The 55527-nt window shown below is 70.4% G+C and carries 56 protein-coding genes (2 of these 56 running past the window's edge); 40 read left to right on the top strand and 16 right to left on the bottom strand.

The genetic code is table 11. From position 1 onward, the window contains the following. The 4 genes from AB0D53_RS26450 to AB0D53_RS26435 all read left to right on the top strand — a co-directional run. Nucleotides 1-424, top strand: the final stretch of a protein-coding gene (locus AB0D53_RS26450; protein ID WP_362450836.1) for a helix-turn-helix transcriptional regulator. It extends 437 nt beyond the left edge of the window; the window shows 424 of its 861 coding nt (coding positions 438-861); its start codon lies beyond the left edge, outside the window; its stop codon occupies nucleotides 422-424. Then, a complete protein-coding gene (locus AB0D53_RS26445) occupies nucleotides 424-660 on the top strand; it encodes a DUF397 domain-containing protein (protein ID WP_072485026.1) in 237 nt (78 codons plus the stop codon). The genes AB0D53_RS26450 and AB0D53_RS26445 overlap by 1 nt, the downstream gene beginning before the upstream one ends. 111 nt (nucleotides 661-771) lie before the next feature. Continuing rightward, nucleotides 772-1581, top strand: a complete 810-nt coding sequence (locus AB0D53_RS26440) for an SAM-dependent methyltransferase (protein WP_362450833.1) — start codon at nucleotides 772-774, stop codon at nucleotides 1579-1581. 136 nt (nucleotides 1582-1717) lie between these two features. Beyond that, complete coding sequence (locus AB0D53_RS26435; protein ID WP_362450830.1) at nucleotides 1718-2164, top strand: YchJ family metal-binding protein; 447 nt, start codon at nucleotides 1718-1720, stop codon at nucleotides 2162-2164. A gap of 24 nt (nucleotides 2165-2188) precedes the next feature. Here the strand turns inward: AB0D53_RS26435 and AB0D53_RS26430 are convergent, their stop codons facing one another. Both AB0D53_RS26430 and AB0D53_RS26425 read right to left on the bottom strand, forming a co-directional pair. After that, complete coding sequence (locus AB0D53_RS26430; protein ID WP_362450828.1) at nucleotides 2189-4264, bottom strand: MDR family MFS transporter; 2076 nt, start codon at nucleotides 4262-4264, stop codon at nucleotides 2189-2191. Between the two features lie 58 nt (nucleotides 4265-4322). Then, nucleotides 4323-5150, bottom strand: coding sequence for a hypothetical protein (locus tag AB0D53_RS26425; protein WP_362450826.1), 828 nt, complete (start codon nucleotides 5148-5150; stop codon nucleotides 4323-4325). 80 nt (nucleotides 5151-5230) lie between these two features. Between AB0D53_RS26425 and AB0D53_RS26420 the strand changes: the two genes are divergently transcribed. Further along, complete coding sequence (locus tag AB0D53_RS26420; RefSeq protein WP_362450824.1) at nucleotides 5231-6484, top strand: cytochrome P450; 1254 nt, start codon at nucleotides 5231-5233, stop codon at nucleotides 6482-6484. Between the two features lie 22 nt (nucleotides 6485-6506). Here the strand turns inward: AB0D53_RS26420 and AB0D53_RS26415 are convergent, their stop codons facing one another. Together AB0D53_RS26415 and AB0D53_RS26410 are read right to left on the bottom strand one after the other, a co-directional pair. Continuing rightward, complete coding sequence (locus AB0D53_RS26415) at nucleotides 6507-6770, bottom strand: hypothetical protein (protein WP_329817380.1); 264 nt, start codon at nucleotides 6768-6770, stop codon at nucleotides 6507-6509. 213 nt (nucleotides 6771-6983) lie between these two features. Beyond that, nucleotides 6984-8198 (bottom strand): helix-turn-helix domain-containing protein, encoded by a 1215-nt coding sequence (locus AB0D53_RS26410; RefSeq protein ID WP_362450821.1) that lies wholly within the window; start codon nucleotides 8196-8198, stop codon nucleotides 6984-6986. Between the two features lie 960 nt (nucleotides 8199-9158). Between AB0D53_RS26410 and AB0D53_RS26405 the strand changes: the two genes are divergently transcribed. The 17 genes from AB0D53_RS26405 (at nucleotide 9159) to AB0D53_RS26325 (ending at nucleotide 26332) form a co-directional block, all read left to right on the top strand. Continuing rightward, nucleotides 9159-9809, top strand: a complete 651-nt coding sequence (locus AB0D53_RS26405) for a hypothetical protein (protein WP_362450819.1) — start codon at nucleotides 9159-9161, stop codon at nucleotides 9807-9809. Between the two features lie 132 nt (nucleotides 9810-9941). Beyond that, complete coding sequence (locus AB0D53_RS26400) at nucleotides 9942-11408, top strand: DUF6801 domain-containing protein (protein WP_362450817.1); 1467 nt, start codon at nucleotides 9942-9944, stop codon at nucleotides 11406-11408. 53 nt (nucleotides 11409-11461) lie between these two features. After that, nucleotides 11462-12421, top strand: coding sequence for a hypothetical protein (locus AB0D53_RS26395; RefSeq protein ID WP_362450815.1), 960 nt, complete (start codon nucleotides 11462-11464; stop codon nucleotides 12419-12421). 572 nt (nucleotides 12422-12993) lie between these two features. Then, a complete protein-coding gene (locus tag AB0D53_RS26390) occupies nucleotides 12994-13989 on the top strand; it encodes an ATP-binding cassette domain-containing protein (RefSeq protein WP_266429565.1) in 996 nt (331 codons plus the stop codon). Further along, complete coding sequence (locus AB0D53_RS26385; protein ID WP_362450811.1) at nucleotides 13986-14846, top strand: ABC transporter permease; 861 nt, start codon at nucleotides 13986-13988, stop codon at nucleotides 14844-14846. Before AB0D53_RS26390 ends, AB0D53_RS26385 begins: the two co-directional genes overlap by 4 nt. A gap of 3 nt (nucleotides 14847-14849) precedes the next feature. After that, nucleotides 14850-15653: an ABC transporter permease gene (locus tag AB0D53_RS26380; RefSeq protein WP_362450809.1), complete on the top strand. Its 804-nt coding sequence runs from the start codon at nucleotides 14850-14852 to the stop codon at nucleotides 15651-15653. Then, the gene (locus AB0D53_RS26375) at nucleotides 15653-16954 is read left to right on the top strand and encodes an MCE family protein (RefSeq protein ID WP_362450806.1); all 1302 of its coding nucleotides are present in this window, start codon (nucleotides 15653-15655) and stop codon (nucleotides 16952-16954) included. The genes AB0D53_RS26380 and AB0D53_RS26375 overlap by 1 nt, the downstream gene beginning before the upstream one ends. Then, complete coding sequence (locus tag AB0D53_RS26370; RefSeq protein WP_362450804.1) at nucleotides 16951-17982, top strand: MCE family protein; 1032 nt, start codon at nucleotides 16951-16953, stop codon at nucleotides 17980-17982. The genes AB0D53_RS26375 and AB0D53_RS26370 overlap by 4 nt, the downstream gene beginning before the upstream one ends. Beyond that, entirely contained in the window at nucleotides 17979-18998 is a 1020-nt protein-coding gene (locus AB0D53_RS26365; protein ID WP_362450802.1) for an MCE family protein, read from the top strand. Before AB0D53_RS26370 ends, AB0D53_RS26365 begins: the two co-directional genes overlap by 4 nt. Before the next feature lies 1 nt (nucleotide 18999). After that, nucleotides 19000-20112, top strand: a complete 1113-nt coding sequence (locus AB0D53_RS26360) for an MCE family protein (RefSeq protein WP_362450800.1) — start codon at nucleotides 19000-19002, stop codon at nucleotides 20110-20112. Further along, nucleotides 20109-21254, top strand: a complete 1146-nt coding sequence (locus AB0D53_RS26355) for an MCE family protein (RefSeq protein ID WP_362450798.1) — start codon at nucleotides 20109-20111, stop codon at nucleotides 21252-21254. Before AB0D53_RS26360 ends, AB0D53_RS26355 begins: the two co-directional genes overlap by 4 nt. Beyond that, complete coding sequence (locus AB0D53_RS26350; protein WP_362450796.1) at nucleotides 21251-22510, top strand: MlaD family protein; 1260 nt, start codon at nucleotides 21251-21253, stop codon at nucleotides 22508-22510. Before AB0D53_RS26355 ends, AB0D53_RS26350 begins: the two co-directional genes overlap by 4 nt. Beyond that, the gene (locus AB0D53_RS26345; RefSeq protein ID WP_362450794.1) at nucleotides 22507-23028 is read left to right on the top strand and encodes a hypothetical protein; all 522 of its coding nucleotides are present in this window, start codon (nucleotides 22507-22509) and stop codon (nucleotides 23026-23028) included. The genes AB0D53_RS26350 and AB0D53_RS26345 overlap by 4 nt, the downstream gene beginning before the upstream one ends. Next, nucleotides 23025-23654 carry a hypothetical protein gene (locus AB0D53_RS26340; protein ID WP_362450792.1) on the top strand — a complete coding sequence of 210 codons (630 nt, stop codon included), beginning with the start codon at nucleotides 23025-23027 and terminating at the stop codon, nucleotides 23652-23654. The genes AB0D53_RS26345 and AB0D53_RS26340 overlap by 4 nt, the downstream gene beginning before the upstream one ends. A 53-nt stretch (nucleotides 23655-23707) precedes the next feature. Further along, nucleotides 23708-24238, top strand: coding sequence for a hypothetical protein (locus tag AB0D53_RS26335; RefSeq protein ID WP_362450789.1), 531 nt, complete (start codon nucleotides 23708-23710; stop codon nucleotides 24236-24238). Nucleotides 24239-24350: 112 nt separating this feature from the next. After that, nucleotides 24351-25097, top strand: coding sequence for a hypothetical protein (locus tag AB0D53_RS26330; RefSeq protein ID WP_362450787.1), 747 nt, complete (start codon nucleotides 24351-24353; stop codon nucleotides 25095-25097). A 20-nt stretch (nucleotides 25098-25117) separates the two neighbouring features. Beyond that, on the top strand, nucleotides 25118-26332 hold the full coding sequence (locus tag AB0D53_RS26325) for a lytic murein transglycosylase (protein ID WP_362450785.1): 1215 nt from the start codon (nucleotides 25118-25120) through the stop codon (nucleotides 26330-26332). Here AB0D53_RS26325 and AB0D53_RS26320 read toward each other — a convergent pair. Next, nucleotides 26315-27382 (bottom strand): ATP-dependent DNA ligase, encoded by a 1068-nt coding sequence (locus AB0D53_RS26320; RefSeq protein WP_362450783.1) that lies wholly within the window; start codon nucleotides 27380-27382, stop codon nucleotides 26315-26317. The two genes, AB0D53_RS26325 and AB0D53_RS26320, sit on opposite strands and share 18 nt — an antisense overlap. A gap of 76 nt (nucleotides 27383-27458) precedes the next feature. On the opposite strand from AB0D53_RS26320, the gene ligD reads away from it, so the two are divergent. Both ligD and AB0D53_RS26310 read left to right on the top strand, forming a co-directional pair. After that, nucleotides 27459-28490: a non-homologous end-joining DNA ligase gene (gene ligD, locus AB0D53_RS26315; protein ID WP_362450781.1), complete on the top strand. Its 1032-nt coding sequence runs from the start codon at nucleotides 27459-27461 to the stop codon at nucleotides 28488-28490. After that, nucleotides 28487-29566 (top strand): ABC transporter permease, encoded by a 1080-nt coding sequence (locus tag AB0D53_RS26310; protein WP_362450778.1) that lies wholly within the window; start codon nucleotides 28487-28489, stop codon nucleotides 29564-29566. The genes ligD and AB0D53_RS26310 overlap by 4 nt, the downstream gene beginning before the upstream one ends. Nucleotides 29567-29578: 12 nt before the next feature. On the opposite strand, the gene AB0D53_RS26305 is transcribed toward AB0D53_RS26310, so the two are convergent. Continuing rightward, complete coding sequence (locus tag AB0D53_RS26305; protein ID WP_362450776.1) at nucleotides 29579-31813, bottom strand: family 16 glycoside hydrolase; 2235 nt, start codon at nucleotides 31811-31813, stop codon at nucleotides 29579-29581. Continuing rightward, nucleotides 31810-34302 (bottom strand): ThuA domain-containing protein, encoded by a 2493-nt coding sequence (locus AB0D53_RS26300; protein ID WP_362450774.1) that lies wholly within the window; start codon nucleotides 34300-34302, stop codon nucleotides 31810-31812. Before AB0D53_RS26300 ends, AB0D53_RS26305 begins: the two co-directional genes overlap by 4 nt. 194 nt (nucleotides 34303-34496) lie before the next feature. On the opposite strand from AB0D53_RS26300, the gene AB0D53_RS26295 reads away from it, so the two are divergent. Continuing rightward, the gene (locus AB0D53_RS26295; RefSeq protein ID WP_362450772.1) at nucleotides 34497-35561 is read left to right on the top strand and encodes a multicopper oxidase domain-containing protein; all 1065 of its coding nucleotides are present in this window, start codon (nucleotides 34497-34499) and stop codon (nucleotides 35559-35561) included. Nucleotides 35562-35613: 52 nt separating this feature from the next. Here the strand turns inward: AB0D53_RS26295 and AB0D53_RS26290 are convergent, their stop codons facing one another. Continuing rightward, a complete protein-coding gene (locus AB0D53_RS26290; protein WP_362450770.1) occupies nucleotides 35614-37857 on the bottom strand; it encodes a DEAD/DEAH box helicase in 2244 nt (747 codons plus the stop codon). Between the two features lie 96 nt (nucleotides 37858-37953). After that, nucleotides 37954-38736, bottom strand: coding sequence for an IclR family transcriptional regulator (locus AB0D53_RS26285; RefSeq protein ID WP_362450967.1), 783 nt, complete (start codon nucleotides 38734-38736; stop codon nucleotides 37954-37956). Between the two features lie 197 nt (nucleotides 38737-38933). Here AB0D53_RS26285 and AB0D53_RS26280 point away from each other — a divergent pair, with 197 nt between their 5' ends. The 10 genes from AB0D53_RS26280 (at nucleotide 38934) to AB0D53_RS26235 (ending at nucleotide 46628) form a co-directional block, all read left to right on the top strand. Then, complete coding sequence (locus AB0D53_RS26280) at nucleotides 38934-39044, top strand: putative leader peptide (RefSeq protein ID WP_362450768.1); 111 nt, start codon at nucleotides 38934-38936, stop codon at nucleotides 39042-39044. A gap of 140 nt (nucleotides 39045-39184) precedes the next feature. Beyond that, nucleotides 39185-40210 (top strand): ABC transporter substrate-binding protein, encoded by a 1026-nt coding sequence (locus tag AB0D53_RS26275; RefSeq protein WP_362450766.1) that lies wholly within the window; start codon nucleotides 39185-39187, stop codon nucleotides 40208-40210. Nucleotides 40211-40224: 14 nt separating this feature from the next. Then, nucleotides 40225-41241, top strand: coding sequence for an NrtA/SsuA/CpmA family ABC transporter substrate-binding protein (locus AB0D53_RS26270; RefSeq protein ID WP_362450764.1), 1017 nt, complete (start codon nucleotides 40225-40227; stop codon nucleotides 41239-41241). Beyond that, nucleotides 41238-42068 (top strand): ABC transporter permease, encoded by an 831-nt coding sequence (locus tag AB0D53_RS26265; RefSeq protein ID WP_362450762.1) that lies wholly within the window; start codon nucleotides 41238-41240, stop codon nucleotides 42066-42068. Before AB0D53_RS26270 ends, AB0D53_RS26265 begins: the two co-directional genes overlap by 4 nt. Further along, on the top strand, nucleotides 42065-42820 hold the full coding sequence (locus tag AB0D53_RS26260) for an ABC transporter ATP-binding protein (RefSeq protein WP_362450759.1): 756 nt from the start codon (nucleotides 42065-42067) through the stop codon (nucleotides 42818-42820). Before AB0D53_RS26265 ends, AB0D53_RS26260 begins: the two co-directional genes overlap by 4 nt. Beyond that, nucleotides 42821-43708: an ABC transporter substrate-binding protein gene (locus AB0D53_RS26255; RefSeq protein WP_362450757.1), complete on the top strand. Its 888-nt coding sequence runs from the start codon at nucleotides 42821-42823 to the stop codon at nucleotides 43706-43708. Nucleotides 43709-43711: 3 nt separating this feature from the next. Further along, a complete protein-coding gene (locus AB0D53_RS26250; protein ID WP_362450754.1) occupies nucleotides 43712-44785 on the top strand; it encodes an LLM class flavin-dependent oxidoreductase in 1074 nt (357 codons plus the stop codon). Nucleotides 44786-44974: 189 nt separating this feature from the next. Then, a complete protein-coding gene (locus tag AB0D53_RS26245) occupies nucleotides 44975-45775 on the top strand; it encodes a VOC family protein (protein ID WP_362450752.1) in 801 nt (266 codons plus the stop codon). A 72-nt stretch (nucleotides 45776-45847) separates the two neighbouring features. Next, nucleotides 45848-46096: a WhiB family transcriptional regulator gene (locus AB0D53_RS26240; protein WP_072484995.1), complete on the top strand. Its 249-nt coding sequence runs from the start codon at nucleotides 45848-45850 to the stop codon at nucleotides 46094-46096. A 31-nt stretch (nucleotides 46097-46127) separates the two neighbouring features. Continuing rightward, the gene (locus AB0D53_RS26235; protein ID WP_362450749.1) at nucleotides 46128-46628 is read left to right on the top strand and encodes a tetratricopeptide repeat protein; all 501 of its coding nucleotides are present in this window, start codon (nucleotides 46128-46130) and stop codon (nucleotides 46626-46628) included. Nucleotides 46629-46714: 86 nt separating this feature from the next. On the opposite strand, the gene AB0D53_RS26230 is transcribed toward AB0D53_RS26235, so the two are convergent. From AB0D53_RS26230 to AB0D53_RS26220, 3 genes are all read right to left on the bottom strand, one after another. Continuing rightward, nucleotides 46715-47689, bottom strand: coding sequence for an acyl-ACP desaturase (locus tag AB0D53_RS26230; protein WP_362450747.1), 975 nt, complete (start codon nucleotides 47687-47689; stop codon nucleotides 46715-46717). Nucleotides 47690-47912: 223 nt separating this feature from the next. After that, nucleotides 47913-48104 (bottom strand): hypothetical protein, encoded by a 192-nt coding sequence (locus AB0D53_RS26225; RefSeq protein WP_362450745.1) that lies wholly within the window; start codon nucleotides 48102-48104, stop codon nucleotides 47913-47915. An 11-nt stretch (nucleotides 48105-48115) separates the two neighbouring features. Beyond that, a complete protein-coding gene (locus AB0D53_RS26220) occupies nucleotides 48116-48967 on the bottom strand; it encodes a helix-turn-helix transcriptional regulator (protein WP_362450742.1) in 852 nt (283 codons plus the stop codon). Nucleotides 48968-49183: 216 nt separating this feature from the next. On the opposite strand from AB0D53_RS26220, the gene AB0D53_RS26215 reads away from it, so the two are divergent. After that, a complete protein-coding gene (locus tag AB0D53_RS26215) occupies nucleotides 49184-49588 on the top strand; it encodes an ATP-binding protein (RefSeq protein ID WP_362450739.1) in 405 nt (134 codons plus the stop codon). 67 nt (nucleotides 49589-49655) lie between these two features. Here the strand turns inward: AB0D53_RS26215 and AB0D53_RS26210 are convergent, their stop codons facing one another. After that, nucleotides 49656-50072 carry an SsgA family sporulation/cell division regulator gene (locus tag AB0D53_RS26210; RefSeq protein ID WP_362450737.1) on the bottom strand — a complete coding sequence of 139 codons (417 nt, stop codon included), beginning with the start codon at nucleotides 50070-50072 and terminating at the stop codon, nucleotides 49656-49658. 204 nt (nucleotides 50073-50276) lie between these two features. Between AB0D53_RS26210 and AB0D53_RS26205 the strand changes: the two genes are divergently transcribed. Beyond that, nucleotides 50277-51347: an oxidoreductase gene (locus AB0D53_RS26205; protein ID WP_362450734.1), complete on the top strand. Its 1071-nt coding sequence runs from the start codon at nucleotides 50277-50279 to the stop codon at nucleotides 51345-51347. 63 nt (nucleotides 51348-51410) lie between these two features. Here the strand turns inward: AB0D53_RS26205 and AB0D53_RS26200 are convergent, their stop codons facing one another. Then, nucleotides 51411-51710, bottom strand: coding sequence for a YciI family protein (locus tag AB0D53_RS26200; RefSeq protein WP_362450732.1), 300 nt, complete (start codon nucleotides 51708-51710; stop codon nucleotides 51411-51413). Between the two features lie 150 nt (nucleotides 51711-51860). Between AB0D53_RS26200 and AB0D53_RS26195 the strand changes: the two genes are divergently transcribed. Together AB0D53_RS26195 and AB0D53_RS26190 are read left to right on the top strand one after the other, a co-directional pair. Continuing rightward, entirely contained in the window at nucleotides 51861-52538 is a 678-nt protein-coding gene (locus tag AB0D53_RS26195; protein WP_362450729.1) for an endonuclease V, read from the top strand. A 49-nt stretch (nucleotides 52539-52587) separates the two neighbouring features. Next, a complete protein-coding gene (locus AB0D53_RS26190; protein ID WP_177328089.1) occupies nucleotides 52588-52731 on the top strand; it encodes a hypothetical protein in 144 nt (47 codons plus the stop codon). Nucleotides 52732-52740: 9 nt separating this feature from the next. Here the strand turns inward: AB0D53_RS26190 and AB0D53_RS26185 are convergent, their stop codons facing one another. Both AB0D53_RS26185 and AB0D53_RS26180 read right to left on the bottom strand, forming a co-directional pair. After that, the gene (locus tag AB0D53_RS26185; protein WP_362450726.1) at nucleotides 52741-53685 is read right to left on the bottom strand and encodes a peptidoglycan-binding protein; all 945 of its coding nucleotides are present in this window, start codon (nucleotides 53683-53685) and stop codon (nucleotides 52741-52743) included. A 229-nt stretch (nucleotides 53686-53914) separates the two neighbouring features. Continuing rightward, nucleotides 53915-55105 (bottom strand): saccharopine dehydrogenase NADP-binding domain-containing protein, encoded by a 1191-nt coding sequence (locus AB0D53_RS26180; RefSeq protein WP_362450723.1) that lies wholly within the window; start codon nucleotides 55103-55105, stop codon nucleotides 53915-53917. 204 nt (nucleotides 55106-55309) lie between these two features. Here AB0D53_RS26180 and AB0D53_RS26175 point away from each other — a divergent pair, with 204 nt between their 5' ends. Next, nucleotides 55310-55527: the start of a CaiB/BaiF CoA-transferase family protein gene (locus tag AB0D53_RS26175; RefSeq protein WP_362450721.1), read on the top strand. 907 nt of this gene lie beyond the right edge of the window; 218 of the gene's 1125 nt are visible here — the first part of the coding sequence; it begins with the start codon at nucleotides 55310-55312; its stop codon lies beyond the right edge, outside the window.

The following is a 55527-nucleotide window of genomic DNA, read 5'->3' as shown; positions in this document are numbered from 1 at the left end:
GGACATAGAACGCCATGTGGCGCTGCGGATGCAGCGCCAGTCCCTGCTCACCAGACCGGACGCCCCGAAGCTGTGGGTGGTGATGGACGAGACGGTGCTGCGCCGCCCCGTCGGCAGCGTCGAAGCGATGCGGGAGCAGATCGACCGGCTGCTCGAAGCGACCGAGATGCCGCATGTGACGCTCCAGATCGCGGAGTTCTCGACCGGACACCACCCTGGCACCTACGGCCCCTTCGTCCTCTTCCGCTTCGGCGTCCCCGAACTCCCCGACATGGTCTACAGCGAGTACCTGACCGGAGCCGTCTACTTCGACGCGCGCCCCGAGGTGGCCTCCTACCTCGAAGTCATGGACCGCATGGCGGCTCAGGCCGCGACTGCACAACGCACGAAGGAAATCCTCCGGGACTTCCGCAAGGAGCTGTGATGGATCCCATATACAACGGCATGCCGGCCGCCGAACTCGGCTCCGAGGGCTGGCACAAGCCGTGGAGCGGTGGGAACGGGGGCAACTGCGTCGAGGCGATGAAGCTGTCCGACGGCAGAATCGCCGTGCGTCAGTCCGCCGATCCCGACGGTCCGGCCCTGATCTACACCCCCCGTGAGATCGCGGCGTTCATCCAGGGAGCCAAGTCCGGTCAGGCGGACTTCCTGCTCACCTGAGGTCGCGGCCCGGCCGCCCGCACCGGGTTTCTTGCCCGAACCCGGAGCGCCGGAGCCGACCGGGCCTCACACTCTTGTTGTTCGCCGACCTATGGACCCATGGAGCGCGCTATGACCGGGCACGACCCCCGAGCCATCGAGATCGACACCACCAAGCCCCATCCCGCCCGGATGTACGACTGGTTCCTCGGTGGCAAGGACAACTACCCGGTCGACGAAGAGATGGCCCGCCAGCTGCTCGCCCTCGACGCGCGGGGGCGGGACATGGCCCGGGTCAACCGGGCCTTCATGCACCGGGCCACCCGATGGCTGGCCGAGAACGGCATCCGCCAGTTCCTCGACATCGGCACCGGCATACCGACCGAGCCGAATCTCCACCAGATCGCCCAGCGGACCGCCCCGGACGCGCGCATCGTCTACTGCGACAACGACCCCATCGTCCTCGCACACGCGGCGGCCCTGCTGCGCTCCACCCCGCAGGGCGCCACCGAGTACATCCAGGCCGACGCCCGCAAGCCGGAGGCCATCCTCGAAGAGGCCGGCAGGGTGCTCGACTTCGACAAGCCGATCGCCCTGTCGCTCCTCGCCCTCCTGCACTTCCTGGGCGACGAGGACGGCGCGGCCGAACTCGTCGACCGCCTCGTCGAGCGCCTCGCCCCCGGCAGCTACCTGGTGCTCTCGCACACCACCGGGGACTTCGACCCCGAAGGCGCGGCGCAGGCGTCCGCCATGTACCGGGCCCGGGGGATGACGCTGCGCCTGCGCTCCCACGCCGAGGTCACCACCTTCTTTGACGAGCTGGAACTCGTCGAGCCCGGCGTCTCGCTCTCCGCGGACTGGCACCCGGAGCTCGGCGAGGTCATCGAGGTCGCCGGCGACGACCCGATCCCGGGCTACGCGGGCGTCGCCCGCAAGGCATGATCCAGGGCCTCTCGTCCGGATCATGCCGGGCACGCGGGGTCCGGCACGCACGCCCGGCCCCGGCCCCGCGCCGACGGCCGGCCGGGCAGCACCCCCGGCTCCCCGGGCCGGCCGCACCGCGGGCCACAATGGACGCATGTCACGACGCACCACACGACCGGGGCGCCCCGCCGCCGGAGCACGGACCCCCGCCGTCACCGCGGAGTCACCGTGCCCCTGCGGCCTGCCCGCCGGCTACGCACAGTGCTGCGGCCGCCTGCACGCCGGGGCCGCCGCCGCACCGAGCTGCGAGGCGCTGATGCGCTCCCGGTACGCCGCCTTCGTCGTCCGGGACGAGGCGTACCTGCTGCGCACCTGGCACCCCGACACCCGGCCGCCCACCGTCGACTTCGATGCCGCGATGCGCTGGGTGCGCCTGGAGGTGCTGGAGACGACCGAGGGCAGCGCGTTCCACACCACGGGCACGGTCACCTTCCGTGCGCACTACACGGACAACGGGCGGCCCGGCTCACTCCACGAGAAGAGCCGCTTCGTCCGCCACGAGGGCGCCTGGGTGTACGCGACCGCGGTCTTCGTCGACTGACACGCGGATACGGCGTCCGGCCCCTCAGCCCGCCGTCCCCGCCAGGGCCTTCCGCGGTGACAGCTGCTGCGCCAGGTCCTCCGCCAGCAGCCGTTTGGCGATCACGTCCACCGCCGCCCGCAGCTGCCGGTCGTCCGGGCGCGCCCCGTGCTCGTCCAGGCGCTCGCCCAGCCACCGTGCCCACGCCTCGGTGATCGCGGCGGCCTCTCGGCTCCCGGCGGCGGTGTGCGTGAACAGATGACCGTCGCCGGTGAGATAGCCCTCCTCGATCATCCGGTCGAAGACCGGCACCAGCACCTCGGGCGGCAGCCGGTGCCGGGCCGCGATCAGCCGCAGACCCGCGTGGCCCACCATCCGCGTGAACAGCTCGACCTGCATCACCGCCCAGGCGCCCGCCATGTCCAGCCGGGTGTCCGAGCCCGCGACGATCGTCCGGGCCGTGTCTGGGCCCGCCTGGCGCAGGATCTTGGCCACGGCGAATTCCAGCAGCCTGGCCGGGTCTCCGGTGGTGGGCTGCGCGAAGCCCTCGCCCATGTCCGTCGAGCCGGCCCGGGCCGTGTCCCGCAGCTTCACCTCCTTCAGGAAGAGCGCCACGAAGAAGCCCAGGACCGCGACCGGCACCGTCCACAGGAACACGGTGTGCAGCGTGTCCGCGTACGCCTGGGCCAGCGGCGCCGACTGCGCGGGGGGAAGGGCGTGCAGCCCCGCCGGGCTCTGCGCGGCCTTCGTCAGCGTCGCGGGGTCGCCTCCGGCCCGCGCCGCCGCCGCGATCCCGTCGGTCAGATTGGGCTTCAGCGCATTGGCGTAGATGGTGCCGAAGACCGCCGTGCCGAAGGAGCTGCCGAGCGTACGGAAGAACGTCACACCCGATGTCGCCGTGCCCAGGTCCGCGTAGTCGACCGTGTTCTGCACGGCGATCGTCAGCACCTGCATGGCCAGACCGATGCCGGTTCCGAGCACCAGCATGTACAGCGACTCCAGCCACACCCCGCTGTCCGGGCCCATCCGGGAGAGCAGATACAGCCCCACCGCCATGACCAGCGAGCCGATGATGGGGAACAGCCGGTACCGGCCCGTCTTGGAGACCACGTTGCCGCTGAAGATCGAGGCGACGAGCAGCCCGAGCACCATCGGCAGCGTCCTCACGCCCGACAGGGTCGCGGAGTCCCCGTCCACGTACTGCAGATACGTCGGCAGGAAGATCATCGCGCCGAGCATCGCGAAGCCCACGATGAAGCTCAGGACCGAGCAGACGGTGAAGACCGGATTCCGGAAGAGCCGCATGGGCAGCATCGGCTCCGCGGCCCGGAACTCCACGAGGCAGAAGAGCGCCAGGGCGACGAGGCCGCCCGCGAAGAGACCGAGGATGACGGGCGAGCCCCACGCGTACTCGTTGCCGCCCCAGCTCGTCGCCAGGATCAGGGCGCTCGCGCCGACCGTGACCATCGCGATGCCCGCATAGTCGATGACGGGCCGGCCCGCGGCCTTGACCGAGGGGATCGTCCGGGCCGCGGCGATCACCACCGCGATGGCGATCGGCACATTGACGTAGAACGCCCAGCGCCAGCTCAGATGGTCGGTGAAGAGCCCGCCGAGCAGCGGCCCGATCACCGTCGACACCCCGAAGACCGCGCCGATCGCGCCCTGGTACTTGCCGCGCTCGCGCAACGGGATCACATCGGCGATCAGTGCCATCGACGTGACCATCAGACCGCCGGCGCCGATGCCCTGCAATCCGCGCCAGACGATCAGCAGCGTCATGTTGGTCGCGAGACCGCAGAGGAACGAACCGGTGATGAAGATGATCGCCGACAGCTGGAAGATGATCTTCCGGCCGAACAGGTCGCCGAACTTGCCCACCAGGACCGTCGCCACCGTCTCCGCGAGCAGATACGCGGTGACCACCCAGGACATGTGGGCGGCGCCGCCGAGATCCGAGACGATCGTCGGCAGCGCGGTGCCGACGATCGTCTGGTCCAGGGCGGCCAGCAGAATTCCCAGCACGATCGTCGCGAAGACGATGTTCCGGCGGCGCGGATCGAGCAGGGGCGGCGCGGCGGCACTCTGCGCGGCGGGTGCGGTCTCGCTGGCAGTGGTCACGCTTGCACCATCACACCGGCCCGCGCCTCGCGCATGTGGGGGACGCCCGGACGAGTCGTCAGGCCGGCAGATCCCGCAGGGAAGCCTTCATCCGGGTCACGAACGCCTCCCGTACGGGCTCCGCCACCCGGTCCAGCGAGAGATACGGATTGAGGTCCTCCAACTCGACGAGCAGCAGCTCGCCCCGCGCGGTCCGGCAGGCGTCGACCCGCTGGATGCCGTGGTCGAGACTGTTCCACTCCACGAAGCCGCGGGCGAACGCCAGATCCGCCGCGTCCGGCGCGTACGGCTCCAGCACCCACCGCCGCTCCGGGTCCGGCGCGTACAGCGCGTACTGGAAGTCGTGGTCGACGAAGTAGAAGGACACCTCGTAGCGGAAGTCGATCCGGGGCTGGACGAGCAGGGCGCCGTCCTCGCCCTCCGGCACCTCCGCCTCCCGTACGAACCGCAGTCCGGTCGAGTCCGCCCCCAGCTTCGGCTTGACCACGTACTCGGGCGCCGAGGGAAGCAACCCCAGATCGGCCGCCCGGTCCACCGTGGGGATCACCGGATGTCCGGCCCGGCTCAGATCGACCAGGTACTGCTTGCCCGCCATGTCCCCGCGGCCGTGCAACGGGTTGTAGACCCGGGTGCCCAGCTCCCGCGCCCGGGCGCGGAACGCGTCGTACGCCGCCTGGTAGTGGAGCACCGGACCGCTGTTGCGTATGACGACCGTGTCGAAGCCCTCCAGCAGCGCGGCGGCGTCCCGGGGGTGACAGAGCGCGACATCGAAGTCCTCCCGAAGCCGCGCCGTCAGATGGATGTCCTCGTCGCAGTAGCGCCGGCCCCGTGCCTCGTAGGCGAGGTCGGTGACGAACAGGACGGACGGGCGAGGGCCGGCGGGCATGGCGTTCTCCCAGGGGATGCGTCGGTGGGCTGCGGATCAATAACCTTGACGGCGTTGCCCGTTCACGACCCTGGAGCGTCATGACGCCTGCCCCGCACGAGCCGTTCGCATCGCAATCGCCGTCGCTGCCCGACATTCTCTCGCCCGCCTTCGCGGCCGATCCCTACGGGGCGTACCGGATCATGCGCGAGAGCGCGCCGCTGATCCGGCACGAGGCCACGAACAGTTACCTCGTCTCCCGGTACGAGGATGTGGAGCGGGTCTTCAAGGACCGGGCGGGGGAATTCACCACCGACAACTACGACTGGCAGATCGAACCCGTCCACGGCAGGACGATCCTCCAGCTCAGCGGTGGCGAGCACGCCGTCCGCCGGGCCCTGGTCGCTCCGGCCTTCCGGGGCACGGACCTCCGGGAGAAGTTCCTGCCCGTCATCGAGCGCAACGCACGCGAACTGATCGACGCCTTCCGGCACACCGGCGAGGCGGATCTCGTCGACGCCTTCGCGACCCGCTTCCCGGTCCTCGTCATCGCCGACATGCTCGGCCTGGACAGGGCGGACCACGAGCGCTTCCACGGCTGGTACACCACCGTCATCGCCTTTCTCGGCAATCTGACGGGCGACCCGGAGGTGGCGGCGGCCGGGGAGCGCACCCGCCGGGAGTTCGCCGAGTACATGATCCCGGTGATCCGGCGGCGCCGGAACGCACCGGGCGACGACCTGCTCTCCACGCTCTGCGCCGCCGAGATCGACGGGGTGCGGATGAGCGACGAGGACATCAAGGCCTTCTGCAGCCTGCTGCTCGCCGCGGGCGGGGAGACCACCGACAAGGCCATCGCCTCCGTCTTCGCCAACCTGCTCACCCACCCCGAACAGCTCGCGGCGGTACGGGAGGACCGCACCCTCATCGACCGGGCCTTCGCCGAGACCCTGCGCCACACCCCGCCGGTCCACATGATCATGCGCCAGACGGCGTGCGAGGTGGAGCTGAGCGGCGGTACGGTCCCGGCCGGGGCCACCGTCACCTGCCTGATCGGCTCCGCCAACCGCGACGAATCGCGCTACGAGGCGCCCGACCGGTTCGACATCTTCCGCTCCGACCTGACCAGCACCACCGCCTTCTCGGCGGCCGCCGACCACCTGGCGTTCGCGCTTGGCCGGCACTTCTGTGTCGGTGCGCTGCTGGCCAGGGCGGAGGTGGAGACGGGCGTGAACCAACTGCTCGACGCGATGCCCGGTCTGCGGCTCGCGGACGGCTTCACCCCCACCGAGCACGGCGTCTTCACCCGGGGCCCGCGCTCGCTGCCGGTGCGGTTCACCCCGGTCGCGGCCTGAGACCGGGGCACCCGCGGGGACGTCACCAGGAACTGCCGGGGCGGACCGCCAGCCGCGGGTGGTGGGCGGCGAGGATCTTGTTGGCACGGGCCAGTTCGGAGAGCGCCTGTTCGCGGTCGGCCCGGTCCTCGTCGCAGAGCCGCGGACCGCGGAAGCGTCGCACCTCGCGCGCGGCGCACTCGGCGTCGAATTCCGCCTGCAGGATGTGCTGCGGGATGCAGGATCCGATCAGCGCGGCGACCCGGTCCGGGATCGGTACGGGGACGAGGAGGTGTGAGGCGGTCATGGGGGTTTCCCTCTCGCGATGGTCGGCCAGGAGGCGGTGGTCGGCTCGGCCGCCGGGTGCGGCGGCCGACATCTCCATATGTACGGGACGCAGTTCCGGGTTTCTCGTTGAGAGCGTCTCCGTGTGGCAACCGTTTGAGAGTGACCGTCTATTTCGCCTTACTCGTAAGTAAGTTGACTCATGGTGAGGACCGTGATCCGGCTGAAAGCGGACTCAGAGCGGTGCTTCCTCGCCGCGGGCCCGCAACTGGAGCGCCCGCAGCACGGCCTCGGTGGAGAACCGGCTCTCGGGATCGGTCAGTTGCTCGCCGAAGATGGACTCCAGATTGCGCATCCGGTAGCGGACCGTCTGCGGGTGGACGTCCAGCAGCTCGCCCATGTGGGCGGCGGTGCCACGGGTGTCCAGCCAGATCCGCAGGGTCTCGACCAGCCGTTCCCGGCGGGTGGCGCTGATTCCGGAGATCGGGGCCAGTTCGCGCTGGGCCAACTGGTCGACCAGCACCGGGTCGGAGAGCAGCCACAGGGTGATGAGGTGGTCCTCGCAGAGGATGACGGGCGCGTCGTCGATGATGTGCGTGTCGACGAGTTCGAGCACACGCCGGGCCCAGCGGATCGAGTCCGAGGCCAGGGCGGTGGGCACGGTCAGGCCGATGGCGGCGTGGGTGCCGAGGAGTGCCTCGTCCAGCATGTGTCTCCGGGCGTCGTCGAACGCTCCGGGGATGAGTAAGTGGGGTTGGGGGTCGCTGAGATCGGCGAGGACGTCGCGGTGCGCCACGGCCCGGTCCAGGGTGGCGGGGGAGCGGACGGCGACCAGGGTGACCTCCTCGGGGAGGGTCCATCCGGTCTGTTCGCAGAGCTCGGCGATGGCGCTACGGGGTGCGGGGCGCCCGGCGAGGATCAGGTGCAGCAGACGGCGGCGCATGGCCTCGGTCTGTTCGCCGGTCTGCGACTGCACCTCCAGGAAGCCTTCCCGGGACAGGGATTCGAGCTCGTCGATGTAGGCGAAGAGCGCGTCGGCGAAGCTGAGCATGAGGGTCGGTGAGAAGTTGTAGCTCCGGCCGACCTTCTTGGCCCGTCGCAGCGCGACCCGGGCCCCGAGCCGGTAGGCGCCCTGGAGTGTCTCCATGGTGCGCCCTTCGTACGCCTCGAAGCGCCCGAAGCGCCGGCACATGTCGTCGCGGAGCGAGGTGGAGGCGGACGGTTCGGCGACCAGGTCGACGAACGAGGAGAGGCTCTGCTCGACACCGACACGGATGGCCTGCCCGTTGGGGCCGCTGAGCAGCCGGGCATATTCCGGATAGGCCCGGGTGACCTCCACACCGATCTCCTTGATGAGGCTCGGCAGTTCGGGCCTCATGATGGCGGCGAATTCCTGGGGGAGCGGCCCCAGCGGATCCCCCGTGTCCGACGGCTGTATGAGTTCTGGCATGACTGTCCCCTTGCTCTCCGGCGCCCGGTGGGGGGTCAGGCGGTGGGGAAAGCGCTCCCACGAACCGACAGGTGCGTACCAAGTTCGCGATGAAGATAGACCAAGTCAGCGGTCGTGCCCACTACTTCGGCAAGATCGAAGTGCAAGGGGCACATATCTCGGCCCCGTTGTGGTGCTTCGGTGCAGGTGGGACGCCAGTGCTCACTTCAGGACAATGTTTTTCGGACATCTACTCTTTGGGCGACAAGAAAGTAACCGTGGGTAACGGATTTCCTTCCGGGTGGTTGGTGTCGATTCGTGCGAGTGGTGAGCATTCTCCCCGAGTGGTGCGACCGTGCCGGACCGCTGTCATTCACGGGCCCGGGCACCGCAATATTCGAAGGGGGACATATTCTTCAGTGAAGGGAAATCCTTCTGGATCGGCTGGCCGATATCAGAACCGGTCGGCCGGAATGGATAATTCATCGGCGGTTCCCCTGCGGTGGCGTGTTCGATGGCCCGGGAACGGGTTCCACGACTCCCTGCACGGTTCGGTTGCGTGATGCACGCGGCGCGCCGGGGTGTCATTCGGCCGGGGGTGGACGATCTTACCGGCGGGTACACCGTTGGTCGGCGGGCCGCCCCGTCGCTGGTGACTGCGCCCGGGGTGAGTGTCCTGCGGGGGCCGGGGCGCATGGCACGGCCGTAACTACTCACTTTCGTATAGAAAATCGCGGCGATCTGCTGAGTTGTCGCTAAGGCGGAATGCTTTCGCTGCGAGGGGTGGGGATTTTCTGCGCCGGGTATTGCAGCGTTGGGCTACTGGCTCGTAACGTTCGATCCGCACGGAGTTCGATCACGCAGTCGAGTCCATCGACTTCTGCGTTCCACGATGTGAGCCGCCCTCGTGCCGGGCCCATTCCCAGGGCGTGGTGCGGGGTAATCGGGTACGTCCAACTCCACTTCCCGGAGGTATGTTCCGTGAGAAACACCCTCAGACGAGCCTTGTTCGCCACGACCGTTGCCGCAGCCGCGTTTGGCTTCGCCGCCACATCGGCCTCGGCCACCGCCCTCGCGCAGTGGACCGTGGTCAACCCCAACGCGAACGGCACCTTCACGGCCTCGCTCAAGGCCGGCACGGTGGCGACCCTGGTCGACACCAACACCAGCCAGCAGGTGGACTGCTCGGTGGGCACCGCCAGCGGCACCGCTCCGAGCGGTACGTACTCCTCCGGCGCCGGCCTCGCGAAGATCACTGCCGCCGCCTGGGGATCCACGGCCAGCCCGTGCCCCGGACCGCTCGGCTCGAACTTCACGGCCGTACTCGCCCCGGGTGCTGTCATCAGCATCGACGCGAGCACCTACAGCGGCGGTGTCACCTCGGGGAGCCTGTCCGGGGTCAAGGTCAACCTCACGGGTGACACCATCCTGGGCACCTGCCAGGCCGTGATCTCCGGGTCAGTGAGCAACGTGACCTACACCAACTCCACGGGCGAACTCAACATCAACACCGGTTCGGGCCTGAAGGTGGACAGCGCCACCAACTGCTCGGGGCTGCTCAACGCGGGTGACTCGGCGACGTTCAAGGCCACGTACAAGGTCGCCGCACCGCTCACCATCACCTCGCCGTAACCGAACCGGCGCCGGTGGCAAGGAAGGGCCGCGGAGCGGAGGTTCTCCTCCTCTTCGCGGTCCGCCGTCGGCCGATGTCTTCGTATCCCACGCACGAGTGCCGAGCACCGAGACGACGGCAGGTATGTCGAGATGAGAACAAGGACCACGGACCCGGGGCGCACCGCACGCATCGCCGCAGTCGGTGCGGTGGCGCTCGTGGCGGGCTTCATGCCGGGAACGGGAGCCGCGGCCGATACCCGGACCGCCGAGGCGGACATCGCCTACACCTGTGACCTTCCCTCCGGCGCGCAGCCGGTCGCGGTGCACATCGTGACGGAGCTGCCGGTGAGCACGAGCGTCGGGACGGCGATCCAGCCCCGGGACGTGGCTCTCTCCTTCGAGCTTCCGCGTTCCGTCCTCGCCGCTTCGCCGGACACCGGACCGGCGGCCGTCTCGGGGTCCGCGCGGGTGCTGACCGAGGTCTCGCAGCGGGGCGAGTCGACGGACGTGCCCTGGCAGGGACTGGAGATCCCGGAGACCTCCCTCCCCGCCACGGGCGACCTCGCGCTCAGGGCTACGGGCGAGGTTCCGACGATCACGCCGAGATCGACCGGCGACATCGTCTTCGCCCTGGGGCAGCTGGACGTGGGCCTGGCCCCGAGCGCCGCGGAGGGCGCCGGGGACGCGCCGCCCCCGCTGGCCATCTCCTGCAAGGTCGATCCGGACCAGAGCGCGGAGCTGGCCACGGTCGCCGTTCCCGCGGAGACCGGAACCCCGTCCCCGGACGGGACCGCCCCCGAACCGTCCGGGGGAACCACCCCCGAGCGGTCCGGCGGCATGAAGTCCGAGCGGGCGGAGGCCCTGTCGGCGGGGGGAGTGCAACCACCCTCCGACTGCACGCTCATGACCGGTCCGATCGTGCAGGTGCCCAAGGCGGCACACGGCTACATGGCGGGGTACTCCAACGTCAACAAGCTGGCCGGGGCGATCAGGTTCGACGACCCCGGACATCTGCGACTCAACCTGAACACGTCGGTCTCCTTCCTCAAATGCCCGACGGGCGTGAAGAGCTGGCTGACCACCGACGGCACGCTCGACCACCAGGGCAGGCCACAGATGCCGCCGGCCGAGGGCACCTTCCTCACCTTCGGCTTCATGCCGACGACGGCGAAGATGGAACTGATCCTCGACGGCAGGATCGAGATCGGAACGCTGGGTGACTCGGCCCCCGACCCCGAGACCAAGAAGTACAAGGAGACGACGACCGCCATCGCCCCCGCGCACGTGCGTCTCTACGACGTGAAGGTCAACGGGGAGCCGCTGGACGTCGGACCCGACTGCCGCAGCAGCAACTCGATGACGCTGGAACTGGTCGGCAAGGGGGCGTCCGGCGTGGGTGGGCCCGAGGGCTACACCGTGAAGACCGGAGGGCCCCTGACCGGCTACGCGGATGTGCCGCCGTTCACCGGATGCGGCGTCACCGAGGATCTCGACAACCTCTTCACCGCCTCGGTCTCCGGAAAAGCCAACTACACGAAGATGATGCAGTCCCCGCTGTGCGTCGAAGGTGTTCCGGCGAACTGTCCCGAGCCGCCGAAGCCCAAGCCCGAACGCTGAGAGCTGTTCCGCAAGCGTTGACTTCCCGGATCCCCAGAAAGGCTGGACGAACCATGCGAGCTGCCCCGAAAAGTGTCAGACCCGCTCTCCTCGGTGCGCTGGTGGCGGTGGCCGTCGGCATTCCGCTGAGCACCTCACCGGCGAGTGCCGCCTCCGCCCAGGAGATGAACGGCAACTGGGCCCCCTTCAGCCGCTGTCCGGTCGACGACCCGGCCATGCTGGCCGCGGACGGCCAGACGGACATCCCGATCTGCGTGGCCTCGCACTCCGGGAGCGGGTCCATCAAGCTCGGCAACACGCTGGCGACGACCGGTGCCAACGACCTCCAGTTCGGTGTCGTGCGGAACACCGCGACGGGCGAGTCCAGGGTCGTGCCGCCCGCGGGCGGGGCGATCGTCGGAGCCCCGACGGAGATTCCCGGCGGTCTGCTCGGCATCATGTGCCCGAGCGGGGTTCCGGTGGTCTCCGCCATCTGCGACCAGTTGACGGACAACAGCCTCAACCGGGTCGTCGCCACCGTGCAGTCGGCGGGCACGCCCAGGAACTTCGATGTGGCCGCCGGCATGCAGAGCGGGAAGATCATCGTCGACATCCCGGTCCGCATCCATCTGGAGAACCCCTTCCTGGGGTCGAAGTGCTACATCGGAACCACCTCCGACCCGATCGTGCTGCGCCCGCAGAACCTCACCCAGCCGGCTGTGGGCAGCAAGCGCTTCGATGCCAACGGCACGCCGAACACCGGTGGTGCGCTCAACCGCATCGAGCTGACCGGGAACGACCAGGGCGACGCGGGCTTCGCCGTCCCAGGGGTGAGCGGCTGCGGACCCCTGACCCTCGGTGAGCTGAACTGGGCGGTCAACCTGAAGACAGCGCTCCCGTCGGCGGCCGGCAAGAACAACCTGGTACTCAACAACGCCGCCACGTACACGGGGGGCCTGGCTTCCCCCGGCGCGGCGGCGCCCGGTGCCGGCCGGCTGCTGTCGGAGAGCTGGCACGCGGGAGTGGCCCGGTAGGAATTCCTTCCGCAACTCCTTCCCGGAGTACGGACATCAGTGATGCCGCCCGCCCCGCCCGGCACATTCCGCCGGGCGGGGCGAGTGCATTCGCACCGGTGCGCCGGACAACTCACTTGTCGACAAGCACGCGATAGGCAGTGCTCACTCGCTCACAAAAAGAAAAAGAGCCGCCGAGTGCCGTGCAAAAAGTTGACGAACCAGTATTGCGAAGCCAGGTTACCGGGTCGTAGCGTCCCGGTTGAGCAGCGGCGAAACGTATCCGCGGCTGTTCGTCCGGTGCCCTCCGGAGCCCCGACGGATCCGGCCTCGCCGGCCGTGGGGACCAGGTCCGCGTGCCCGAGACCTTGCGCAGATTCCGACAAAGCCGCCCCACGGCTTTGTCACTCGGTGACAAGTGATCCGCACCGAGCCCCAGATTCGTCGATTTCCGCTGCTCAACGGCTTGTCCTGGCGGTTTCGACGGACATAGCGTGCGCCTCCTGGTGCATGTGTGACGAGCCGCCATTGGATTTCTCAGAGCCGGAGCGCTGACAGATGACTTCGTTCACCACAACTTCGAAGGAGGGCCGATGGGAATCGAAGTAGTCGTCGAAGGCCTCACGAAGTCCTTCGGCAAGCAGAACATCTGGCAGGACGTCACTCTCACACTGCCCGCCGGTGAAGTGAGCGTCATGCTCGGACCTTCCGGCACCGGAAAGACCGTCTTCCTGAAATCCATCATCGGCCTGCTGAAGCCCGAGCACGGACGCGTCCTCATCAACGGCGTCGACATGGTGAACAGCCCGGAACGCGAGATCATGGAGACCCGCAAGCTCTTCGGGCTCATGTTCCAGGACGGCGCCCTCTTCGGGTCGATGTCGCTGTTCGACAACATCGCCTTCCCTCTGCGTGAACACACCCGCAAGAAGGAATCGGAGATCCGCCGCATCGTCATGGAACGGATCGACATCGTCGGTCTCCTCGGTGCCGAGGACAAGCTGCCCGGTGAGATCTCCGGAGGGATGCGCAAGCGGGCCGGGCTGGCCCGCGCCCTCGTCCTGGATCCGCAGATCATCCTCTGCGACGAACCGGACTCCGGACTCGACCCGGTCCGCACCGCCTACATCTCCCAGCTGCTCATCGATCTCAACGCACAGATCGACGCGACGATGCTGATCGTCACCCACAACCTCGACATCGCGGCCACCGTCCCGGACAACATGGGGATGCTCTTCTGCCGCAACCTCGTCACCTTCGGACCGCGCGAGGTGCTGCTCACCAGCGACATGCCGGTCGTCTCCCAGTTCCTCGCGGGGCGCCGTGAGGGGCCCATCGGGATGGCCGAGGAGAAGGACGCCGCCACCCTCGCCGCCGAGGAGATGAACGGCTACGGAGTCGGCATCAGCTCCGCCAACGCGCCCCGCACCGTCGTACCGCAGCTGGAGCCCTCGCCCGGCATGCCTGTACGGCAGGCCGCGCTGCGCCGCCGGGAAAGGGTCCTGTCGATGATGGGGCAGCTGCCCGAGGCCGCCCGCACGGCCATCATGAAGAGCTACACCCCGGCCGTGGGCGGTGAACGCCTGTGACGGCCCCCATGCCGGTGCTGCCCCCCGAGCCGCCCCCGGCCGGCGCGGCCGAGGCGGCGCCGCCGAAGACACCCGGGCACCAGCCGCCCAGCTGGCTGCTCGCCCCGCTGCGCGAGACCGGGAAGCTGTTCTCGCTCGCCGCGACCGTGAGCCGGGACGTCTTCCGACGGCCCTTCCAGGTAAGGGAGTTCATCGAGCAGTTCTGGTTCGTCGCCAGCGTCACCATCCTGCCCGCCGCACTCGTCTCGATCCCGTTCGGCGCCGTCATCGCGCTCCAGGTCGGATCGCTGACCCAGCAGCTGGGTGCCCAGTCCTTCACCGGCGGAGCCAGCGTCCTCGCCGTCATCCAGCAGGCCAGCCCGATCATCGTGGCCCTGCTGATCTCCGGTGCCGCGGGCTCGGCCATCTGCGCCGACCTCGGCTCGCGCAAGATCCGCGAGGAACTCGACGCGATGGAGGTCATGGGCGTCTCACCCATCCAGCGCCTGGTCGTCCCCCGCGTCCTGGCGACCATGCTGGTCGCCGTCCTGCTGAACGGCCTGGTCTCCGTCGTCGGCACACTGGGCGGCTACTTCTTCAACGTGATCCTCCAGCACGGCACCCCCGGTGCCTACCTGGCCAGCTTCTCCGCCCTCGCCCAGCTCCCCGACCTGTACATCAGTGAGGTCAAGGCGCTGATCTTCGGCTTCATCGCGGGCATCGTCGCCGCCTACCGGGGACTCAACCCGCGTGGCGGCCCCAAGGGCGTCGGCGACGCGGTGAACCAGTCCGTCGTCATCACCTTCATGCTGCTGTTCTTCGTGAACACGGTCCTCACGGCGATCTATCTCCAGATCGTCCCCGCGAAGGGGAGCTGACCGATGTCGATGCTCAGCTGGCTCGACCGATCCGGTGATCAACTCACCTTCTACGTACGTGCGTTGATCTGGGTTCCCCGGACCCTGCGCCGCTATCTGCGCGAGGTCCAGCGGCTGCTGGCCGAAGTTGCCTTCGGCAGCGGCGGACTCGGTGTCATCGGCGGAACCATCGGCGTGATGGTCGCGATGACCCTCTTCACCGGCACGGTCGTCGGTCTCCAGGGGTACGCGGCCCTCAACCAGATCGGCACCTCCGCCTTCACCGGCTTCATCTCCGCCTACTTCAACACCCGGGAGATCGCCCCGCTCGTCGCCGGACTCGCGCTCTCCGCGACCGTCGGTGCCGGCTTCACCGCCCAGCTCGGCGCGATGCGGATCAACGAGGAGGTCGACGCCCTGGAAGCGATGGGCGTGCGGTCCATGCCGTACCTCGTCTCCACCCGGATCATCGCCGGGGTCGTCGCGATCATCCCGCTGTACGCGATCGGGCTGCTCTCCTCGTACCTCGCGTCCCGCTACATCACGGTCCTGTTCAACGGGCAGTCGGCGGGCACCTACGACCACTACTTCAACCTCTTCCTCTCCCCGGACGACGTGCTGCTGTCGGTGCTCAAGGTGCTGATCTTCAGCGTGATGGTGATCCTCGCCCACTGCTACTACGGCTTCCACGCCACCGGCGGGCCCGCCGGTGTGGGGGTCGCGGTCGGACGGTCGGTACGCAACGCCATCGTGCTCATCAGCGTCACCGACTTCTTCCTCTCCCTCGCCATCTGGGGCGCTACCACGACGGTGAAGGTGGCCGGCTGATGAATTCCCACCGGACGCAGACCGCCCGCCGGAGACTCGCCGGAGTCGCCTTCCTCCTCGTGCCCGCCGTGCTCGTATGGGTCTCGGTCTCGGTGTACCGGAAGGACTTCACCGACGACGCGACCGTGACCGTGCGCACCTCCAGCGTCGGCAACGAGATGCACGACAACGCCGATGTGAAGCTGCGCGGCGTCGTCGTCGGGCAGGTCCGCTCCATCACGGCCGACGGGAACGGGGCACGGCTCACCCTCGCCATCGAGCCCGGCAAACTCGACCGGATCCCGGCCGACGTGACCGCGCAGATGCTGCCCACCACGCTCTTCGGGGAGCGGTTCGTCGCACTCGTACCGCCCGAGATGCCGTCCGCACAGCCGCTTCGGGCCGGTTCCGTCATACCGCAGGACCGCTCCAGCAACGCCATCGAGCTGGAGGAGGTCCTCGACAACGTCCTGCCGCTGCTGACCGCCGTCAAACCGGAGAAGCTCGCCGCCACCCTGGGCGCGGTCTCCCAGGCCCTCCAGGGGCGCGGCGAGAAGCTCGGCGACACCCTCGTCACGCTCGACGCCCACCTGGCGAAGTTCAATCCCCAACTCCCCACGCTCAACGCCGACATCAAGGAACTCGTCAAGGTGAGCAAGGTGTACGGGGATGCGGCCCCCGACGTGCTGGACGCACTCACCGACTTCACCACCACCAGCGGCACCATCGCCGAACAGCAGGCACAGCTCGCCGGGCTCTACGGATCCACGACCGCCTCCGCGCGCGACCTCACCTCGTTCCTTCAGGAGAACAAGGACAACCTGATCCGGCTCTCCGCCACGAGCAGGCCGACGCTGGAGCTGCTGGCCAGGTACTCGGACGAATTCCCCTGCACGCTGCGGACCATGGCCGGTTTCGTCCCGGCCATGGACAAGGCGCTCGGCAAGGGCACCGACCGGCCCGGACTCCACGTCACCATCAAGTCCGTGAAGTCGAAGGGCAAGTACGTGCCCGGCAAGGACACCCCGGTCTACAACGCGACCGGCGGACCCCACTGCTACTCGGTGCCGTACGTGGGCAAGGCCGTCCCGACCGCCGACGCCCGCACGGCGGCCGCGGTCACCGCACCCGCCGGCACACCCGCCGCCACCGTGTCCACGCCGAAGGACCCCGCCCTCGGCATGCCCAACTCCCCGCAGGAGAGCCGGCTCGTCAACGAGCTGGTCGCTCCCTCACTGAAAGTCCAGCCGCAGACCCTGCCCGACTGGAGCAGCGTGCTCATCGGTCCGGCCTTCCGCGGTGCGGAGGTGAAGCTCAAGTGAAGCGCCGCTCTCTCGCCGCTCCGCTCACGAAATCGATCGTCTTCATCCTGGTGACGGTCCTGGCCACCACGGTGCTGGCGCTGTCCATCGCCAACACGGGCGTCGGCGACACCACCACGTACCGGGCCAGGTTCACCGACGCCACCGGACTGGTCGTCGGCGACAGTGTGCGGATCGCCGGGGTCAAGGTCGGACAGGTCGAGTCCATCGAGGTCGCCGACAAGAGGCTCGCAGAGGTCGGCTTCGCCGTCCGCAAGGGACGCAGGCTCCCCGCCTCGGTGACCGCCTCGATCAAGTACCTCAACATGGTCGGCCAGCGGTACATCGACCTCGACCAGGGGGCCGGGCCGGTCGGCAGGAGCTTCGCCGCCGGAGCCACCATCCCGCTCTCCCGCACCACCCCGGCGCTCGACCTCACCCAGCTCTTCAACGGCTTCCAGCCGCTCTTCGAAGGGCTCTCCCCGCCCGACGTCAACCAGCTGGCCGGCTCCATCGTCCAGGTGCTCCAGGGCGAGGGCGGCACCGTCGACAGCATCCTGTCGCACGTCGGATCACTGACCGGCACGGTCGCCGCCAAGGACAAGGTGATCGGCGAGGTGATCAAGAACCTCAACACGGTCCTGAAGACCGTCAACGACCGCGAGGCCGGTTTCGACGACCTCGTCGACACCCTGCAGAAACTCGTCACCGGATTCGCCGGCGACCGCAAACCGCTCGGCCAGGCGGTCACCGCCATGGGGGCGCTCACCACCGTCACCGCGGACCTCCTCGACGACGGCCGGGCACCCCTCAAGAGCGACATCAAGCAACTCGGCCGGCTCTCGGACCAGCTGGGCGAAGGAACCCCGCAGATCGAGAACTTCCTGCAGAAGACCCCGGCCAAGATGGCGGCGATCAGCCGGCTCACCTCGTACGGCTCCTGGCTCAACCTCTACCTCTGCGAGGCCAGGGTCAGCGGCGTGACGACCGAGGACGGCAGTGCCCCGCCCACCGGCATCGTGGTCAGGAAGCCGAGGTGCCAGTCATGAGGATCAAACCCGTACGGGAACGCAACCCCGTCGCCGTGGCCGTCGTGGGGCTGGTCGTCCTCGCCCTCATCGGCCTGGGCGCCTACCGCGTCGACGCGCTGCCCTTCATCGGCGGCGGCACCACCTACAGCGCCGACTTCACCGAGTCGGCCGGACTGAGCGAGGGCGACGAGGTGCGGGTCGCCGGAGTGAAGGTCGGCGAGGTCACCGGCGTGTCGCTCGACGGGCCCAAGGTGAAGGTCAGCTTCAAGGTCAAGGACGTCTGGATCGGCAACACCTCCACCGTCGGCATCGCCATCAAGACCCTGCTCGGCGAGAAGTACCTCGCCGTCGACCCGCTGGGCAACGCCGCGCAGGACCCGCACGAACGCATCGGGGCGAGCCGCACCACATCCCCGTACGACGTCACCCAGGCGTTCAACGGACTCGGCGAGACCATCGACGAGATCGACACCGCCCAGCTCGCCAAGAGCTTCGAGACGATCTCCGCCACCTTCAAGGACTCCCCGCCGGACGTGAAGAGCGCGGCCGACGGGCTCTCCGCCCTCTCGAGGACCGTCTCCGAACGGGACGCCGAGCTCGCCACCCTCCTCAAGGGAAGCAAGCAGCTCACCAAGACCCTCGCCGACAAGAAGAGCAGCTTCGAGATCCTGCTGGAGGACGGCAACCTGCTCCTCGGCGAGATCCAGGCGCGCCGCGACTCCATCCATCTGCTGCTCACCGGCACCAAGAACCTGGGCACCCAGCTCACCGGCCTCGTGCAGGACAACAACAAGCAGCTGGGGCCCACCCTGGACTCGCTCGGCCGGGTCACCGCCGTACTGGTGAAGAACCGCAAGAGCCTCGACAAGGTGCTCTCGCTCGCCGGCTCGTACAGCCGGCTCGTCGGCAACACCCTCGGCAGCGGCCGCTGGTTCGACAACTACGTCTGCGGAGTCGTCCCCAAGGAGTACGTGCCCGCGGGCACACCCGCCGGGCCCGAGTGCAAGCCACCCAAGCAGCAAGGCGGCCGCTGACATGAGAATGAAGCGCATCGTCGGCATCGGCGCCGGACTCGCCGTGGTGGCCGTCGCGGCCACCACCGGCGTGCTGGCCATGGACGACGAGGGAACGACGACCATCACCGCCTACTTCGACCAGGCCACCGGTGTGTACGCCGGGTCGGACCTGCGGATCCTCGGCGTCAGGGTCGGCCGGGTCGAATCGGTCACCCCCCGGGGCAAGGAGGTCGCGGTCACCCTGCGGGTCGACAAGGGCGTCAAGGTCCCCAAGGGGGTGCACGCCGTGGTCGTCGCCCCCAGCCTCGTCGCCGACCGCTACATCCAGCTCGCCCCCGCCTACGACGGCGGGCCGCAGATCGCGGACGACGCCGTACTGCCGGCCGCGAACAACGCCACACCCGTCGAGGTGGACCAGCTGTACGACTCCATCACGGAGCTCTCCAAGGCCCTCGGCCCGGACGGAGCCAACGCCGACGGAGCCCTCTCCGCCCTCCTCGACACCGGGGCCAAGAACCTCGACGGCAACGGCAAGGCCATCGGTGACTCCATCGAGCAGTTCGGCAAGGCCACCAAGACCCTCGACAAGAGCAGCGGCAACCTCTTCGACACGCTGTCCTACCTGCAGACCTTCACCACCATGCTGAAGGACAACGACGGCAACGTCCGCGCCGCCGAACAGCAGCTCAACTCGGTCACCGGGTTCCTCGCCGACGACAAGGAGAACCTCGGTGCCGCGCTGAAGGAACTGGGCACCGCACTGGGACAGGTCAAGGGCTTCATCCAGAAGAACCGCGGTGCCCTCAAGGCGAACGTGGACGCCCTGGTGCCGCTCACCCAGACCCTGGTCGACCAGCGGGCCTCGCTCGCCGAGTCACTGGACACGCTGCCGCTCGCCGCGGGCAACGTCGTCAACGCCTACGACCCGGTGAACCGCACGCTCAACGGCCGTACCAACCTCAACGAGCTCTCCATGGGCGGACCGCTCACCGAATCCACCGGACTCGCCGGCCTCACCCCGGTGGACGGCGCACGCCGCAAGGCGCTGCCGACCCTGCCGCTCCCGGCGGTCGGCACCGTCTACGGCACCCCGGCGAAGACCGCCACGGAAAAGAAGGGGGCGAACCGATGAGCCGAGTGCTGCGCAGACCCGGAGCCCGCACGACCGGCGTCGCCGCGGTGCTGGCCGTGGGCGTCGGCCTGGCCCTCGTCGTCACCGTCTCCGGCCTGCCGTCGTTCACCGGGATCGACCAGGTCCCGCTGCCCGGCGGCGCCGACCTCGGCGACCACCCGTACGAGGTCACCGCGGAGTTCGCGGACGTTCTCAGCCTCGCCCCGCAGGCGTCGGTGAAGGTCAACGACGTCGCCGTCGGCCGTGTCACCAAGGTCTCCCTCGGCTCGGGCAGCTGGAACGCCAAGGTCACCATGCGCGTCAACGGCAAGGTAGAACTGCCCGCCAACGCCTACGCCCACCTGGAACAGTCCAGCCTCCTCGGCGAGAAGTACATCCAGCTCGCCGCGCCCGCGCGCGGCGCCGCCCAGGGCAGGCTCGCCGACGGGGACCGCATCCCGCTCTCCCGCACCAACCGGAACCCCGAGGTCGAAGAGGTCTTCGGTGCCCTGTCGATGCTCCTCAACGGCGGCGGCGTCAACCAGCTCAAGACCATCACCACCGAGCTCAACAAGGCGCTCGCCGGACGTGAACCCCAGATGCGCTCCATGCTCGGCCGCGTCAACACCCTCGTCACGAACCTGGACGGCCACAAGAAGGACATCACCGACGCCCTCGACGGGGTGAACCGGCTCTCCGCCACCCTGGCCACCCGCAAACAGGACGTCGGGACGGTCCTCACCGGACTCAGCCCCGGCCTGAAGGTCCTGGAGAAACAGCGCGGCTCGCTCCTCACCATGCTGCGTTCGCTCGACACCCTCTCCGCCGTCGCCGTCGACACGGTCAACAAGAGCAAGGCCGACATGATCGCCGACCTCAAGGCCCTCGCTCCCAGCCTCAAGGCGCTCGCCGACTCCGGCCGCGACCTGCCCGACTCCCTCCAGGTGCTGCTCACCTACCCGTTCACCGACGAGGTGCTGCGTGGGGTGAAGGGCGACTACCTCAACGTCTACCTGGATGTGACGGCCATGCCCGGCACGCAGATCATCCCGTCGCTCGTCCCGGCGGTTCCCCCGAAGGCCGGGAGCAGCGCAGCCGGCCGGGAACTGCCGCTGCCCCTTCCCGCGGTCCCGACGGCGGGCACGGACGGGAGCAGCCGATGATCACCCTCGCCATCCGGCTCAAGAACATCGCCTTCCTGGTCATCGCGGTCCTCGTGCTCGGCTTCCTCGGCGTCCGGTACGCCGACCTCGGCCACTACATCGGCCTGCGCAGCTACTACACCGTCAAGGTCCAGCTCCCGCGCACCGGCGGGCTGTACACCCACTCCAACGTCACCTACCGGGGGGTCTCGGTGGGCCGGGTCGGGCCGATCGAGCTCACCGACGACGGAGTCGAGGCCGAACTGCGCATCGAGAAGGACGCCCCGAAGATCCCGGACGGCCTCAAGGCCGTCGTCGCCAGCCTCTCCTCGGTCGGCGAGCAGTACGTGGATCTGCGGCCCACCCGCACCGGGGGCCCGTACCTGGCGAACGGCTCCGTCATCGACCAGGCCGACACCACCGTCCCCGCCCCCGTCACCGATGTCCTCACCAGCGTCAACGACCTCGCGAGCTCGGTCGATCCGGAATCCCTGCGCACGGTCGTCGACGAGTTCGGCACCGCGTTCGAGGGACGCGGCGACGACCTCCAGGTGCTGCTGGACACCGGGAGCGATTTCGTCCGGGCGGCGGACGACGCGCTGCCGGTCAACACCCGGCTCATGATCGACGGCCGGACCGTGCTGCGCACCCAGGCCGAACAGGGCGAGGCACTCAAGGGCTTCGCCTCCGGCGCCAGGGAACTGGCCGCACAGCTCAAGAGCTCCGACACCGATCTGCGCAAAATGATCGCGGTCGCCCCCGACGCGACCGGACAGATCAGCGGGCTGCTGAGGGACCTCGACCCGAGCTTCGGCGTCGTCGTCGCCAACCTCCTCACCACCTCCGAGGTCGCCGTCACCAGGCAGCGCGGCATGGAGGAACTCCTGGTGAAACTGCCCGCGGTGGCGGCCGCCGGAGCCAGCGCGATCGACGAGAACGGCGCCCGGTTCGGGATGTCGGTGACCTTCTTCGAACCGCTGCCCTGCACCGCCGGATACGGCGGCACCGTCTACCGCACCGGTCTGGACACCTCGGCCGGACCGCCCGTCAACACCAAGGCGCGCTGCACCTCTTCACCCGGCACCGGCATCAACGTGCGCGGCAGCGCCAACGCGCCGAAGGGCGGCGCCGTGCCCGAGCCCGCCAAGCCCGGCTCGATGCTGCTGAGCGACGACACGGACCGGCTCCCGGGCGCGCTCGGAGTCACCGGCCGGAGCCCGTCGGACGGCGACGGCATGGCCGGCCTGCTGGGACTCGGACAGGAGGGCGGCCGATGACGGCCCGTACGAAGACCGTGACCGGCTGGGCGGTGCTGCTCGCCGCCGTGCTGGTCTGCGCCCTCGGCGGCTGGTCGTACGCCCGGGCGCGCGGCGACGAGAGCCTCGCCTACGCCAAGAGCCGCGATGCCGCGCTGGCCGACGGCAAGCACCGCCTCTCCCTGCTGAACACCCTCGACGCCAAGGACGCCGGAAGCGTCGACAGCGGCCTCGGCGCCTGGCTCGACTCCTCCACCGGGCCGCTCCACGACCAGCTGGGACGCACCCGGAGCAAGGACGCGAGGGAACTGACCAAGTCCGGTGCCACCGCACGCGGCAAGGTCACCGACGCGGCGCTCACCGCGCTCGACGAGCGGACCGGAACGGCCGGGATGATCGCGACCGTCGACGTGGAGGTCACCCCGCGCTCCGGAAAGGCCGGCACCGAACGCAAGCGCTTCGAGGCCACGCTGGCCCGCACCCCGGACGGCTGGAAGGTCAAGGCGCTCACGGCGATTCCGGTCGGGAGCGGCGAATGAAGGAGCGGGGAGGGACAGCGGTCGTGAGTACGGACACCGGCACGGACACGGAGACACGGGAAGCCGAGGAGGCCGAGGAAGCCGGTGCGGCCGCCGAGGAGGACCGGCAGGACGCGGCCGGGCCCGCCCGGCGGTGGCCGCTCGTCGTGGCAGCCGTCCTGGCCGTCGCACTGCTCGCGACCGGCGGCGTGCTCTTCGCCGAGGGCAGGGCGCTGCGCGACACCCCCGCCACCTCGAACCGCGCGCTGACCGACAGCGAGGCGACCACCCGGGTCGCGGGCGATGTCAGCAACGCACTCGGCAAGGTCTTCTCCTACAGCCCGCAGGCCACCGCCGTCACCAAGGAGTCGGCGAAGCAACTCCTGGCCGGCAAGGCGCTCCAGCAGTACGCGGCCCTGTTCGGCCAGGTCGAGAAGCAGGCCGCGGACCAGAAGCTGACGCTGACCACCCATGTCGTGCGCGCCGGAGTGACCCGGCTGACGGACGACAGCGCCCACCTGCTGGTCTTCCTCGACCAGGTCTACGAGCGGGAGGGCAGGCCGGCCACCACGGCGGCGGCCCAGCTCTCCGTCACCGCCCAACTGCGGGACGGCCGCTGGACCGTGGTCGAGATCGCCTCCAGATGACAGCACCCACACGCGCAACTCGGTACGGATCGGCCGGCAGGGGAGAGACAGCAATGGCACGGGTACGGAAGACGGGGAACCCGCTGACGGCGGTGGCGGTCGTACTGGCGGTCGCGGCGGCCGGCGCGGCGGCCTGGGGCGGAGTGTCGTGGTACGACGCCGCGCACGACGAGTCGGCGCAGTACGCGCAGTCCCGCGACGAGGCGCTGGCCGCGGGCGAGCAGGCCGTGCAGAACATGAACACGCTCGACCACCGGAAGCTGGAGAAGGGCCTCGACACCTGGGAGGACTCCACCACCGGCGACCTGCACCAGCAACTGGTGGACGGACGCTCGGCGTTCGTGAAGCAGATCGAGCAGGCGAAGACGGTCAGCACGGCCCAGATCCTGTCCGGGGCGGTGACCGAACTCGACGACCGGGCCGGCAAGGCCGGAGTCATGGTGGCGCTGCGGGTCACCGTGACCGCGCCGAAGGGAAAGCCCGCGGTGAAGGAGAGCCGGATGCTCGGCAAGCTCACCCGTACCTCCGAGGGGTGGAAGCTCAGCGCCCTCGGCCAGGCACCCGTCGGCAACACGGCCGGCTGAGAGGCCGCCGGGTGACCTCCGGCCGGACGGCCACTCCGCTCTCCGGTCCCAGGCCACCCGACAGCCTCTGACGCCACCGACTCCCACCCCGCCACCGAGAGGACCCCCGGACATGTCGACGACCCGTCACCTCGTCAACCGCCGGCGCCGGCTGGCCACCGTCGCCGCGGAGCGCCCCACCGCGACCGCCCCCGCACGGCGGCCCGCGACCACGGACACATCCCCGGACGAGCCGACACGTACCGCCGCGGCGGAGGACACCACCACCGACGACGAGGCCACGGACGGCGCCGGTCCGGCCCGGGACCAGGAGGAGAAGGCACCGCGCGGCGAGCGCCCGTCCCGTCTCCGCGTCCGGCTGCCGGCCGTTCTCTGTGCCCTCACCGTTCTCCTCGGGGCCTTCGCCGCCTGGGCGTTCACCTCGGCCGGGAGCCTGGGCGACGACCCGTCCCGGCAGAACACCGCACTCACCGACATCGCACGGACCAGTGAGGTGAAGGGCCAGATCGCCGACGCCGTGGGCGCGGTCTTCTCGTACAACTACGCATCGCCCGGCAATTCCGAGGACGCGGCCAGAACCCATCTGGTCGGCAGGGCGGTGCAGCAGCACAAGGACATGCTCGCCCAGGTCCGGGCCCAGGGACAGAAGCAGAAGCTGGTGCTGACCACGACCGTCACCGACAGCGGTGTGGAGCTCCTGGACGGGGACCGGGCCAGGCTGCTGATCTTCGCCGACCAGAGCAACACCCGTACCGGGAAGTCGGACGAGACGACCTACGCGGCGGCCATGTTCGCCGTGGACGCCGTCCGACGCGGCGACACCTGGCGAATCTCCGCCATCGATACGTTCACCCGGTGACCCGGGGGAGGGGAGCACGCATGAGGTTCAACGGCACCATGCGCCGCGGACTCAGCGGCACGGCGGCCGCGGTCGCCGCGATGGCCGCGCTCACCGCGTCCCAGGCACCGGGACTCGTCGCTCACGGAACGACGCCGGAGAAGCGTCAGGAGACCGACGAGGTGAAGTGGTCGCACGTGCCCAACGACGACTCGTACCACACCGAACTCCCGCCGCTGCAGTCCCCGAAGCCGCCCAAGGCCGGTACGAAACAGACCCCGGCCGCCGCCCGGTCGTGGGCCGAGGCGGGCATCCCGGCCACGGTGCTCGCCGCCTACCGCAAGGCGGAGAGCGCACTGGGGAAGACCGACCCCGGATGCCGCCTGCCGTGGCAGCTGCTCGCGGCGATCGGCAAGGTCGAGTCCGGCCAGGCGGGCGGGGGACGGGTGGACGCCCACGGCACGACCCTCACCCCGATCCTCGGACCGCTCCTCAACGGTGCGGGCTTCGCCAACATCCCGGACACCGACGACGGCGTGTACGACGGCGACCGGACCTACGACCGGGCGGTCGGCCCGATGCAGTTCATCCCCTCGACCTGGGCCCACTGGGGGCAGGACGGGAACGGCGACGGGCGCCGCGACCCGAACAACATCTTCGACGCCGCACTCGCCGCCGGGCACTACCTCTGCGCCGGGCCGCGCGATCTGTCGGTGAAGGCCGATCTGGACCGGGCGATCCTCAGCTACAACCACTCGGACACCTATCTGCGCACCGTGCTGTCCTGGCTGGAGTTCTACCGCAAGGGCATCCACCCGGTGGCCGACGGCAAGGGCACCGTCCCGAAGAGCCCCGGCGCGGGCGGCCCCAACAAGCCGAAGCATCCGGTCGGCGGTCCCGGCGCCCCGGACGGCGGCATCGTCGTGGGCCCGCAGCCCGGCGGCTCGCACCAGCCCTCGACGTCCGCCCCACCGAAGCCCTCCGGATCGCCGACCGGCTCCCCGGACCCCACCACCTCCCCGGACCCCACCGGCCCGGGCACCGCCTCACCCGATCCGACCGACACCGGACCGGCCTCCCCGGACCCCGGTACGAGCCCCGACCCCGGCACCTCGGAGCCGGGCCCCGGCTGCCCGACGGGCTCACCGTCACCGGACCCGACCGAGACCGCCGGAACCACCGAGTCCCCGGAACCCGACCCGACGACGAGCGAGGACCCCTGCGCCACGCCGTCGGGCTCACCGTCCGCCGGCTGACAGCACCTGGGCCAGGTCGTACCGCACCACCTCCTCCAGCTGCGCGTAGGTGCAGCCGGCCGGGGTGCGGTCCGGCCGCCACCGGCGGAACCGGGCGGTGTGCCGGAACCGGTCGCCCTCCATGTGGTCGTACGCCACCTCGCAGACCCGCTCCGGGCGCAGCGCCACCCACGACTGGTCCTTCTTCCCCGACCAGCGGCTCTGCGTCCCGGGCAGCCGGGCGTGCTCGTGCGCCTCGGCATCGGCCCAGGCCGCCCACGGGTGACCGGCGAAGCCGACGCGCAGTGGCTCCAGTTCCGCGACCAGCTCCGCGCGGCGCCGCATCGAGAACGCCGCACAGACCCCGACGTGCTGGAGCACGCCCCCGGAGTCGTACAGGCCGAGCAGCAGCGAGCCGACGACCGGGCCGCTCCTGTGCAAGCGGTACCCCGCGACCACGCAGTCGGCGGTCCGCTCGTGCTTGATCTTGTACATCACCCGGGTGTCGGGGCGGTACGGCAGGTCGAGCGGCTTGGCCACCACACCGTCGAGCCCCGCGCCCTCGTACCGCTCGAACCACTCCTGGGCGAGGGCCGGGTCCGTGGTCGCCGGGGCGAGATGGACGGGGGCCGACGCTCCGGAGAGCGCCGCCTCCAGCACGGCGCGGCGGTCCGCCTGCCGGGCGGAGAGCAGCGAGTCGTCGCCCACGGCCAGGATGTCGAAGGCGATCAGGCTGGCCGGGGTCCGCTCGGCGAGCAGCCGCACCCGGGAATCCGCGGGATGGATGCGCTCGCTGAGCCGGTCGAAGTCCAGCCGCCCGTCGTACGCGATCACGATCTCGCCGTCGATCACACAGCGCGGCGGCAGATTCTCCCGGACCGCGATGACCAGCTCGGGGAAGTAGCGGGTGAGCGGCTTGCCGGTGCGGCTGCCGATCACCACCTCCTCGCCGTCCCGGTGCACGATCGCGCGGAAGCCGTCCCATTTGGCCTCGTACTGCATACCGGGCGGGATCCTGGACACGGACTTGGCGAGCATCGGCTTCACGGGAGGCATCACCGGCAGGTCCATGGCCCGATTCTGACCCACGACCGGACGCAAGTCTCCCGATATGCGGCATATGTGAGCCCGGCCTACCGTGACCGTCATGGGTGCAGCGGTGAAAGCAGTGGAGCTCGAAGCCGGCGGACGGGCCGTACGGCTCTCCAGTCCGGACAAGATCTACTTCCCGGAGAAGGGCTACACCAAGCGGGACGTGGCCGAGTACTTCCTGGCCGTCGGCCCCGGCATCACCCGCGCCCTGCGCGACCGGCCCACCACCCTCCAGCGCTTCGTGGACGGTGTCGAGGGCGAGTTCTTCTACCAGAAGCGCGCCCCGAAGAACCTCCCCGACTGGATCCCCACGGCACGGATCGCCTTCCCGAGCGGCCGGCCCGCCGACGAGATCTGCCCCACCGGGCTCGCCGCCGTCATCTGGGCGGCCAACCTCGGCACCCTCACCTTCCACCCCTGGCCCGTCCGCAGCACCGACACCGACCACCCCGACGAACTGCGCATCGACCTCGACCCGCAGCCCGGCACCGACTACGCCGACGCGGTGCGCGCCGCCCACGAGCTGCGGTCCGTGCTCGACGGCCACGGGCTGCGCGGCTGGCCCAAGACCTCCGGCGGCCGGGGCATCCACGTCTTCGTCCCGATCGCCCCGGAGTGGACGTTCACCGAGGTCAGACGCGCCGCCATCGCCGCCGGACGCGAACTGGAACGCCGCATGCCGGACCGGGTCACCACGGCCTGGTGGAAGGAGGAGCGCGGCGAGCGGATCTTCGTCGACTTCAACCAGACCGCCCGCGACCGCACCATCGCCTCCGCCTACTCCGTACGCCCCCGCCCGCACGCCCCGGTCTCGGCCCCGCTGCGCTGGGAGGAGATCGACGACGCCGAACCGGGCGACTTCGACATCAGGACCATGCCGAAGCGCTACGCCGACGTGGGCGATGTGCACGCGGACATGGACGACCACGCCTTCCGGATCGACTCGCTCCTGGAGCTGGCGGACCGGGACGAGCGGGAACGCGGCCTCGGCGACATGCCGTACCCGCCGGAGTACCCGAAGATGCCCGGCGAACCGAAACGGGTCCAGCCGAGCCGCGCCCGGCACGACCAGGACGCCGAGGAGTGAGCGCGCCCGGCCCGGAGCCCGCCGCACCGCACGGGGAACATGCCCGGCCCCCGGCCCGCGGTGACCGATGGTCGGAGTTCAAGGCGTCGCCGTATCTGCCCGCCGTCGTGCTTCTGTTCATCATCGCGGCCGCGGCCGGTCTCTTCGCGGGCTCCTACACGTACGCGATGGCCAACCCGACCCCGCGCAATATCCCGGCCGCTGTGGTCGGCGAGCTCGACACCCCGCGCGACAAGGTCTTTCTCGACCGGCTGGAGGGCGCACTCGACACCTCGCTGGTGCTGCACGAGTACGCCACCGAGGCCGAAGCCCGCCTCGCGCTGGAGGAGCAGAAGGTCTTCGCCGTCCTGCGGTCCGAGAACGGCGGGGTCGGCCTGGACGTCGCGAGCGCTTCCGGAGCCTCGGTCGCCCAGTTGCTCGCCGAGTCCACGCTGAAGCTGGGAGAAGCGGCCCATGTGCCGGTGAAGGTCACGGACGTGAAGCCCCTGCAGCCGGGCGACCCGCGTGGTCTCGCTCTCTTCTACATCTCGCTCGCCGCGGTGATCGTCGGGTTCATCGGCGCGATCCAGCTGAGTGTGCACGCCAAGGCCCTGGAGCCCCTGGAACGGGTCGGGTTCACCGTCGCCTACGCCCTGCTCGGCGGGTTCTCCATCGCCGCCGTGGTGGACTGGCTGCTCGGCTCCGTCGACCTGCCGTTCGTCCAGTCGTGGTTGATCCTCGCCTTCACCATGTTCACCACGGGCATGGTCTTCACCATGTTCAACGCCCTGATCGGGCGCTGGGCGATGATCCCCACCTGGGGGCTGATGGTGATGCTCGGAAACCCGTCCTCCGGCGGTGCGGTGTCCTGGCCGCTGCTGCCGTCGGTGCTCGGCTTCATCGGCCGCTGGCTCCCCCCGGGCGCCTCGGTCAACGCCCAGCACGCCGCCGTCTACTACCAGGGACACCAGCGGGTCTTCCCGTACCTGGTCCTTGCCGGCTGGGCACTGGTCTCGTGCACGGTGTTCTGGGTGTGGCGCCACCGGCACCCCGGAGGCCGTGACCACGTGCCTCAGCACGCGGCCACGGCCACCTGATCCGGGTCCGGGCTACAGCTCCTTGATACGGATGTCGCGGTACGAGACCACGTCCGTGGCGCTGTGGACCTGGAGTCCGATGTAGCCGGAGGCGTACCGCCGGCCGTCGGTGCCCGGGTCGTCGCCGCGCGGCGGCTCGAAGGCCTGGCCGCCGTTGTTGTCGAACTCGTTCAGCAGGACACCGTTGCGGTAGACCGAGTAGTGCTGGTCCACCACCCGGATCTCGTAGTCGTTCCAGGTGCCCTTGGGGGTGACCCCGGCGCCGGCCAGACCGATCCGGTCGAAGCCGTAGACCGAGCCGGTCTTGTACATGTCGCCGTCCGGCCGGTCGAGGATCTGCACCTCGTGGCCGTACTTGATGGCGACCCACTCCGGACGCGACTCCTCCGGATTGTCGTGGACGTTCGGGAAGCGGACGAACACCCCGCTGTTGGCGTTGCCCGCGCCCGGGGCGTCGTCGCGCCACTGGAGCTTGAGCGAGAAGTCGCCGTACTGCCGGCCCGGGAACCAGAGCATGCCCATGCCGTCCACCGCGGTGGAGCTGGTGAGGGTTCCGTCCTCGTTCAGCCCGAACTTTCCGCCGCCGACCTGCTGCCACTTGGCGAAGGACGCCGCCGTGCCGTCGAAGAGCTTCTTGTAGCCCTCGTCCTGGCCCGGCATGCCGATCCCCGACTGCTTGGCCGCCCGGTAGATCTTCTTGTGCTCACGGGTGTCGATCACACCGGCGGCGAGCAGCTTGTCGAGGACACCGTCGACGTGCTTGAGGAACAGCGCGTGCGACGACCAGTCCTTCTCGTCCTCGATCAGCTCGTTGATCGTGCAGCGGTTGCCCGTGATGCGGTTGGGGACCCCGGTGTCGACCGTGCCGACGATGACGGTGAGCCGCTCGTCGAACTCCGGACAGTTCGGCGCCGGTACGCCCCCGCTCTCCGCGACGGTGAACGACACCTGCTTGGCGACGGAGGTGTTGCCGGCCTTGTCCGTCGCCCGGTGGGCCACGGTGTGATAGCCGACGCGGTCGACGATGACGGTGGTGGTGTACGCGAGGTACGGGCCGCCGTCGAGCGAGTACTCGATCCTGTCCACGCCCGACTCGGCGTCGGTCGCGGTGATGGTTACCTTGGCACTGGTGATGTAGGCGTTGTCGGAGTTCTTGTCGCCCGCCACCTTCGCGGAGGTCTCCGGCGGGGTCCTGTCCTGCGTCGGCGGTGCGACGACGGTGAAGTCGACCGACTTCCCGGCCGCCGCGTTGCCCGCCCTGTCCGTGGCTCGGTAGCGGACCAGATGGGTGCCGGTCTCGTGCACCATCACCGGTGCGGTGTACGGCTGCCAGGCGCCGTCCGCCCCGAGCGCGTACTCGATGGTGTTGACGCCGGAGCCGGTGTCGGAGGCGGTCACGGTGACCGTGGCCATCCCCAGGTACCGCCCCTGGTCGTCCTTCTCGCCGGACACGGTCGCCGAGGTCTCCGGCGGTGTCGTGTCGTCGGTGGGCGGTGCGGCGACCGCGAAGTCGACCGATTTCTCGGCCGCCGTGTTGCCCGCCTTGTCGGTGGCCCGGTAGCGGATCGTGTGCGTGCCGACCTCGTTCACCACGACCGGTGCGGTGTACGGCTGCCAGGCGCCGTCCGCCCCGACCGCGTACTCCACGGTGTCGACGCCTGAGCCGTCGTCGGTCGCCGAGACGGTGACCGTCGCCTGACCGACGTACGCGCCGTCGGCGTTCTTGTCACCGTCCACCTTCGCCGAGGTCCCGGGTGCCGTGGTGTCCTCGCCGCCGCCGTCCTCGGTCACGGTGAGGATGCCCTGCATCGCCTCGTGCCCCGGCATGGTGCAGTGGTAGAAGTACCGGCCGGGGGTGAGCGTGACCTCGGCGGTGTGCCTGCCGCCCTGGTCGTCGGCCGGGTTGGCCAGGATGTTCAGCGTGACGTCGTTGTTGAACTCCGGGTCCGAGACGCTGAAGGTGAGGGTGTGCGGCATCCCCGTGGTGTTGCCGGTCGCCGCACTGTTCTCGAAGACGATGGTCGCCTTGCCGGCCACCGCGGTCTTCGGGGCGGACAGATAGTGGTCGATGGGGTCGCCCGCGGTCCAGGTGAGGACCTGCTCGGCCGCCGCACCGGCGGGAGCCGCCGTACGCCCGTACGCGGCCGTCGAGGTCAGCCCCAGCACCATCAGGAACGAACCCAGCAGCGCGAGCCACAACCGGGCCGGACGGTACCGCTTTCGTGAGAGGAACGGACGGTGTCTCACCGCACTGCCGCCTTCCTGGCCAGATCACCGGCGGCCGGGGTCGGACCGCCGCCCTTGTACGTCACGTGCCACAGCGCGGACTTGGAGTCGGAGGTGAAGAAGCCGCGCCCGTAGTCCAGGACGTACAGCGAACCGTCCGGGGCGAACTTCCAGTCCATCAGGTTGCGAATGCCGTCCGCCCCGACCGGGATGATCTTCCGCAGGGACTCGGCGTGCGTGGGCAGCCCGCCCTTGCCGACCGTCCTCGGGTCGGTGAGCACGGCGTGCCGGGGCTGGGTGTCGTCGTAGAAGTCACCGACGAACCACTTGCCGTCCCAGTACGAGGGCCACTTGTCGGCACTGGTGCTCGCCGCGTCGTACCGGTAGACCGGGCCGTTCATCGTGGCCTGGCCGCCGCCCTTGAGCCACGGCAGCAGCTGCTTCTGGTCCTCGACCTTGTAGCTGGGGATGCCGTTCGCGTCGCGCGGGTAGTCCACGCCACCGCCCTGCGGCGAGTACCAGATGGTGTTGGAGGTGATGGGCGGCAGGTTCACCAGGCCGTCGTTGTTCGGCGACTCGTTCTTCGGGTGGTCGCAGTCGTACCAGCCGAGCGGCTTGGCGGGGTCGGGCAGATTGCGGTCACGGTAGGGCTGCTTGTTGCCCATGCAGTAAGGCCAGCCGTGGTTGCCCGCCTTCGTGATCGCGGCGAACGTGTCGTACTTGGCGGGGCCCCAGGTGGTGGAGGGCGAGCCCGCGTCGGGGCCGACCCAGCCCGCGTACAGCGTGTCGGTCGACTTGTCGATGGAGATCCGGGCCGGGTTGCGCACACCCATCACATAGATCTCGCCGCGCGTCCTGCCGCCGCCCTCGTCGGGCTCCTTGCCGGTGAAGAGGTTGCCCTCGGGCAGTGTGTAGGTGCCGTCGTCCTCCGGGTGGATCCGCAGGATCTTCCCGTTGAGGTTGTTCGTGTTGCCCGCGGTGCGGCGGGCGTCGGCGAACGAGACACCCTTGTAGTTCGGCTGCGGGTTGTTCCCGGAGTAACCGTCGCTGAAGCCGGAGGAGTTGTTGTCACCGGTCGCGATGTACAGATTGCCCTTGGAGTCCCAGGCCATCCCGCCGCCCGCGTGGCAGCAGCTGTGGACCTGGACGGGCCAGTGCAGCAGTACCTTCTCCGAGGAGAGATCCAGCTTGTTCGTGGACAGGTCCATGGTGAAGCGCGAGACCTGGCGCACCGCCATCTGCTTGTCACGGTCCAGCTTCGAGTGCGGGGTGTAGTGCAGATACACCCAGCCGTTCTTCTCGAAGTCCGGGTCCAGCTCGATGCCGAGCAGCCCCTCCTCGACCTTGACCAGCTCGTCGCCGCCGCCCTTGTTGCCGAAGATCGTCAGCTCACCGGCGAGGGTGACCTTCTTGGTCTTCGGGTCGTAGACATGGATCTGCCCCAGGCCCTTGCCGATGTCCGGGTCGTTCCAGTCGGTGACGACCGGCCTGCTGCTGTCGGCGCCGCCGCGCCCGATGTACAGCACGCGTCCGTCGGGGGCGGTGACCAGGCCGTGCGGCTCGCCGATCTGGTCGTTCCGTCCCGGCTGGTTGGGCTGGGTGACCCGCTCGGCCTTGTAGTTGGCGTCGATCGTGGCCTTGCAGTCGGCCTGCGAGATCCGGGTCGTCCAGTCCAGCGCGCCGCGCAGGTGGTCGCGGAAGTCGGTCTCCGCGAAGCTGTCGACCGTCCCGCCCATCGCCGTGTAGAAGGACCGGCCGCCGTCGTAGTCGCGGCACCAGGAGACCGGGTGGTCCCAGCCGTTGGCACTCGCGCCCGGCTTGTAGGTGATCTCGCGGACACGCGCCACGGTGTGCACGTCACCGGACGGGTTCTTCGTCCAGTTCAGCCACTTGTCGGGGCGCTTCCACTCCAGCGGGAGGTTCTTGGTCGCCGGATGCTGCCGGTCGCCGACCTCGACCGTCGCACGCTGTACGGAGGCCGGGCTGCCCGCCGCCGGGCGGGCACCGACCAGGCCGGTGAACCAGTCCGAGTACGGTTCGGTGCGCGCGGCGTCATGGATGCCGAGGAAGCCGCCGCCGGCCTCCATGTACGCCTCCAGACCGGCCTCCTGCTCCGGGTCGAGGACGTCGCCGCCGCCGGTCAGGAAGACCACGGCGTTGAACTTGCCGAGCTTCTTGCCGTTGGTGAAGACCGCGGCGTCGTCGGTGGCAACGGTCGTGAACCGGCCGGCCTCCGGCCCGGTGAGCCCGATCCTCTCGATCGCCGCGATCCCGGCGTCGACCGTCGGGGACTCCTCGGTCGCCGAGGCGTGGAACACCAGCACCTTGACGTCGGCGCCGCCCGGCGGCGACGGCAGGGACAACGTTGTCGCCAGGGAGCCGGGCGGTTCCGGATAGGGCCTGGCCGCGGCTGTGCCTGCGCCGAGCAGGGAAGCGGTCAGTGCGCCGGCCGCGAGGCCCGCCGCGAGTCCGCGTCGCGATCTGGACCTGTGATGTGGTGTGCGCTGCATGTGGTCACCCACCCCTCTTTGGTCACTGCAACAGCGGATGAAACTAGACCTCTTTTCGCGGCCCGCCAATAGCTATGGCGTCAATTCCACGAACTTTGTCCTGGCTGTGGATAAACTGCGATCCTCCGGCTACGGTGTGGGCCGTCCGGGGCGAGTCGGCGCTCCAAATTCCTTTGTGCAGTGGGGAGTTCGGTATGGACAGAAGGAGCTTCAACCGGCGGATGCTGGTCGGCGGCGGGGTGGCGGCCGCAGCAGGCCTGACATCGTTGTCCCTGGGTTCGATCGAGGCCAGCTCGGCGGAGCCCGCACGGGCCACCGCCCCGGCGGGCGGTGTGGTCCGCCATCTCAAGCTGTACGCCGAGAAGCTGGCGGACGGCCGGATGGGGTACGGGCTGGAGAAGGGCAAGGCCTCGGTGCCGGGGCCGCTCATCGAGATCAACGAGGGCGACACCCTGCACATCGAGTTCGAGAACGCGGCCGATGTGCCGGTCAGCCTCCATGCGCACGGTGTCGACTACGACATCGCGAGCGACGGCACCCGGATGAACAAGAGCATCGTCGAACCGGGCGGGACCCGTACGTACACCTGGCGCACCCACGCACCCGGCCGGCGCAAGGACGGCACCTGGCAGCCGGGGAGCGCGGGTTACTGGCACTACCACGACCATGTCGTCGGCACGGATCACGGCACCGGCGGCATCCGCAAGGGGCTCTACGGTCCGCTGATCGTCCGGCGCCAGGGCGACATCCTGCCGGACAAGACGATCACGATCGTCTTCAACGACATGACGATCAACAACAAGCCGGCCCACGAGAGCCCGAACTTCGAGGCCACGGTGGGGGACCGGCTCGAAGTGGTCATGATCACGCACGGCGATTACTACCACACGTTCCACATCCACGGTCATCGCTGGGCGGACAACCGGACCGGCCTGCTCACCGGTCCCGACGACACGAGCCGGGTCATCGACACGAAGATCGTCGGCCCGGCGGACTCCTTCGGCTTCCAGGTCATCGCGGGCGAACACGTGGGCGCGGGCGCCTGGATGTACCACTGCCATGTGCAGAGTCACTCCGACATGGGGATGGCCGGACTGCTGCTGGTCGCCAAGCCGGACGGCACGGTGCCGGGGTACGAGCCGCACGACATGGCGGCCCACGACAAGCCGACGCCTGACAAGCCGGCGCCGGACAAGACAGCCTCCGGAAGCGCGCCGAAGGGCACGGCCGCGCACGACCCGGCGGCACACGGATCCTGACGCCGCTGATCCGCGAACCGCCGACGCCGTCGGGCCGTCGGCCCTGACCGCGTCAGCTCTCCGGCACCACCTCCCGGGATGCCCCCTCTGTTCCGTCCGCCTGGGCGGGCGAGGCCGTTCCGGTCGCGAGGCGCAGCTGTTCCTCCTCGACGATGCGTCGGGCCAGAGCCCCGTCCGACACATCCACGGCGTCCGGCGTCGTCTCGGCGACGTCGCTGCGCCGTGCGTACAGGTCGAACAGCCGCTCCTTGCGGGCCAGGATGTCGAGCATCCGTTCGTCTACGCTGTCGGCCGCGAGGAGCCGGTGCACCTGGACGGTCCGTATCTGGCCCATCCGGTGGACGCGGGCCACCGCCTGGTGCTCCATCGTCGGCTTGATCTGCGGTTCGCAGATGATGACGACCGACGCGGTCTGCATGTTCAGTCCGACGCCGCCCGCCTGGATCTGGCTCAGCAGTACGGCATGGCCGTCCACGGCGCCGAAGTCGTCGATCAGCCCCTGGCGGCGGGCGGCCGGGAGGTTCCCCGAGAGCGGACCGAACACGGGTGATTCCAGGGCCTGTACGACCGTGTGGAGCACTTCGCGGAAGTAGGAGAACACCACGACCTTCAGGCCGTTGTCCGCGGCCTCGGCCACCAGCTCGCGCAGCCGGTTCAGCTTCGCCGACGTGCCGGGCCGGGCGTACGCGGCCCGGCGCATCCGCATGAAGTGCCCGGCGCCCACCGCCTCGCGGTAGGCGTCGAGATCGCCCGGACTGAACTCCTCCCACTCGTCGACCTGTACCAGCGCCGGGAGTTCGGTCAGTACGTCCACCTGGTTGCGCCGCAGATAGGCGGGGGCGACCGCTCTGCGGAAGGCGAGCGAGCCGGCGGCTCCATGGGTGGTGTGTATCGAGGGGGCCAGCTCCGGCTGGAGGTGGCGGACCAGGCTGCGGAACTCCTCGACGCGGTTCTCCATGGGCGTGCCGGTCAGGAACAGCACCCGTTCGGTGTGCTGCGTCCAGCCGGACACGGCCTGGGACCGGCGGGTGGCGGGGTTCTTGACGTAGTGGGCCTCGTCGACCACCAGCATGCCGGGCCGAAGGCCGCAGTCCGCGGCGGCCGGCAGTGTGTGCAGGGCGTCGAAGGTGGTGAGGGCGACCCCGCCGCCGCGATGCCATTCGCCGAAGGCCGACTGCCGCTCGGGGCCGTGCACCGGCAGGGTGCGCAGCGTGGAGCGGGCGCGGATCTCGCGCGCCCAGTTGATCAGCACGCTCGCCGGGCAGACCACCAGGAAATGCGTCTCGCCCCGCGCCGAGAGATGTGCCAGCGCGGCGATGGCCTGGACGGTCTTGCCGAGCCCCATCTCATCACCGATGATCACCCGCTTCTGCGCGAGCGCGAACCGCGCGCCGAACGACTGGTAGCCGCGCAGCGAGACACGCAGATGGGCGTCGTCCAGCCGCAGACCGCGCACCCGGTCCGCCATCCCGGACGGAAGGAACCCCTCCGCCGCGTCCCGGTCCGGGCCGGTGCCGGACATCTCGGCCAGCAGGCTGTAGTACTCGGCGGACCGCAGCTCGAAATCCACCCATGTCGCGAGGTCCGACTCCGGTGCCCGCAGCAGATCCACCGAGACCTGCCCGAACAGCAGCGGCAGCTCGCGCTCCTCCGCGTCGGTCACCGCGGTCCGCACCTCGGCGACGGCCTCCAGCGCCCGGGAGCGGGCCTCCCGCCCGGTGAACAGCATGCGCAGCCGGCCGCGCGCGGGCCCCGCGGCCGCCAGCAGCGGTTCGAGGCGCCCGACGAGCCGGCCCGCCGCGTCCACCGCCCGCCGGACGTCGGGACCGGCGGCGACCACCCGGTGCAGGGCGACGACCAGCGCGGTCGTGGCGTCGTCCGGGGCGTCCACGTCTATCCGGACCGCGACCGTGTCCCGCACCGCGTGGGCGATCTGGCCGGCCGCGGCCAGCACCTGATCGGCGGTCTGCGCACCGACCCCGGGGATCTGCCGCAGCTCGTAGCGATTGGCCTCGTGGACCTGGCCCACGGTGGTGAAACCGGCCTGCTCGACCGCGCCGAGCCGCAGTCTGCCCTCGGTGACGTCCTTGAGCCTGGAGGCCGGGATGGCGGCGAGCTCCCGGCGGACGAGGGAATCGAGCAGCGGCTTCAGCGCGGTGTGCACGGCGTCGACGGCGCGGGTGTGATCGGCCAGCACCGTGCGCGCGGTCTCCAGCAGCAGACCGGCCCGCGTCAGCAGCTCCCGGGCGGCTCTTCCCGTGGGCGCCCCGTCCTCCGCCGCTCCGGCCTGTGTCATGTACGTCCCTCTGTCCGCGCAGCCCGGCTGCCGTCCTGCCCGGCACCTGCCCGGGCGATCCCTATCGTGCCACGCGGCACCGACAGTCCGGGCTGCTCAGGGCGTGGGCGGCCGGCGTTCGGCCGGGGAGAGCAGCAGGACCTCCAGGGCCCGTGCGCAGGAGCGGGCCTGCGCCAGGAACCAGTCGGTGCGCGCGTCGGTGATCACGGACGGGGTGGCCCGGACCGCCAGGGCGAAGCGGGCATGACCGGCGCCGTCCAGGACCGGCACCGCCAGGGTCCGTACCCCGTGGGCCGACTCCCCGTCGTTGAGCGCGTAGGTGTCGGAGCGCACCTTCGCCAACTCATCCTCCAGAGCCGCCGGTTCGACGATCGTACGGTCGGTGAAGGCGGGCAGCGGGGGCAACGAGGAGGGCCCGCCCTCACCCGGCCGGGCCCAGGCCAGCAGGACCTTGCCGAGCGCGGTGGAGTGCAGCGGCCTGCGCAGACCCACCTTCGGGGTGACCGAACCGCCCGCGACGATCACCGCGTGCGGGCCGCTGCGCAGCGCCAGGTCGGCGGTGGCGCCGGTGCGCTCGGCGAGATCGGCGAGTTCGGGGGCGGCCAGATGCAGACCGCGCTGGTGGTACGAGAGCCTGCCCAGCTCGGTCACGGCCGGGCCCAGCCGGTAGCGGGACGTGCGGGCGTCCTGCTCCAGGAAGCCCGCGCCGAGCAGGGTGCGGGCCAGCCGGTGTGCCGTGGAGACGGAGAGCCCGAGTCGGCGGGCGAGGTCGGAGGCGCTGACGTCGGGGCCGTTGTCGTGGAAACAGTGCAGGACGTCCAGGGCGCGCTGCACCGCCTGCGCTCCACCGGGGGAACGCACTGCCGCGGCCTCGGTCATATCGGTCCACTCTCCGCTCGTGAGGGTCTGCGGGGGCATACGGTTGCCACATTACGGGAGTTGAGGATCCGGAGAACCGGGTGGTGAAACACTGTGTTCACACTGAATCCCACATCATGGGAAGCGAGTTGTGGGACGGCCTCGGTGCGTGGCAGTCTGCAGCTCATCAGCAACGACGAGCAGAAGGGAGCAGTGCCATGGCCGGCCGCCGAACCGCGACAACCGCCCGCACCGCTCCGGTCCTGCTCGCCCTGACGCTGCGCCGTCACATAGACCTGGCACGGGTCTCCAGCGCCGCCTGTCGCTGACCCCCTTCCCCCTCGTCTCCCTTCCCCGCCCCGTCGCGCTCCGGCGCGGCAGGGGCCCCGGCCGTACCCGGTGTCCGCATCCCGGCGTACGCGTCACGCCACGACACCCTCCGCTTCGCCGACCCCTCGGGAAGTCCCCCATGACGCATGCCGTCCCGCCCCGGACGCTCTGGTTCACCCGCTGTCCCGTCCCCACCGCGACCGGCATCGCCGCCGACCGCGGGTGGCTCACCGAAGAGTTCGCCCCCGACGGCATCACGGTGCGGTCCCTCCAGGACGCCGCGCCCGGTGCCGACCGGTCCGCCCACTTCACCCACGCCCTGCCGGGCCTGTTCCGCGAAGGCGGCAACGTACCGGCCCTGTGGGCCCGTTCGCGCGGGGAACGGACCCGGCTGATCGGTCTCACCTGGATCGAGGAACGCCAGGCCGTACTCGTCGGACCCGGTTCCGGAATCCGGGGCGGCGAGGCCCTGCGCGGGCTGCGGCTCGCCGTTCCGGTGCACGACATCGCCATCGACTTCTGGCGGGCCATGGCGCTGCGCGGCTTCGAGGGCGCGCTCGCCGCCGCCGGACTCGCGCCGGACGACGCCACGCTCGTCGACGTACCCGCCGCCGGACACCCGGGCCAGTGGGCCGCCGAACTGGCGGCGCTGCGGCGCGGTGACGTCGACGCCGTGTACGTGAAGGGCGCGCTGGCCGTCGAGGCCGCCCGGCGGGCAGGGGCGGAGGTCGCCGTCGAACTCGATGAACTGGCCGACCGCCGGTTCCGGATCAACAACGGCACCCCGCGCCCCATCACCGTCCACCAGCAGCTCCTCGACGACCACCCCGGCCTCGTCGACCGCTTCCTCGCCGTCCTGCTCAGGGCCGCCGACTGGGCCACCGGACAGCCCGCCGAGGTCGCCCGGATCCTCGGTGCCGAGACCGGCGCCGGCGCCGACGGAGTCGCCGGGGCCTACCGGCCGGGCACCCATCTCACCCTCCACCCCGACCTCTCCCCGGACCGCCTGGCCCTGCTCGCCGAGCAGGAGGCCGGGCTGCGTGCCCACGGATTCCTGCCTGAACCCGTCGACATCACGGCCTGGGCCGACCCCGAACCGCTGCGCCGCGCCACCGCGCTGGCCGCCTCCCGCCCCGCCCACCGCGCTTTCGCCCCTGAGTTGTGAGGACCCCCGACACCATGAAGCTGCCCCGACCACTGCGCACCGCCGCCGCCCCCGCGCTCCTCACGGCCACCGCCCTGATCGCCCTCACCGCCTGCGGCTCGTCCGAGGCCGCCGGCGGCGGATCCGGTGCCGGCGGCACGGTCGAGATCCGCATCCCGGACCCCGGCAACTCCGGGGTGCTCGCCCTCGGCAAGAAGGACGGCAGCCTCGACAAGGCGCTCGCCGAGGCCGGTGCCAAGGTGCGCTGGACCGGCAGCGCGGGGCCCTTCGCCCCCGCCGCCCAGGCGATGAACGCCGACCAGCTCGACATCGCCACCGGTTCCATCACCTCCGGCATCACCTCGCTCGCCCAGCGCCCCGGCTTCAAGTTCTTCACCGCGGTCGCCCCGGACACGGCCGGCGAGGGCATCCTCGTCAAGAACGGCTCCGGCATCGCATCGGTCAAGGACCTGGTCGGGAAGAAGGTCGCCGTCAACCAGGGCGGCACCGGCGAGTACCTGCTGCTGAAGGCCCTCGCCGAGGCGGGCATCCCCACCGGCAAGGTCGAGCGGGTCTATCTGCGGCCCGACCAGACGGCCGCCGTCTTCAACGCGGGCAAGGTCGACGCCTGGGCCGTCTGGGCGACGTACGCCGTGGCCGAGATCGGCAGCGGCAAGGCGCACTTCGTCGCCGACGGCGCCGCGATCGGCTCCGACAACTACAGCCTCAACGCCGTGCGCACCGGCTTCGCCGAGCAGCACCCCGAGATCGTCAAGGCGCTCTACCGGTACCTCCACGACGCCAGCGCCAAGGAGAAGCAGGACCCGGCCGCGTACCTCAACGTCTTCACGGACGTCGGGCCGACCGCCGTCACCGGCAGGGCGAAGGAGGTCCAGACCGGGTTCACCCGCAAGGGCGGTACGGTCGACCCCATCGGCGCCGAGGACATCGAGCGCTTCGAGGCCGTCGCCGGCTTCTACGCCGAGCAGAAGGTCACCACGGAAAAGGTCGACGTCGCCGCCCACCTCCTCGACGCCGAGAAGCTGAAATGAGCGACACCGACCTCCGTCCGGGCCTCGTCCGGCCCCGCCCCCAGCGGCGCAGGGCCCGCAGCCGGACCTACTCCGCGACCGTCCGGACACTCGGCCCCCTCGCCCTTCTCGTCCTGTGGTGGGCGGCGTCCGCCACCGGGCTCCTCACCCCCGACGTCCTCGCCTCGCCCGCCGAAGTGATGCGTGCGGTAGGCGAGTTGTGGGGCAACGGACAACTTCCCGACGCCCTGACCACCTCCCTGACCCGCTCCGCACTCGGCCTCCTCATCGGGCTCACCGCCGGGCTGGTCCTCGGCATCACCACCGGATTCACCCGGCTCGGCGACGAACTCCTCGACTCCTCCATCCAGACCCTGCGCACCATTCCGTTCCTCTCCCTGGTGCCCCTGTTCATGGTCTGGTTCGGGATCAACGAGACCGCGAAGATCCTCCTCATCGCCGTCGCCACCACCTTCCCGATGTACGTGTCCACATCGAGCGGGGTGCGCAACACCGACCCCAAACTCGTCGAGGCCATGCGCAGCTTCGGCATGGGACGGCTCGCCCTCGTGCGCGAGGTCGTCCTGCCCGGAGCCCTGCCGTCGCTGCTCGCCGGGCTGCGGCTCTCCATGACCCTCAGCGTCATCGCCCTGATCGCCGCCGAGGAGATCAACGCCACCGCCGGCATCGGCTATCTGATGTCCCAGGCACAGAGCTACGCCCGCACCGACATCCTCGCCGTCTGCATCCTCGTCTACGGACTGCTGGGCCTCACCGCCGACGCCGTCGTACGGCTGCTGGAACGCCTGCTGATGCCCTGGCGCACCCCACAGGGAGCCACCCGATGACCGAACGCGATCCCCGGCCGGCCGTACGGGTACGGGAACTGCGGCGTGTGTTCGGCGACCGCGCCGTCCTCGACGGACTCCGACTCGACATCGCACGGGGCGAGTTCGTCGCCCTGCTCGGCGCGAGCGGAAGCGGCAAGACGACCCTGCTGCGCATCCTGGGCGCACTCGACGCGGCCGACGCCGGGGAGGTCCTCGTCCCCGAGGCCCGCACCGTCGTCTTCCAGGAACCCCGCCTCGTACCCTCGAAGAAGGTCCTCGCCAATGTGACGGTCGCCCTGCCGCGCGGCCGCTCCGGACACGGACTGCGGGCCCTGGCCGAAGTCGGCCTCGAACGGCACGCCGACGCCTGGCCCGCCACCCTCTCCGGCGGCGAGGCCCAGCGCGTCGCCCTGGCCCGCGCCCTGGTCCGCGAACCCGAACTGCTGCTGCTCGACGAGCCGTTCGCCGCGCTCGACGCCCTGACCCGGCTCAGGATGCAGGACCTGGTGGGAGAGCTGTGCCGCAAGCACCGGCCCGCCGTCCTCCTCGTCACCCATGACGTGGACGAAGCCGTACGGCTCGCCGACCGGGTCGCCGTCCTGCGCGACGGCCGGCTGATCACCGACGAACCGGTCACCGTCGGCCGGCCGCGCGACCCCGGCGATCCCGCCTTCGGAGCCCTGCGCCGCAGGCTCCTCGACGACCTCGGGGTCGAGACGACCCCGCACCCCGCAAAGTCCCCCGAACGTACCGAAGTCGGAGTGATCTGAATGACCATCACCATCGGTGTGCACAGCAGCAACCCGTCGCTCTACCACCTGTACCACCTCTCCCGTCTCGGCCTCGCCCGGGAGGAGCTGGCCCCGCTCGGCGAGAGCGTCGTCTTCCACCCGTACACCAACGGCGTCCGCACCGGCGAACTCCTCAGCCGGGGCGTCATCGACTTCGGCGGCACCGGCTCCACCCCGCCGGTCACCGCCCAGGCAGCCGGCCACGACATCGTCTACACCGCCGTCTCGGCACCGCGCCCCGAACACGGCGCGCTCCTCGTCCCCGAGGACAGCCCCGTACACACGGTCGCCGACCTCAAGGGCGCCACCGTCCACCTCGCGATCGGCTCCTGGCAGACCCATCTGATCGCCAAGGCACTCGACGACGCCGGGCTCTCCTACGCCGAGGACATCACCGCGGTCCGCAGCACCGACGACAGCGAGGAACTGCTGCGCACCGGAGCTATCGCCGCCTGGGTGGCCCAGGGCGCCCAGCTCGCCGCGGCCCGCCGCACCGGCGGCCTGCGCACCCTGGTGCGCACCGGAGACGTCATCACCGACCGCTCCGTCTTCTTCGCCCGCCGCGACCTCGCCGAGAGCCGCCCCGAGGTGATCGAGGCGCTCACCCGCGCCCTGAGGCGCGCCGACGACTGGGCGGCGGCCAACCCCCGCCGGGCGGCCGAGATCGCCGCCGCCGACCTCGGCGGATCCGCCGACGACTGGGAGACCGCGCTGCGCGCCCTGCCCTGGAGGATCGAGCCCGTCACCGACGCCTTCATCGCCGAGCAGCAGGAAGCGGCCGACATCTTCCACCGCACCGGCTTGATCGACCGCCCGGTCACCGTCGCCGACGCCCTGGCCGGCTCCGGCGCGGACAAGGCGGCGTGAGACATGGCGGCCGAAGTCCTCTGGTACATCATCCCGCGCGAAGGCGCCTACCCCTGGGAGCCCGAAGGGCGGCGGCCGGTCGACCTCGGCTACCTGGCCGAGCTCGCAGGCACGGTCGAACGCCTCGGCTACAGCGGTGCGTTGCTCGCCACCGACCTGTACGACGTCTGGCCGCTCGGCAGCGCGCTGGCGGCCTCCACCAGCACCCGGTTCAAGCCACTGCTGGCCGTCCACCCCGGTCTGATCTCGCCCACCCTGCTCGCCAAGATGGCCCTCAGTTTCGACCGCCTCTTCGGCGGCCGGCTCCGCTTCAACGTCGTCAACGGCTCGACGAAGTCCCTCCAGGAGTACGGGCTCCACGTGGAGCACGACGAACGGTACGAACTGAGCGCCGAGTACTGGTCGATCGTGAAGCGGCTCACCGCCGGTGAGGTCTTCGACCACAAGGGCCGCTTCTACGACCTGAAGAACGCGGGCGCGTCCTTCCGGGAGCTGAAGCCGGTCCAGGAGTCGCACATCCCGCTCTGGTTCGGCGGCTCGTCCGACCCCGGCATCGAGATGGCGGCCGAGCACGTCGACGTCTACCTCACCTGGGGCGAACCCCCGCACCTGCTCAAGGAGAAGCTGGACAGGGTCAGGGCACGGGCCGCCGCGTACGGCCGCACGCTCAGGATCGGGCTCCGCCTCCACCTCATCGTCCGCGACGCGGAGGACGAGGCATGGGCGGCGGCCGACCGGCTCCTCGACGTGACGAGCGACGCGACGTACGCCAGGCAGCTCGGCGACCGGGCGGGGGAGGACGGCGTGGGCTGGCAGCGCCAGTTCCGCCAGCACGGCGGCAAGGTCCCCGCGCACGCCCGCGAGCTGGAGGAGCACCCCAACATGTGGCCGGGCATGAGCCTGTTCCGTCCGGGCCCCGGCACCGCGGTCGTCGGCTCCACGGCCCAGGTCGTCGAGCGGCTCGGGGAGTTCCAGGACCTGGGCGTCGACACCTTCATCCTCTCCGGCAACCCGTTGCTGGAGGAGGCGTACCGGGTGGCGGAGACCGTGCTCCCCGCACTGGGCGTCAAGCGCTGACCGGCCCGCGCCCCGGGCGCGGGCTGCGGGCGGCGGTGCCCGGTGCGAGACTCGGAACGTCGGGAAGGCTCCCGCAGCCCGCAGCCCGCAGCCCGCAGCCCGCAGCCCGCAGCCCGCAGCCCGCAGCCCGCAGCCCGCAGCCCGCAGCCCGCAGCCCGCAGCCCGGGCGTCGTCGAAGGAGCAGGCCACATGCTCACCACCCGTTACGCCGACGGAGCGCCCAGCTGGACCGATCTGGGCACCCCCGATCTCGACGGTGCCGTCGAGTTCTACACCGGCCTCTTCGGCTGGGAGTACGTGCCCGGAGGCCCTGAGACCGGTGGGTACGGCATGTTCACGCTGGACGGCAAGACGGCCGCCGGGGCGATGACGGTCACCCAGGAGCAGGGGGAACCGTCCTGGGCGGTCTATTTCCGGTCGTCGGACGCCGACGCCACGGCGCAGGCGGTCGAGCGGGCCGGCGGCACCGTGCCGTTCCCTCCGACGGACGTCCTGGACCTCGGCAGAATGGCCGGATTCAACGACCGGGCGGGGGCCTTCTTCGGCATCTGGCAGCCGGGGAAGAACCCGGGCCTGGGGGCGGTCGGTGTCCCGGGCAGTCTGTGCTGGGCCGAGCTGTACACCCCGGACGTGCCCGCGGCCGCCGCTTTCTACGACGCGGTGTTCGGATGGGAGACCGCCCTGACGCCGTTCCCCGGCGGTGGCGGGTCCTGCACGGTGATCCGGACCAGGGGCGGCGGGGAGGAGGCGGGCTTCGGCGGCCTCGTACCGCTCGGCGCGGTGGCGACCGGGGCAGTGGCCGGATCCCGCTGGCTGCCGTACTTCGAGGTCGAGGACTGCGACGCGGCGGCGGCGGACGTGGAGCGGCTGGGCGGCAGGCTGAGCCTGGAACCGATGGAAAGGGAAGGCGTGGGAAGATTCGCGCATGCCGCCGATCCGGACGGGGCAGAATTCGCCCTGATCACGAGCGCGACGGCGTCGCAGACCTGACCGGAACTCATCGGCGCGCCGCATTGATGAGGCGTTGATCAGTCGTTTATCGCGACCAGGCACTGTGGGCGCATGCTGATCAACACCGCGGACGACCCCGCACTCGCCTGGCAGGAGACCGCGCTGTGCGCCCAGGCGGGGCCCGAGTTCTTCTTTCCCGCTCCCGGCAGCTCGACCCGTGAGGCCAAGCAGCTCTGCAACGCCTGCGAGGGGCGCGTGGCCTGCCTGGAGTACGCCCTCGCCAACGACGAGCGCTTCGGTGTATGGGGCGGGCTCTCCGAGAAGGAGCGGGAACGGCTGCGCAGGACCGGCCGCGGCTGAGGCCTCCGGGCCCGCCTGGGACGATGTCCGCATGAATGATCACGACCGGGACGACCTGCTCGCGGCGGCCGTCCGGCTGCGCACCGATGGCCGGCGGGAGGAGGCGCGGCAGCGGCTGCTCTCCCTCGCCGCCGACTTCCCCGCGGACGCGGAGATCGCCTACCAGACCGCCTGGGCGCACGATGTACTCGGCCTTGAGGCAGAGGCGGTGCCGTTCTACGAACGCTGCCTGGCCGGGACAGGGCTGTCGGAGGAGGACCGCAGGGGCGCGCTCCTCGGCCTCGGGAGCACGTACCGGGTGCTCGGGCAGTACGACAAGGCCGTCGAGGTGCTGCGCGAAGGGGCCGGGCGGTTCCCGGACGACGGGGCGCTGCGGACGTTTCTCGCCATGGCCCTGTTCAACACCGGTGAGCACCACGAAGCCATGCGCCTGCTGCTGGAGCTGCTCGCGGCCGGCAGCACGGACCCGTATGTGCGCCAGTACCGGGCGGCGATCGAGCACTATGCGCGGGACCTGGACGCAACGCTGTGAGAGCGGCGCGGACGTCGGACCGCCCGGGCCGCCGGACGGGGTGTACTCGCGGTGCCCGTCCGGCGGGGCGGCTGTTTTCGCGGGCGTCAGGCGCCGGCGCGCGCGGCCATCCGGGCCTTGCGGGCGGCGAGCTTCTCGTCGAACTTCGCCGCCTCGTCGTCCAGGCCGCCCATGTACAGACCCAGCTCCTCCTGCGCCTTCAGGCCGTCGGGGCCCAGGCCGTCGATGGAGAGGACCTTGAGGTAGCGCAGCACGGGCTGGATCACGTCGTCGTGGTGGATGCGCATGTTGTAGATCTCGCCGATCGCCATCTGCGCGGCGGCCCGCTCGAAGCCCGGCATGCCGTGGCCGGGCATCCGGAAGTTGACGACGACGTCGCGCACGGCCTGCATCGTCAGGTCCGGGGCCAGCTCGAAGGCCGCACCGAGGAGGTTGCGGTAGAAGACCATGTGCAGGTTCTCGTCGGTGGCGATCCGCGCCAGCATGCGGTCGCAGACCGGGTCGCCCGACTGGTGGCCGGTGTTGCGGTGCGAGACACGGGTGGCCAGCTCCTGGAAGGCGACGTACGCCACGGAGTGCAGCATCGAATGCCGGTTGTCCGACTCGAAGCCCTCCGCCATGTGCGCCATCCGGAACTGCTCCAGCTTGTCCGGGTCGACCGCCCGTGAGGTGAGCAGGTAGTCACGCATCACGATGCCGTGCCGGCCCTCCTCCGCGGTCCAGCGGTGCACCCATGTGCCCCAGGCGCCGTCGCGGCCGAAGAGCGAGGCGATCTCGTGGTGGTAGCTGGGGAGGTTGTCCTCCGTCAGCAGGTTCACCACCAGCGCGATCTTGCCGATGTCGGTGACCTTGGACTGGTCGGCCTGCCAGGCCTCACCGTCCTCGAAGACGCCGGGGAAGTTGCGCCCGTCGGAGAACGGGACGTACTCGTGGGGCATCCAGTCCTTGGCGACCTTGAGATGGCGGTTGAGCTCCTTCTCCACCACCTCTTCCAGGGCGTACAGCAGCTGGGCGTCGGTCCACGCCTTGGGGCTGCCGAGGTGGGGAGCGGTGATCGTCACGGGGGACTCCTGGGGACGGGAGAATTACCTACGGATACGTAGGTTACGAGACCGTAGGTTAAAGCGGGGGTAAGCCCTCCGCCAAGCCCGCTCTTCCAATGCCCTGTCATATGACGTTATGTACGCATGCCGGGACCGGCCGGCCCCCGGTCGCGGGTGCTCTGAGCTGTCGGCGTACTCGGAGCTGACGCTTGCGGGGGCACGGGTGCGGTCGGGCGTGCGGTCAGAGCAGGTGGTCCGCCGCGCCGGACTTCACCGCGGAGATCAGCGCCCGCAGCGCCTCCATCGAGTCGCTGACATAGGTGGTGGCGTCCGTGGTGGAGCCGATGTAGGCCCGGCCCCGGTCGTCGACCCCGAAGCGGAAGCAGTTGGCGCCCTCGCTGCAGAAGGCCTCGTCCCAGCAGATGTCGGTCATGGTCACTCTCCTCAGAGGTCATGGGCTATGGATCGGATGAAGTCGCGCGATTCCCCCACGGGCAGTGCGAGCGTGCGCAGACGCTCCAACAGGCCCCGGTAGCGGCGTAGTTGCATGTCGGAGTCGAGCAGCATCGAACCATGCGAGGAATCGAGCTGTACGGTGTCGAGCTGCGGCACCGCTGCGCCCACATAGGTGAACGACTGCCCGGCGCCCGGGAAACCGCCGGCCGAGAACGGGATCACGCGGACCGTGATCCGGTCCTGCTCGGACTGTTCGACGATGTGGTCCAGCTGGGCCCGCGCCACCTTCGGGCCGCCGAACTGCATGCGCAGCGCCGCCTCGTGGATCACCGACTCGTACATCGGCGGGAGATCCCGCTTCAGCACCTCCTGGCGGCGCAGCCGCAGCGAGAGCCGGGCCATCAGATCGGGTCCGGGAAGTTGCGGATCGGCGGTGTCGAAGACCGCCCGCGCATGCTCCTCGGTCTGGAGCAGGCCGGGGATGTGTGTGGTGGTGGAGGTGGTCAGTTCCACTGCGTGGTACTCGATTTCGGCGATGTCGAGCAGTGCCGGCAGCAGGAGTCCGCGATGCTCCTCCCACCAGCCCCTGGCGCGCTCCTGCGCCATCGTGGCCAGCAGGTCGACCAGCCCGGTGTCCGGGCAGCCGTAGTTGAAGGCGAGGGTGCGGACCCGCTCGGGGCTGATGCCGAACCGCCCCGACTCGATGTTCGGGATGCGGGTGCGGTCGACACCGAGCAGTGCGGCGGCCTGCTGGACCGACATGCCCGACTGCTCGCGCAGCTTGCGCAGTTCGTACCCGAGTCGCTGCTGCCGGGCGGTCGGGGTGCTTCTGGGCGGCAAAGGGTGTTTCCTTCCGAGGGTGAGAACCGGAATGACCGGATCCGCACAAGTAGTAGCACTGTGCTCCTTGGTGCGCTACGGTCGGTAGCGCAAGTCTCACACGGGGCGACCATGCCTACGTGTGATTGTCACCACAATTACCGAAATGTGAGCATCTTGATGAAGGGCGCACTGCGTCGTCTCCCGGCGGTCGCATCTGCCGGCCCCCACCCGCCGGTGGTTGACAACCTGAGTTATTCGTTCGCGTTGCCCGGCGGCGCCTTCTGCGCCGGACTCGCGCGCGGTGCCGTCGGTGATCTCCTCACCCGGCACGGTCTCGCGGAGCTGCGTGAGACAGCTGTACTCGCCGCCTCCGAACTGGTCGCGACCGCCTACCGGTTCACCCCGGACCGGGAGATGCTGCTGAGGGTGCACTGGCAGTTCGACGCACTCCGTGTCACCCTCTACGACCAGCACCCGTCCCACGGCTCGGCCGTGAAGTCCGAGGAGTGCCGGGAGCGGCGCAGCGACAGCATGTGGCTGCTGGCCGCCGCGGTCGACGCACACGGCGGGGACTGGGGGCTTGCGCCCGCGCTGACTGCCTCCGGCGGCTGCAAGGCCTGGGCCTTACTCCACAGGTGATCCCGGCACCGGCGGGTCACCTGTGGCCTGGTCACCCCTCGATGGATCCGGACCGTCGGCGGCGAGGTCAGCAGGGCCCGCCGAGCAGCTCGGCCAGGCCGCGGTCGAGATCCAGGAACCGGTGCTCGTCGCCGGCCGGCACCATTTCCTGTGCCCGCCCCAGGAACCGGCGCAACTCCGCCGTGCGGACGTGCACCATCGCGATTCCCTCCGCGGCATGGAACTCCAGGACCGTACGGTCGTAGCCGAACGGCCTGACGCGTACGTCCCCGACGCCGGCCGCTCCGTCCATCCCCGCCGCCAGCAGCTCACGGGAGAACTCCCAGGCGACCTCGGTGCCTTCCAGGGTCGCCGGGGCGGGGAACGCCATGCGGACGGTGAACGGATCCTTCGGGTCGTACTGCAGAGTGGCGGGAAGGGTCTCCATCCGCGGCGCGGATGCGACCATGCGGGCCTGCACGGACTGCTGGATGACGGTGGACAAGACCTGCTCCCTTTCTCGGCCAGATGAACGGTTCCCGGCACTGATACAGACGACCGAAGTCCCTCATCCGTGCACCGAAAGGTGGCGTGAGCTGTGTCACCGCCCCTCGCGCGCGGCCACTTCCCGGCGGCGCGCCCTGGACTGGGCACCACGCGTGAGCTAGCTTCCAGCGCCATGAGGGTCAAGGGGAAGACGAGACGACTGATGTCATGGGGACTCTGTGCCGCGGCGCTGACCGCGACACTGGCCACACCGGCGGCCGCGGCCGTTCCGGGGGACCGGCACCGCCCCGGTGAACGCCCGGTCTGGACGCTCACCGACACCGGAACCGACGCGCGCTTCCGCGGTCTTGCCGCCGTCGACCGTCGCACCGCCTGGGTCGCGGGTTCCGGGGGAACGGTGCTGCGCACCACCGACGGCGGCCGGCACTGGCGCGACGTGGCACCGCCCGGTGCTGCGCAGGAGGCGCTGGAGTTCCGCGACATCGAGGCCTTCGACGCCCGGCGCGCGGTGGCGCTGGCGATCGGGGAGGGCGAGGCATCCCGGGTGTTCCGCACGGACGACGGGGGCGAGACCTGGACGGAGTCGTTCCGGAACACCGACGCGCGCGCCTTCTACGACTGCCTCACCTTCTTCGACAGCAGGCACGGGCTGGCGATGAGCGACCCCGTGGACGGGAAGTACCGCATCCTGTCCACCGCGGACGGCGGCCGGAGCTGGCGGGTGCTGCCCACCGGGGGCATGCCGGCCGCGCAGGACGGTGAGGCCGGATTCGCCGCCAGTGGGCAGTGCCTGGTCTCGTCGGGTCCCCGGGACGTCTGGCTGGCGACCGGTGGCGCCGCCACCGCACGGGTGCTGCACTCCGCCGACCGCGGGCTGACCTGGACCGCGGCCGAATCGACGATCCCGGCCGGGGACCCGGCCCGCGGCGTCTTCGGCCTGGCCTTCCGCGACCGCCACCACGGCATCGCGGTCGGCGGGGACTACCGGGCCGGCGAGCCGTCGCCGGACGCCGCGGCCGTGACGGGTGACGGCGGCCGCTCCTGGCGGCAGGCCACCACCCCGCCGGCCGCCTACCGCTCGGGCGTCGCCTGGCTGCCGCACAGCAGGTCCGGCGCGCTGGCGGTCGGCCCGACCGGCACCGACCTCACGACGGACGGCGGCCGCACCTGGCGTACGGTCGACACCGGCTCGTACGACACCGTCGACTGCACACCGGACGGCGGCTGCTGGGCCGCGGGCGAGAAGGGAAGAGTGGCGCGCGCGGGGCGCTGAGCCCGTTCCGCGCACTCTTCGCGACTCCTCCGGAGCGGGCTCCGCTCCGGAGGGGTCGCTCAGCTATCCGGGCAACTGCTGGCGGTACGGGGCGAGTTCGTCCGCGGTCTTCGTCGCGATGAACTCCGTGATCCGGTACGCGCACACGCCCTGCGCCGTGAACGGGTCCCCCGCGACGATCTTCTCGATGAGCTCGCGGTCGTCCCCGACGGCCAGGATCACCCCGCCGTCGCGCGGGTTCTTGCGGCCCGACGCGATGAACACCCCGGCCGCGTACTGCGCGTCCAGCCAGGCGACATGGTCCTGGAGCAGCGCGTCGACGCGCTCGACCGGGGCGGTGTAGGTCAACTCGAGTACAAACATGATCGCCAGGCTACGGGAGGGCCCCGGCGGTCGTCCGGGCCCGTCCCGCGGCCCGGCCGTCCGCCGTGGGCGCAGTCCTGCCGGCTGCCTAAGGGCTGTCGTCGCACGCCCGCCAGGGATTACGGGACGGCCCTTAGACTCGACTCCACCATGACAAACCTTGCGATGCCCGCCGACGAGGCCGAAGCCCGAGCCGTCCAGGACGCCCTGCGCGCCCGGGTGGTGCTCGGCGAACCCGGTCCGCCGCCCGGCACCGGCCGGGTCACGGGGGTCGATGTCGCCTATGACGACGAGCGCGATGTCGTCGTCGCGGCGGCGGTCGTCCTCGACGGGGCGACCCTGGACGTGGTCGCCGAGACCACCGCCGTCGGCCGGATCACCTTTCCGTACGTCCCCGGCCTCCTCGCCTTCCGGGAGATCCCGACCGTGCTGGCCGCGCTCGAATCCCTCCCGGTCGACCCCGGACTCGTGGTCTGTGACGGATACGGCCGGGCGCACCCGCGTCGCTTCGGGCTCGCCAGCCACCTCGGGGTGCTCACCGGTCTCCCCGTGATCGGCGTCGCCAAGAACCCGTTCACCTTCTCGTACGAGCAGCCGGGCCCGCACCGGGGCGACCGGTCGCCGCTGCTCGACGGAGAGGAGGAAGTGGGCCGGGCGCTGCGCACCCAGGAGGACGTCAAACCCGTCTTCGTCTCCGTCGGACACCGGACGAGCCTGGACAACGCCTGCGCCCACACCTTGCTGCTGGCCCGTGACTTCCGTCAGCCGGAGACCACCCGCAGGGCCGACTCGCTCTGCCGGAAGGCCCTGCGGGAGGCGACCGCCTGAGTACGCGTACGGATTCCGTTTGCCGATCATGACCGGCAAGCTGGTACGCATGAACGAACATCGAACGTCCACACGACCCGGCACCGTCTATCTCGCTCAGCGCCGGGTTGCGGTGGGGATGACACTCGGCATGATCGCGGGAGCGGTCTGGGCCGTCTCGATGATCTGCACGCTGGTGTCCTGGGCGCTCTGAGCCCCGCGGCTATCTGTGCTGGTCCGGCCCCTGGGCGTTGAGCAGGGCGCGCCAGGTGGCCTCGTCCCCGACACCTGTCACGGGCAGGTTCCGGGACTCCTGGAACTCCTTCAGGGACCGCATGGTCGCGGGGGTGTACGTGCCGGTGCTGTCGGTCGGCACCCCGGCGTGGTGCAGCAGGTACTGCACCGCCGTGACGGCGTCGGGCTTCGTCGTGCGCGAGTCGACCGTGACGATCAGCAACGGCCAGGTGTCCTTCCCGACCTTGCCGTCCGGGGTCAGGCCATGAGCGGCCTGGAACTCCTTGACGGCCCCGGCCGTGGCCGGACCGTAGTCGGCGTCGACCTTCACGTCGAAGCCGTTCGCGCGCAGCAGCAGCTGCACCGTACGCGCCTTCCAGAGCAGATGGCCCTTGCGGGCCAGCGGCCAGTCCGTGCCCTCCGACGGCCGGTCCGACACATGTGCCGTGCCCTTGGCATCGCTCTGTCCGCCGCCGGCCGGCGCCAGCCACCACAGGGAACAGCCGAGTGCGAGCAGGAGAAGCGACGCGACGGCGAGGGACGGGAACCCGACGGGGGAGCGGCCCCACCGGCGCGCCGCGGCGTCGAGATCGCCGGCCGGCCCGGCGGGCGCGGGTACCGGGCCCGCCGTCACCGTGGCCGCCGGGCGCTTCCCGGCCGCCCGCGCCAGGGCGAGCGCCCGGTCCAGGTCACCGGCCGGGGCCCGCAGCACCGAGTGCAGCTGCTCGACGATCCGGCACGGGGCGTTGGAGGCATGAGCGGGATTCAGATAGCGCGACAGGGTGGTCTGGTCGATCCCCAGCCGCTTGGCGAGGGACTGCTGAGTGGGTTTCTCGCGTCCGTCGCGCGCCGACGACTCCCACCAGTTCCTCAGTAACCCGGCGAGTGCCCGGCCCGGCTGTTCCTCGTGACCCGCCACAGTGTTGTCCGTCATCGTTCTTCCCCGACTCTCTGTGTGCACAGCCACAGGTCAGAGCCGTGCATCGGGAGCATGCCCGGGTGCGTCGACCTGCGGGACGCAGATCGTAGTGACAGCGCCGGCCCGTGCCGCGCAGCCGAGGAGCCCACGAAGCGGTGCCATGGCCCGCTGCCCCGGGGAACGAGGAGACAGGAGCAGGCCTTCGACATCACCCGAACGAGTGGGTGCCGCGCCGGGCCTCGGCTCAGCGGGCGGAGGCGACCCGGAAGCGCACACCGGCCGAGCGCAGCCGCTCCAGCAGCGCGTCACCCATCGCGGCGGCCGTGGTGACCTGCCCCGAGGTCGGCGGGAGCTCGTCCAGGGCGAGACAGAGCGCGGACTGCGCGAGCATCTTCGCCGTCTCGTCGTAGCCGGGATCCCCGCCCGAGACCTCGGTGAAGACCCGGTGCCCGCCGCCCGTACCGACGAAGCGCACGGTGAACCAGCTGCGCCGCCGGCGCTCCGCGTCCGGTCCCCTGCCCGGCTCGTACCGGTCCATCAGCCAGGACCGGGCCGCCGGGAGCTGTGCGGCGCCCACGAGCGCGCCGACCGCGGCCGTGCCGCCGAGGGCCACCGGCAGACGGCGGACCGAGGCGAAGTGGCGGTAGCGGAAGTCGGGGCCGTAGCGGTCGAGCGCCCGCGCCGAGCGCCGGACCACCTGCGGGTCCAGCGTCGGCAGCGGGAGCGCCCAGGTGCCGGTCTCCGTGCTGAAGTGCGGGGCGCCGAGCGGGGCGCGGGCCCGGCGGGCGACCAGCCGCGGTTCGTGCAGCCGGCGTTCCCGGGCGGCGCGCAGCGACAACGGGCCCCGGCCCATCGCGGTGAGCGCCGAGGCGAACGTACCGCCAGAGAAGACGGCGTTGCTGCGCACGAAGCCGTCGACGGTCAGCGGCACCCCCTGCGGCAGTTGCCGGACGGTGAAGTACACCCCGAGGTCGTGCGGTACGGAGTCGAAGCCGCAGGCGTGCACGATCCGGGCGCCCGTCTCGCGGGCCCGCACGTCGTGCTCCAGGTACATCCGGTCCACGAACTCGGCCTCACCGGTGAGGTCCGTGTAGTCCGTCCCGGCCTCGGCGCAGGCCGCGACCAGCTTCTCGCCGTACCAGACGTAGGGGCCCACCGTGGTGGCCACCACATGGGCGGACTCGGCGAGTTCGCGCAGCGAGTGCTCGTCGTCGGCGTCGGCGTGCAGCACCGGGAGGTCCGCGCAGCGCGGCTCGATCGCGGCGAGACGCTCGCGCAGGCGTTCCAGCTTGGTCCGGTTCCGCCCGGCCACGGCCCAGCGGAAGCCGGCGGGAGCGTGGGCGGCCAGGTATTCGGCGGTGAGGGCGCCCACGAAACCGGTGGCGCCGAAGAGAACCACGTCATAGGGGCGTTGTGCCCCGTTCTGCCTGTTCACGAGTGCCTCCGCAGGGGCCGGTGCCGATGTGGCAGGCAGAGGCTAGCGGAGGGGTTCGTGGCGGTGTGCGGCAGGGCGGCCCCGGTGGGGGAGGATCCCGGAGAAAGAACTAAGCGCTTGCTCGGCCAAAGGGGTTGTGCGGAGCGCGGTGCGTTCTTAGCATCATCGATGTTACATCAGTGGTGTCATACCTCTGGGAGCTTGATGGCAACGACAGAGCACGGCCCGCTGGCAGGGGTGCGGGTGGTCGAACTGGCCGGCATCGGACCCGGTCCGTTCGCCGCGATGCTCCTGGCCGACCTCGGCGCCGATGTCGTCAGGGTCGACCGGCCCGGCGGCGCGGGGCTGGGCATCGATCCCGCGTACGACCTCACCAACCGCAACAAGCGCTCCGTGCTCGTCGACCTCAAGGCCGAGGACGG

It is taken from the genome of Streptomyces sp. NPDC048295, from assembly GCF_040652135.1.
Taxonomy (GTDB): domain Bacteria; phylum Actinomycetota; class Actinomycetes; order Streptomycetales; family Streptomycetaceae; genus Streptomyces.
This window is presented reverse-complemented; position numbering and strand designations above follow the sequence as displayed.

What these genes read in the sequence shown, in the direction of transcription:
- AB0D53_RS26445 (WP_072485026.1), top strand. Translation starts at nt 424, where the DNA reads ATGGATCCCATATACAACGGCATGCCGGCCGCCGAACTCGGCTCCGAG.
- AB0D53_RS26440 (WP_362450833.1), top strand. Translation starts at nt 772, where the DNA reads ATGACCGGGCACGACCCCCGAGCCATCGAGATCGACACCACCAAGCCC.
- AB0D53_RS26435 (WP_362450830.1), top strand. Translation starts at nt 1,718, where the DNA reads ATGTCACGACGCACCACACGACCGGGGCGCCCCGCCGCCGGAGCACGG.
- AB0D53_RS26425 (WP_362450826.1), bottom strand. Translation starts at nt 5,150, where the DNA reads ATGCCCGCCGGCCCTCGCCCGTCCGTCCTGTTCGTCACCGACCTCGCC.
- AB0D53_RS26420 (WP_362450824.1), top strand. Translation starts at nt 5,231, where the DNA reads ATGACGCCTGCCCCGCACGAGCCGTTCGCATCGCAATCGCCGTCGCTG.
- AB0D53_RS26415 (WP_329817380.1), bottom strand. Translation starts at nt 6,770, where the DNA reads ATGACCGCCTCACACCTCCTCGTCCCCGTACCGATCCCGGACCGGGTC.
- AB0D53_RS26410 (WP_362450821.1), bottom strand. Translation starts at nt 8,198, where the DNA reads ATGCCAGAACTCATACAGCCGTCGGACACGGGGGATCCGCTGGGGCCG.
- AB0D53_RS26400 (WP_362450817.1), top strand. Translation starts at nt 9,942, where the DNA reads ATGAGAACAAGGACCACGGACCCGGGGCGCACCGCACGCATCGCCGCA.
- AB0D53_RS26395 (WP_362450815.1), top strand. Translation starts at nt 11,462, where the DNA reads ATGCGAGCTGCCCCGAAAAGTGTCAGACCCGCTCTCCTCGGTGCGCTG.
- AB0D53_RS26390 (WP_266429565.1), top strand. Translation starts at nt 12,994, where the DNA reads ATGGGAATCGAAGTAGTCGTCGAAGGCCTCACGAAGTCCTTCGGCAAG.
- AB0D53_RS26380 (WP_362450809.1), top strand. Translation starts at nt 14,850, where the DNA reads ATGTCGATGCTCAGCTGGCTCGACCGATCCGGTGATCAACTCACCTTC.
- AB0D53_RS26375 (WP_362450806.1), top strand. Translation starts at nt 15,653, where the DNA reads ATGAATTCCCACCGGACGCAGACCGCCCGCCGGAGACTCGCCGGAGTC.
- AB0D53_RS26365 (WP_362450802.1), top strand. Translation starts at nt 17,979, where the DNA reads ATGAGGATCAAACCCGTACGGGAACGCAACCCCGTCGCCGTGGCCGTC.
- AB0D53_RS26360 (WP_362450800.1), top strand. Translation starts at nt 19,000, where the DNA reads ATGAGAATGAAGCGCATCGTCGGCATCGGCGCCGGACTCGCCGTGGTG.
- AB0D53_RS26355 (WP_362450798.1), top strand. Translation starts at nt 20,109, where the DNA reads ATGAGCCGAGTGCTGCGCAGACCCGGAGCCCGCACGACCGGCGTCGCC.
- AB0D53_RS26350 (WP_362450796.1), top strand. Translation starts at nt 21,251, where the DNA reads ATGATCACCCTCGCCATCCGGCTCAAGAACATCGCCTTCCTGGTCATC.
- AB0D53_RS26345 (WP_362450794.1), top strand. Translation starts at nt 22,507, where the DNA reads ATGACGGCCCGTACGAAGACCGTGACCGGCTGGGCGGTGCTGCTCGCC.
- AB0D53_RS26340 (WP_362450792.1), top strand. Translation starts at nt 23,025, where the DNA reads ATGAAGGAGCGGGGAGGGACAGCGGTCGTGAGTACGGACACCGGCACG.
- AB0D53_RS26335 (WP_362450789.1), top strand. Translation starts at nt 23,708, where the DNA reads ATGGCACGGGTACGGAAGACGGGGAACCCGCTGACGGCGGTGGCGGTC.
- AB0D53_RS26330 (WP_362450787.1), top strand. Translation starts at nt 24,351, where the DNA reads ATGTCGACGACCCGTCACCTCGTCAACCGCCGGCGCCGGCTGGCCACC.
- AB0D53_RS26325 (WP_362450785.1), top strand. Translation starts at nt 25,118, where the DNA reads ATGAGGTTCAACGGCACCATGCGCCGCGGACTCAGCGGCACGGCGGCC.
- AB0D53_RS26320 (WP_362450783.1), bottom strand. Translation starts at nt 27,382, where the DNA reads ATGGACCTGCCGGTGATGCCTCCCGTGAAGCCGATGCTCGCCAAGTCC.
- ligD (WP_362450781.1), top strand. Translation starts at nt 27,459, where the DNA reads ATGGGTGCAGCGGTGAAAGCAGTGGAGCTCGAAGCCGGCGGACGGGCC.
- AB0D53_RS26300 (WP_362450774.1), bottom strand. Translation starts at nt 34,302, where the DNA reads ATGCAGCGCACACCACATCACAGGTCCAGATCGCGACGCGGACTCGCG.
- AB0D53_RS26295 (WP_362450772.1), top strand. Translation starts at nt 34,497, where the DNA reads ATGGACAGAAGGAGCTTCAACCGGCGGATGCTGGTCGGCGGCGGGGTG.
- AB0D53_RS26290 (WP_362450770.1), bottom strand. Translation starts at nt 37,857, where the DNA reads ATGACACAGGCCGGAGCGGCGGAGGACGGGGCGCCCACGGGAAGAGCC.
- AB0D53_RS26285 (WP_362450967.1), bottom strand. Translation starts at nt 38,736, where the DNA reads ATGACCGAGGCCGCGGCAGTGCGTTCCCCCGGTGGAGCGCAGGCGGTG.
- AB0D53_RS26280 (WP_362450768.1), top strand. Translation starts at nt 38,934, where the DNA reads ATGGCCGGCCGCCGAACCGCGACAACCGCCCGCACCGCTCCGGTCCTG.
- AB0D53_RS26275 (WP_362450766.1), top strand. Translation starts at nt 39,185, where the DNA reads ATGACGCATGCCGTCCCGCCCCGGACGCTCTGGTTCACCCGCTGTCCC.
- AB0D53_RS26270 (WP_362450764.1), top strand. Translation starts at nt 40,225, where the DNA reads ATGAAGCTGCCCCGACCACTGCGCACCGCCGCCGCCCCCGCGCTCCTC.
- AB0D53_RS26265 (WP_362450762.1), top strand. Translation starts at nt 41,238, where the DNA reads ATGAGCGACACCGACCTCCGTCCGGGCCTCGTCCGGCCCCGCCCCCAG.
- AB0D53_RS26260 (WP_362450759.1), top strand. Translation starts at nt 42,065, where the DNA reads ATGACCGAACGCGATCCCCGGCCGGCCGTACGGGTACGGGAACTGCGG.
- AB0D53_RS26255 (WP_362450757.1), top strand. Translation starts at nt 42,821, where the DNA reads ATGACCATCACCATCGGTGTGCACAGCAGCAACCCGTCGCTCTACCAC.
- AB0D53_RS26250 (WP_362450754.1), top strand. Translation starts at nt 43,712, where the DNA reads ATGGCGGCCGAAGTCCTCTGGTACATCATCCCGCGCGAAGGCGCCTAC.
- AB0D53_RS26245 (WP_362450752.1), top strand. Translation starts at nt 44,975, where the DNA reads ATGCTCACCACCCGTTACGCCGACGGAGCGCCCAGCTGGACCGATCTG.
- AB0D53_RS26240 (WP_072484995.1), top strand. Translation starts at nt 45,848, where the DNA reads ATGCTGATCAACACCGCGGACGACCCCGCACTCGCCTGGCAGGAGACC.
- AB0D53_RS26235 (WP_362450749.1), top strand. Translation starts at nt 46,128, where the DNA reads ATGAATGATCACGACCGGGACGACCTGCTCGCGGCGGCCGTCCGGCTG.
- AB0D53_RS26225 (WP_362450745.1), bottom strand. Translation starts at nt 48,104, where the DNA reads ATGACCGACATCTGCTGGGACGAGGCCTTCTGCAGCGAGGGCGCCAAC.
- AB0D53_RS26205 (WP_362450734.1), top strand. Translation starts at nt 50,277, where the DNA reads ATGTCATGGGGACTCTGTGCCGCGGCGCTGACCGCGACACTGGCCACA.
- AB0D53_RS26200 (WP_362450732.1), bottom strand. Translation starts at nt 51,710, where the DNA reads ATGTTTGTACTCGAGTTGACCTACACCGCCCCGGTCGAGCGCGTCGAC.
- AB0D53_RS26195 (WP_362450729.1), top strand. Translation starts at nt 51,861, where the DNA reads ATGACAAACCTTGCGATGCCCGCCGACGAGGCCGAAGCCCGAGCCGTC.
- AB0D53_RS26190 (WP_177328089.1), top strand. Translation starts at nt 52,588, where the DNA reads ATGAACGAACATCGAACGTCCACACGACCCGGCACCGTCTATCTCGCT.
- AB0D53_RS26185 (WP_362450726.1), bottom strand. Translation starts at nt 53,685, where the DNA reads ATGACGGACAACACTGTGGCGGGTCACGAGGAACAGCCGGGCCGGGCA.